Source organism: Schinkia azotoformans LMG 9581, from assembly GCF_000307855.1.
GTDB lineage: Bacteria > Bacillota > Bacilli > Bacillales > Bacillaceae_J > Schinkia > Schinkia azotoformans.
Genome location: NZ_AJLR01000037.1, coordinates 1 through 47078 on the forward strand (window position 1 = coordinate 1; position 47078 = coordinate 47078).

Genomic DNA, 47078 nt, shown 5'->3' on the forward strand with positions numbered 1-47078 from the left:
GATAATAGATAACATAGATTAATCCTCACCAAACAGAGTTCGCAGCCCGTTTGATAATAGATAACAAAGATTTATCCTCACCAAACAGAGTCCCACCACGGTTTGATAGCAGATAATTCCCTGATATTCATCTTAATAGTCGAGACATTTCAAATTTCTGCACAAATATGCGTTTTCACAAAAAATTACTCGAAATTTGTTGTATATATAGTATAATAATACGGATAGGGAGGAGGGGCATTTTTGGGTAGAACAAAAGAAAAAGATTCCAAAGTAAAACTTTCAGAACGAGAGCAGGAAGCACGCTTAGTTCGCAAAATAGTAGCTACTATTTTTACAATTGTTGCACTAATAATAATTGGAACAGCAATTTTTGGATACTTTTATATAAAATCAGCGTTAGAGCCGGTTGATGCAACCGACAAGTCAGAAACAAAAGTGACAATACCAATTGGTTCGTCCGTAAGAGGTATCGCGAATACCCTTGAAGAAAACGGCATTATTAAAAATAGTACAGTCTTTCGCTATTATGTGAAATTTAAAAATGAATCGGGATTTCAAGCAGGCGATTATAATTTAAGTCCATCGATGGAATTTGGTGATATTATTGCTCATTTAAAGACAGGTAAGGTTATGAAAGAACCTGTTTTTACAATTACAATTCCAGAAGGAAAGCAGCTTGAAGAAATTGCAACAATCATCTCGAAGAAGACAAATTATTCAGAGGCTGAGATCATCAAAAAACTTGATGACAAACAATATATTAAAAGCTTAATTAAAAAGTATCCAGCGATTTTATCAGATGATATTTTAAATGCTAAGATACGTCACCCATTAGAGGGCTATCTATTTCCGGCAACGTTTGAATATTATGAGGACGATCCGAAATTAGAAAATATCATAGAAGATATGCTTTCAAAAACAGAAGATATTGTATCCTCTTATTTAGGTCAAATAGAAGAAAAAGATCTTTCCGTTCATGAGTTTATGACGATGGCTTCTTTAATTGAAGAGGAAGCAACCGAAAAAGGGGACCGTGAAAAGATTTCTGCTGTTTTCTATAATCGTATTAACAAGAATATGCCTCTACAAACAGACCCAACTGTCTTGTACTCTATGGGCAAGCACCAAGTTGGAATCACCTACGATGACTTAGAAGTAGACTCACCGTATAATACGTATAAAAATTCTGGTTTGCCACCAGGGCCAATTGCAAGCCCGGGTGAAATATCGATGGCAGCTGCAGTAAATCCTGCGGGTGGTAAATATTTGTATTTTTATTCACGTCCTAACGGTGAAACGATCTTCACAACAACATTAAATGAACATAATAATATTAAGAATAAGTATAAGCATGAGTGGGATGAATTTAAAAAATCATAAGATTGGGGAATGTGAATTGGGCGTGTAAGCTGTTCAATTAGCATTCCCCCCTCTTGTTGTGATAAAATATCCTGAGGCATTTAACTTTATTCAGCAGAATAAAGTTAAAGCCTCCGGCGGATGCCTCAGATTTTCAAAGGTAGTTTTTCGAGCATGCCAGCTCGAAAATATCCGCGGGGCGCAAATACGCCAAGGCGCATTTGATTTTGTAGTAGGAGGTCTTCATACTTGTTCGTCCCTAGTGATGTAACTGAATATATAGAGAGCCTGGTTCCTAATCGAGAACCTGCCATAGTAGAAATAGAAAAATATGCCGGGGAGCATGGTGTTCCAATTATGGAACTTGTTGGAATTGAAGCGATGCTTCAGTTTTTAAGACTTGTACAACCGAAGTCCATTCTCGAGGTTGGAACGGCCATTGGTTATTCGGCAATCCGGATGGCAAAAGTATTGCCTAATGTACGTATTGTAACGATTGAGCGCGATAAAAACCGTTATGATAAAGCGATCGAAAATATCGAAAAAATGCAATTACAAGAGCGAATAACCGTGATCTTCGGGGATGCACTTGAAACAGGTGAACAGATTGGCCAAAATGGTCCGTTTGATAGTATTTTTATAGATGCTGCAAAGGGGCAATATACTCGTTTCTTTGAATTATATAGCCCAATGCTTAGTCAAAATGGTGTTGTTTTTTCCGATAATATTTTATTCAGAGGTTTAGTTGCAAAAAATAATATTGAGGATCGACGACATAAAAGTTTAGTTGAAAAGATAAAAGGATATAACAAATGGTTAATGAATCATCCCGAATTCGATACAACAATATTGACTGTTGGTGATGGTATTGCCATTAGCCGTAAGAGGTGAAGAAAAATGAAAAAACCGGAAATTTTAGTAACACCGACAAGTGTAGAGGATATTGAACTACTAGCTGAAGCTGGAGCGGATGCTGTCATGATCGGCGAAGAGCGCTATGGTTTACGCTTAGCAGGGGAATTTAATAGAGAGGATTTGCAAGCTGCGATAGAGTTGGCTCATAAAAACAATTTAAAAGCTTATGTTGCAGTTAATGCTATTTTCCATAATGAGAAAATTGAAGAATTGAAGGATTACATTAAGTTTGTAAGTGATTCAAAGGCCGATGCAATTGTATTTGGCGATCCGGCTGTGTTGATGATAGTACGAGAAGTTGCACCGGAAATGAAACTGCATTGGAGTACAGAAACGCTCGCAACAAACTATTACACATGTAATTATTGGGGCCGTAAAGGGGCACAACGCTCTGTTTTAGCACGTGAACTTAACATGGATGCTATTGTTGAAATAAAAGAAAATGCAGAAGTTGAAATTGAAATCCAGGTGCATGGGATGACATCGATGTTTCAATCAAAACGGTCATTAATTGGCAACTATTATGAGTTCCAAGGAAAGAGTATGAAGATAGAAAACCGCTCCGGGCAGGATCAAATGTACCTTCACGATAAAGAACGTGATAATAAATATCCAATCTTTGAAGACGAGAATGGAACACATATCATGAGTCCGAATGATATCTGTATCATCGATGAACTTGAGGAATTGATAGACGCGGGCATTGATAGTTTTAAAATTGAAGGCTTACTAAAATCATCAGAGTATATTGTTGAAGTTACGAAAAAGTATCGCAAGGCCATTGATTTATGTGTCGAGACCCGAGATCAATATGAGAAAATAAAAGATCAATTGGTAGCTGATATAGAAGCAATCCAGCCGCCCAATCGTCCATTAGATACAGGCTTCTTCTATAAGGAAACTGTTTACTAGGATGAACCGTGTTACGTTTTTAAAAGAAAGGAATGTTCAGAGTGGCAATTACAGCTGATAAAATATCAAAAATCATCGACGGCAAGCGTGTCATCGTTAAAAAGCCTGAGCTCCTTGCTCCAGCCGGCAACCTAGAAAAGTTAAAAATTGCCGTTCATTATGGTGCAGATGCTGTTTTTATTGGCGGACAAGAATATGGCTTACGCTCAAACGCTGATAATTTTTCCCATGAAGAAATGGCCGAAGGGGTTCAATTTGCAAATAAATACGGAGCAAAAATATATGTTACAACGAATATTATTGCCCACAACGAAAATATTCCCGGATTGGAAGAGTATTTAAAGGGGGTTGAGAGTGCTGGTGTTGCCGGTATCATCGTTGCTGACCCACTTATTATCGAAACAAGTAAGCGGGTAGCACCGAAGCTCGAGACCCATTTAAGTACACAGCAATCCTTATCTAACTGGAAAGCAGCCCAGTTTTGGAAAGAAGAAGGTCTTGAACGGGTTGTATTGGCTCGTGAAACTAGTGCTGAAGAAGTTAGAGAAATTAAGGAGAAAGTAGATATTGAGGTTGAAACATTTATTCACGGGGCTATGTGTATCGCTTATTCCGGCCGATGTACGTTAAGTAATCATATGACTGCCCGAGACTCCAATCGAGGCGGCTGCTGTCAATCATGCCGTTGGGACTATGATTTGTATAAACTGGAAACGAATGAGGGGAATTTAGTGGATGTGCCACAATTTGTGGACACAGATCCGGCTTTTGCAATGAGTGCAAAGGATTTAAATTTAGTCTCATCGATTCCTATGTTAATTGAACTTGGTGTTGATAGTCTAAAAATAGAAGGAAGAATGAAGTCGATTCACTATATTGCAACGGTTGTCAGTGTTTATCGTAAAGTAATTGATGCCTATTGTGCTGACCCGGATCATTTTACGATTAAACAAGAGTGGCTGGAAGAACTTGATAAATGTGCAAACCGTGAGACAGCACCTGCGTTTTTTGAAGGGGTGCCCGGGTATAAAGAGCAATTGTTTGGAAATCATAGCAAAAAGACAACCTATGATTTTGTTGGAATGGTATTAGACTATAATCCTGACACACAAATGGTGACTTTACAGCAACGGAATCACTTTAAACCAGGAAATGAAGTAGAATTTTTTGGTCCGGAACTTGAGAATTTTAAAATGGTTATTGATAAGATTTGGGATGAGGAAGGAAATGAGCTTGATGCCGCACGACATCCTTTACAAATCGTGACTTTTAAAGTGGACCAGCCGGTGTTCCGTTACAACATGATGCGAAAGGAGATCTAATGAAAAAGCCAATCGTCATTGGTATAGCTGGCGGCTCTGGTTCTGGAAAAACATCCGTAACGAGAGCTATTTATGAAAAATTTTCAAATGAAAACATATTAGTGCTTGAACAGGACTATTATTATAAAGACCAAAGGTATATCCCATTTGAAGAAAGATTGACAACGAATTATGATCATCCACTTGCATTTGATAATGATCTGTTCATTACACATGTTAAACAGCTTCTCAATTATGAACAAATTGAGAAGCCTGTTTACGATTACAGTCTTCATACTAGGTCAAGTGAGACGATTCTGGTCCTACCGAAAAACGTGATTATATTGGAAGGGATACTCATCCTAGAAGATAAACGATTACGTGATCTTATGGATATTAAGGTTTTTGTTGATACAGATGCTGATATTCGGATCATTCGCAGAATACTCCGCGATATAAAAGAACGTGGTCGGACGATTGATTCCGTTATTGAGCAGTATGTAAGCGTTGTCAGGCCGATGCATTTGCAATTCATTGAACCGACCAAAAGATATGCCAATTTAATCATACCAGAAGGTGGCCAGAATGATGTTGCCATCGATTTATTGGTAACAAAAATCCAAACAATTGTTGATGAAATGGAAAATTTGTAATAGGATATTAAAAGTATACCTTTACTGTTGTATAAAGTTATGGGGGCTTTATAGAATTACTATACTTTTACGAAGTACATAATGATTAATAAAGGAATTAAAGGAGCGAAGGGATATGGCAGAAGAAAAAAGCTATTATATGACTGAAGAAGGAAAAGAGAAATTAATTAAGGAATTGGAATATTTAAAGTCAGAAAAAAGAAAAGAAGTTGTTGAGCGCATTAAAATTGCCAGAGGCTTTGGAGATTTATCAGAGAACTCCGAGTATGATGCTGCAAAGGATGAACAAGCATTTGTAGAATCACGAATTGCAACATTAGAAAAAATGATTCGTAATGCTGTCATCATTGAGTCAGATGGGGAAAATTCAACAACTGTAACATTAGGCAAAAAAGTAATTTTTGCAGAAATTATGTCTGATGGCAGTGAAGATGAAGCGGAGGAATATACCATTGTTGGTAGTGCAGAAGCAGATCCGTTTGAAGGAAAAATTTCAAACGATTCTCCAATGGCTGTGAGCCTTTTAGGACGCCATGTAGGTGATGAAGTCGTAGTTCAAACACCTGGCGGCGAAATAAAAGTTCGAATTAAAGATGTAAAATAATCTATTCAATGTTTAATAATTTACACCTCGTCAAAAATGATGATGAGGTGTTTTTTTATGAAAATAAAAAGAAGAGCAATATCTATCATTACCATAATAATGATTATTTTTATGGGCTTGATTGGAAGGCTGGCGCAAATACAGCTTATTCAAACTGAATCTTTTTCAAAACACCATGTTAACTTAATTGAAGCAAGTATTAAGCAAAGGACGCAATCGATTGTATTAGATGATGGAAGAGGCCGATTTACAGATCGAAATGGCGAGGCGATTACAAATGACTATTACCCAAGCCTCGTCCTATTTCCGTTTTTAAAAGATATGGACTGGCCATCCGCGAAAATAGCAAAAATAAGCGGAATTCCTGAACAGTATTTATTGGCTGAGGTTAATCAAGCCAAAGCTCCATTTGCCTATGGAGGAAAGCATCCAATTAAATTAACGGAAGAACAGCAGAAGCAGATTAATGACTTGAAAATTCCAGGGGTGTTTGCATTATACCAACAGGTTTATACGAATCAAATCGTAGCGCGGCACTTAATCGGCTTGGTCCGCCAAAATAAAGAACTGATCGAAAAAAGGTATAAAGAAAAATTAGAGATTGGCCTTGTTTCAGCAGATACAGAGATTGGTATAACTGGACTTGAGCGGGCTTTCGATGAATTCCTCCTTCCAGAAGGTGAATCGAAGCTGCTGTACCATGTCGATCAGTTAGGGGGCCCTTTATTCGGGCTTGAGGTTAAATATACAGCACCGGCTAACCCATATTACCCAACATCAATAAAAACGACTTTAAACAAACCACTTCAAGTTATTGCAGAACAAGCGATTGACAATATGGGAATGAAAAAGGGCGGGTTAGTATTATTAGATGTTGAAACAAGTGATGTTTTAGCTATTGTCAGCAGACCCCAGATGAACGAAGAAAATCCATTTGCAGATGCGGGTGGAGTGAACGAAATGATACAGCCGCAAATACCTGGTTCTGTATTTAAAATCGTAACAGCTGCTGCCGTCTTAGAAAATGATGCGAAGATTCGGGGAAGAAGGTTTAATTGTAATTTGAATTTGTACGGTGAAGTCCGTACCGATCGAGAACTGGGATCCTTGAATTTCGAGGAAAGCTTTGCCCAAAGCTGTAATTATACATTTGCCAAGTTAGCTGAAGAGATCACTGTTCAGAACCCTACGTATATGGAGGATTATGCTGAAAAACTTGGTCTTATTAGTCGGGTTGGTTGGCATGGGGATGTTTTCCATTTTAATCACTTCATGCAATTTCCAGAAGAGCGTGTAGGCCGAGTATGGGGGGATGAAAAAGACAAAAATGTAAAGAAGGCTATCAATCAAACAGCGATCGGGCAAAAGGAGGTTCGGGTAAGTCCTTTGGCAGTTGCCAATATGATGGCTACCATCGCCAGAGGAGGGCAAAAAAAACAAGTAAGAGCAGTATCTGAAGTTCAATATAAAAATGGAACTACATTATTTGCATTTCCGAAACAAACTCTTCAGGGGGAGGGGCTTTCCTCCTACACATCCGAGCAGCTCCAAAACCTGCTTAAAAGTGTTGTACAATCCGGCACAGGGGAGCGTTTTAAAACCTTGCCATACACTGTCGCTGGTAAATCCGGAACAGCTGAAACGGGACGGAATGGGTTAGTTAACAAATGGTTTGCAGCCTATTTTCCGGTTGAACAGCCCAAATATGCATTAGTAGTTGTCGATTTGGATGTAAAAGAATCAGAAGCGAAAACAAATGACATAGTCGAAATAGTCATTAAAAAACTATATGAATGGGATACAAAAAAGTGAAATTACTTTTAGGTGATACAAAATAATGGTAGAATACGAGGTGATATACATTTGACTTAAAAGTGGGGGACAGAGTATGAAATACGATTTCAAGGATTTATATGAAGGCCCGCGTTTTCAAAACAGGGCAAAAAAACGAAAGATTAAATTAATCATTACAAGTATTGCTGCTATTTTAGGTATTGTACTAATCATCGGTATCATTAATATTTTTTCAGGGGATTCTGAACAGGCGAATGTAGCCCTTGAAGAGCCAAATGAAACAGAACAAGCTGTAGATGACACGATCGACGAAGTTGCTGATGACGCCGAAACAGATGATGATACTCTAACTGCAGACAATAATGAGGCAGCCCATAATGAAAATATAACAGAAAAAGTTTCTCCTAATAAACAGGTAACTAGTAAAGATGAAAAACATGATGCTGCTTCAGACTCTACTAAATCAGAGGATCGGGAATCAACGGTAGTCGGTTCTATTAAGAAGGACTGGGAACCAGTTGGAACAGAGCAGGAAGGCGAACATGTTACGGATTTTACAAAAGGATCACAGGATTGGGAGGAAATGACCCAAGCTGTCAGCTCTGCAACAGGTCTATCAAATGATAATATGATCGTATGGTGGATGGGGAACGGTGGTGCTTCTAATAAAGCGATTTCTACAGTAAGTACAAAAGACAAAGGAACCTATTATCGTGTTCAGCTTGAATGGGTGAATGGCTCAGGCTGGAAACCTGTTAAGGTGGAAGAAGTAGAGGGGAACGATCATCAACCCGGAACAGAATCAGCAACGAGCACTGAAACAACTAAAAACAGATAATTAGACGTAGAAAAGAGGCAAAGCTTAGATGAAGATTGGTATTATTGGAGCAATGGATGAAGAAGTAGCTATTTTAAAAGAGAAGATACAAAATAGGGAAGACTTGACGATTGGGAAAAGTGAATTTTCAATCGGAAAAATTAATAATATCAATGTCGTTTTGTTAAAATCAGGAATTGGAAAAGTAAATGCGGCCGTTGGTACAACATTATTACTTGATCATTTCAAACCTGATTATGTATTAAATACAGGCTCGGCAGGAGGATATCATACTGAATTGAATGTTGGTGACATCGTAATTTCAACAGATGTTAGACATCATGATGTAGATGTAACCGTCTTTGGATATGAGTATGGGCAAGTTCCGCAAATGCCCCCTGGCTTCACTCCAGATGTACGTTTAATTGAAAAAGCGGAAAAAGCAGCAGCTGGGATTACTGATATCAAGGTAGCTAAAGGATTGATTGTAACTGGAGATTCTTTCATGGACGATCCCGTAAGAGTTGATTTTGTTCGCGGGAAGTTTACGGATGTATATGCGGTTGAAATGGAGGCCGCGGCCATAGCCCAAGTCTGTCATTTATTTAATGTTCCATTTGTGATCATCCGGGCACTATCTGACATTGCTGGGAAGGACTCCGATGTATCATTTGATAAATTTCTTGAAAAAGCAGCACTGCATTCTGCAACATTAATTTTAAATATTGTTAGTGAATTTGAACAGGAAAGGTAACAAATTGTAAAAGAGTGTGAGGACCTCCCTTTGAGGGATCAATCTTCGCACTCTTTTTAATTTGCAGAAAAGCTAATGTTCACATAAAATTCATTACTATACCATAAGAGATTATTACTCTCATAATAGTAGAAAATTATTATTATGGGATATTTTAAGATACATTTTGATTGTCAAAACTTTGCCTTATTTTATTCAAATTATTGATACAATTGGTTTCTTTTACTAATCAAAAGTAATGCTATTGTTATTTTGAAGTAATGTTTATTATTTCACAATTATTAATTGAGGAAAGGAGTGAAAAGCATATGCTAGAAAAAATCAAGGCAATTGATAAGAAATTATGGGTATTCATCGGGTTGTTTATCGGTATCGTTTTTGCTGCAGCAAGTGCACAGGCTCTGCATTATACCGATTCTGCTGATTTTTGTGCAACCTGTCACCCAATGGAGACGGCATATAGTAGTTTTAACGATTCTGTTCATGCGGACCTAACCTGTAATCAATGTCATGCACCAACAGACAGTATCGTAAGCAAGTATATGTTTAAAGCAAAAGCTGGTGCCCATGATTTTTACATGAATACATTTAATGTCGATGAAATTCCTGATGTTATTCATGCGAAACAGGCTACAACAGATGTCGTTCAAGAAAACTGTATTAGCTGTCACGAAAATACGATTAAGACAGTCAAACATGATGCAAAAGAAAATTGTATAGACTGTCACAGACAAGTGCCTCACGGTAAGAAAAACAAGTATAAAAATGATGAGTTTTTTAAACCGGGTGAATACGATATAAGCGGAAGAGAGGATGGAGTATAACATGAATAGCTTGAAGCGCGCTCTACTCTTAGCTGTGGTTGCAATTTTTGCACTGGCAATTATGGCTGCATGTGGAGCAAAAGATACCAAGAATGGTAGTGCTTCAGAGCCGATTGATACAGGTTTGCCGGCCGATACAATCAGCAATGAAGCATTTAAAGATTTATTCCCACTTCAATATGAAAGTTTTAATGCAACGAAGGATATGTCAGACACAAAATATGGCGGTTCAGTACCGACTTCTAAATTTGATCAAAGTAAAGAGCCTTTATTACCAATTTTATTTAATGGTTACGGATTTGCACTAGAGTATAATGAAGACCGCGGTCACGTTTATGCTAATGAAGATATCGAAAAAATTGCTCGTATTAACGACAAATCATTTGGTTCTTGTTTAACTTGTAAATCAACAGCGGTACCACAATTATTAAAAGAAGAAAACATGGGTGACAAGTATTGGGGAGCTAATTTCCGTGCTGAAGTGTTACCTGCAGCAAAAGAAATGGGTCACTCTCCAATTGGATGTTCTGACTGTCATGACCCTCAAACAATGGAATTAAGAGTAACGCGTCCAAGTTTTGCTAAAGCAATGGAATCACAAGGAATTGATATTTCAAATCCAACAAAAAATCAAATGCGTACATATGTATGTGCACAATGTCATGTAGAATATTACTTTGAGCCAGAAAAGAAAGAAGTAGTATTCCCATGGGCAAATGGTTTCAAGCCGGAAGAAATGTATGAATACTATGAAACAGTTGCCAAAGACCAAGGTTTTAAATCTGATTGGCAGCATAATATTTCAGGCGCACCAATGTTAAAAGCACAGCATCCTGAGTTTGAAACTGTGTCAACAGGTACACATGGTAAAAACGGTGTTTCTTGTGCAGATTGTCACATGCCTTATGAGCGTTCAGACGGTAAGAAGAAAGTTTCTTCTCATAACTGGACTTCACCACTTAAAAATATAGAAGCATCATGCCGTACTTGTCATGCTGACAAGACAGCCGAAGAACTAAAGAACAATGTAGAGTCAATCCAAGATACACATAAAGACGCACTAGATAAAGCAGAAGAAATTTCTGTTTCATCACATTATTATGTAAATAAGATGATTACTGCAAAAGCACCTGCAGCAAAAATTGCAGAAGCTCAAGAATTAGTACGTAAAGCTCAATGGTTCTGGGATATTATCGCTGCAGAAAATTCAACTGGTTTCCATAACCCGCAAGGTGCAATGGATTCACTAAAAATGTCATCTGAATATTCAAGTGAAGCTATTATTCTAGCAACTGAAGAGCTAGTTAAGCTTGGTGTTAATGTTGACGAGCTTAAAGCTGAAATCGAAAAAGCAACAAAAGCAGTATTAGCTGAAACTGATAACTTTAAGAAGAAAGATCATGCAACAAATACTTTCTTCCCAGCTCAACAGCCACCTGCTGCACCAGCTAAAAAATAAGTAATATTTGTTCAGAGGCATCGTGCATCATTCATGGATGTACGATGCTTTCTTATTGAGAACTATTTTTTGTTAATAGAACTTTTTGATAATTTTAGTATATAAAAAAACAACCTAAAATACAACGTAAAAGAATGTTTGTCCATGAAATTTATCACGGACTGATGTAACGATTTTATGAATTATTATATGTATGAATTTTGACAATAGTTCTGTGCTTATGTTATTAACCTAAGTTTTCTAATACAATCATTGTAGATTTATTAGAATAATAACTTCATTTATTTTCGAAAAGAAGGGGTGCCTTTTATGAAGCACTTTTTACATAATGGATTATTAATTGTTATAGCTTTTACTTTTAGTTTCATCTGGTTCATGAGCCCAGATGAACCGAAAGCGGAAATGAATCAATTCAAATTTGAAGAACTGACAATCGTGCTTATGCCAGAATACAATCTGCATCCGGATGAGGACATAACCGATCCCAATCTATTAATCGGTTTTCATGGAAAAATAATGAATCAATCTAAAGATGAAATAAAAAGTGTAACAGTGCGGGTTCCGGCAAAAGAAAAGAATTTTGTCGTAAGTCTAGCGGCTGTTCAAACTTCAGATACAGAGGAAACGGTTAAAGAAATAAAGTACAAGCTAAATGAGGATGAAGAATCTATCACTCTCCAATTCCCGGAAGCTGTTCAGCCTGGGGCCACTTTGAAATTTATGCTTGAGTACTTCTATACACCAATAAAGGTTACAAATGAACAAAAAGAGTTTTCCTACTCTTACTCGGCAATTGCGGATGCGGACTTAATGAATCTTATGCTGTTCGAACCACTTGGAACAGAAAGCTTAACGGCAACGCCAGCCAGTCAAAAACAAGCTACCGATACGATGGGCGTTAAGATGCATTTATATGAATATAAAAATGTCAAAACAGGGGATGAGAAGCAATACAGTTTTTCGTATGTGAAAGTCGATGATGTGACAACTGTTGAAAAGGTTGAACAAATCACATCAGAGCATAGTGAATTAACAGAAGCACTCAATGAGGAACAAATCCAAGCTAAAAGCGAAACGACTGCTAAAGGAGTATTCAATGCAGAATTAATAGTTGGAATAGCATTAATCCTCATTATCGCTATTTTATTTGTAGTCATGTTTATGAAAAAAAGAAAGCAAAGGAATACGAAAGTAAATAATCCTTCCATTGCCGATAAAAAAGAACTAAGGAAACTGCTTGCTGAAGGGAAAATCGGTGAAAAAGAATATATGGAAAAGCTATCTAAGACTAAATAAGGAGTGAAAAGTATTGAAAAAGAATACGAAAATGTTAATGGGTTTTAGTGCAATTTTTATCGGTATAGTAATCCTTCTTATCGCCGCTACACCTGGTTCGAGCGGGACGGAGCTGACCCTTGAAGAGTTTATTAAGGAGCCGCTGAAATATGAAGACCGCTATGTGATGACCCAAGGGAATTTAATCGAAGATACGATTACATGGGATGCAGACAAAATTGATTTGCGTTTTGATATTAAAGACGATAAAGGAAATGTATTACACGTTCAGCATACCGGTGTGAAACCGGACAATTTCACAGAGGGGGTTATTGTCATCATCGAAGGCTTTGTAAATAAAGATGGCTCATTCACTGCTGAAAAAGTACAAACAAAATGTCCTTCAAAATATGAAGGAGAAGATGCAGGTAACTATGACCTAGAAACACATCAAAAGCTGACTGAAACAAAGTAAGAATATAGTCAGACAGAAGGAGCAGTAATAAATGTACATCATAGGAACGGTAACGATCTATTTAGGACTTGTTATTTCGATCTACGCCTTAATCGCTTTTATTATTGGTATTCGTAAGCAAAATCAATCCTGGATCAACAGCGGGAAAAATAGTGTATTGATGATGTTCTTTATCTCTAGCATTTTAATGACACTATTATTCTTAGCACTAGGAACAGACCAGTACCAGTTTAAATATGTTTCAACCTATACGAGCTCAGACCTTGCCCTAATCTATAAGCTTTGTGCCTTATGGGCGGGAAATGCCGGATCGCTTTTACTATGGACGTTCTTCTTAACGATGTATAACGCGATGGTCATTTTCTCTAAGAAGATGAAAGCAAATCCGATGGTTCCCTATATTTCATCCATTCTACTAGGAAATACAATATTCTTTTACTTTTTACTGGCAACGACAGCAAAACCTTTTGAATTAAATGAAGTCATTCCCAGAGAGGGTAACGGATTAAACCCAATGCTTCAGGACCCAGGGATGATTCTTCATCCGGTAACCCTGTATTTAGGGTATGTTGGTATGGCTGTTCCATTTGCGTTTGCGATTGCGGCCCTTATGTTAAAGAATGTTGATTCATTTTGGATTCGGATGACTAGACGTTGGACGCTTTTAGCTTGGCTATTTTTAACGCTAGGCAACGTCATTGGCGGCTGGTGGGCTTACTTGGAATTAGGCTGGGGCGGCTATTGGGCTTGGGACCCGGTTGAAAATGCTTCTTTTATGCCATGGTTAACAGTAACGGCGTTTTTACATTCAGTGATGATCCAAGAACGTAAGCAAATGCTAAAGGTATGGAATTTAAGCTTAATTATTTTATCCTACTCATTAACATTATTTGGAACATTCCTCGTAAGAAGTGGAGTGTTAACGTCAGTCCATGCATTTGGGGATTCCAATCTTGGAACGTATTTCTTAATCTTTATGGCATTTGCCGTTATATTTGCTATGTATGTGATGATGAGCCGCTATCAGCTATTAAAAAAGGACAGCGGACAATTTGAATCCTTCTTATCGAAGGAAAGCAGCTTCTTAATTAATAACTTAATCTTGGTTGGTGCTACCTTTGCCGTCTTTTGGGGAACGATATTCCCACTTGTGTCCGAAGCAGTAAAAGGAACGAAAGTAACCGTAGGAATCCCATTTTTTAATACGGTTATGTCACCGATATTGTTAGGGTTAATGTTTGTAATGGCTGTTTGTCCATTGATTGCATGGCAAAAGTCAACCGTGAAAAACTTACAAAAGAATTTCGTGGTTCCTGCCTTATTAAGTATAATCGTTGCCGTTATCTTATTCGTCTTCGGTATTCGTGGAGCCTATCCGTTGGTTTCATTTGGTATCGTGTCCTTTATGTTACTGACACATCTTCTAGAAATCTATCGTGGTGTCAGGGCAAGAAGATCTGTTACGAAGGAAGCCTACCCGGTTGCATTGGTTCGCTTAATGACGAAGAATAGACGTCGATATGGCGGATATACCGTTCATTTCGGAATCGCTTTAATGGCGATTGGGATTATTGGTTCACAAAACTTTGATGTTGAAACAATGAAAACAGTGGCAATCGGTGAAACGATTCAGCTTGAAAACTTTAAAGTCACTTATGAAGAATTGGGACAAAAGCGGGAAGGTATGAATGATGTTGTGTATGCAGTCCTTTCAGTTGAAAAGGATGGTAAAAAGCTTGGGAAAGTGATCCCGGAGAAGATTTTCTTCGGAAATAACAATCAGCCCCCTTCAACCCGGGTTGGACTATTGTCAAGTTGGGAAGAAGACCTTTACACAGTTCTAAGCACCTGGGAGGCTGACAAGCGTGCCACCTTTGTAGTTCGTATCAATCCATTAGTGAAATGGATTTGGACTGGTGGAATTGTTGTTATTATTGGTACTCTGTTTGCAATTTGGGGCGGAAAATATAATCAAATTACACCAAGATACACTGGGGCAGAGCGCAAGGTCTCATAGATTGTTGGAAGGGGGCATCCTTATGAGGAAATTAATACTTGTACTATTACTACCTATCCTTTTCATTTCAAATCATTCCCTAGCTGCAGACGACTTTGATTACAGCCGCAAAGACTTTCAGGCGGTGGTTCAAATGCTCGACATGGAAGGCCACGGGAATGATGATTTAGCAACGTGTAATGTAAAACAGCTTTATTACAAAGAAGTTGCCGAAATGATGCAAAAGGGTATGAATAAAGATGAAATATTAGCTTATTACGTAGACCAGATGGGTGAAGAAGCGTTGAAGGCTCCTTTAAAAAGCGGTTTTAGCTTAACCGCTTGGATTACACCTTTTCTCATATTAATAGCAGCAGCCTTGTTAGTTTATGTTCTAATCCAAAAATGGGTTAAAAAACGAAATTCATTGCCAACTGAAAAAATAAAACCATCGACGTTAGATGAGACAGAAAATGAGATTTTACTATCAGTGATCGAAGAAGAACGGAAAAAGTACTTTTAGGAAGTGAACGAAGATGGATCTAATTTCAATTATCGCCAGTATCATGCTGGTAATTGGGTGTTTATATTTTATATGGATGCCTTTTACGGCTAAGAAGGCATCGTCCGTATATAAAGCAACAGTATTTGTAGATGACAAAATAAAAAAAGAAGAGTTATATGCAACACTTAATGAAATTGAAATGGATTATAAGATGAACAAGCTTTCTTTTGATGACTATCAAAATATGAAGAAGGCTTATGAGCTTGAGGTAGCGACGATTATCAAAAATGAAAATGAACTTGGAAGAAAGAGTATTAAGCATAAGGAAAGCACAGCTGATACTATCAAAAAAATTGAAGCTGAAATTGATGCAGAATTAGCTTCGCTTCGTCAAGAAAGGAGGATGAAATCGTAATGTTCTTACTACTCGCTCAATCAACCATTACGAATACAGCTCCTTCCTTCCATAATCCAGGACTTATAAGAATGTGGTATGAATCCCCGTTAAGAGACTTCAACCCGCATGTTTTGATGGTTATTTTTGCAGTGTTATTAATAGCTTGGATTTATTATTATTTCGCTTTCGTAGTAAAAAAAGCGAGATTAGAAGAACAAATGTTAATAGATAGTGAAGAGGGCAGATTCCAGCAGTTACTAACAAAAAGAACGGCTCTCTTAAACAAAATGGTAGAGTTAGAAGAAACGTTTGAGGCAGGAAAAATTGATGAATTAGAATTTGAAAAGAAAATTAATGCTTGTAAACAGCATTTAATAGAAGTAAAGCTTGATCTGAAACAATTTACGGACTAACTGGGGAGGGCTGAACATTGATTGTAATTAAAGAATTAAATAAAACTATCGGCGAAAAGACAATTCTGCGTAATGTCAGCCTCCAGGTTGACAAAGGGGATACCGTCGGCATCTTGGGCCCTAATGGCGCTGGGAAGAGCACGATTCTGAAAATTATCGGCGGGTTAATGAAACCCTCTTCAGGTACTGTTAAAATTGAAGGTCAAAAAATCAAGGATAACCCGCTTGAAACAAAAAAAAGAATAGGGTTTTTAGCACATAATAGTTACTTATATGACCATTTTTCACCGCTTGAGAATTTAAAATTCTTTGGGAAATTATATAATGTTGAAAACTGTGAAGTAAAGGCAAAAGATTTGATTCGTGAAGTTGGGCTGACTTATTTCATGCATGAACCTATCCGTTCCTTTTCTCGTGGTATGATTCAACGTCTGGCAATAGCGAGGGCGATCATTCATGATCCGGAAATATTAATATTAGATGAACCCCATACCGGTCTCGATCAGCATGCTGTTACACTATTAAATAATGTAATTTTAAAAATGAAAGAAAAGGGTTCGACGATACTAATGGTTACCCATGATTTTGCGCAAACCGTAGAAACATGTGATCGGATTGTTATTATGAAGCATGGAGTTATTCTCGATGATTTTAAAGTAACAAATCCTGATGTTGATATGATTTATGAAAAATATGTAGAGCAGGTGGGCTAAAGATGGGCAAAATTTTAAAAACAGCATTAGTCATCACCTCAAAAGATTTATATTCTGAGTGGAAAACAAAACAAATCATCAGTACGATGTTAATTTTTTCAGCACTTGTCATTGTTACGTTTAGTTTTGCCTTTGATCCGGCTAATAATACGGTCAAAGTGGTCATACCGGGAATGATTTGGGTAATTACGATTTTTTCCGGGATTCTCGGACTTAATCGCTCCTTTTTAGGAGAACAGGCCAATGATAGTCTAAATGGTTTAATCGTCGCACCTGTTGATCCTTCAAGTGTTTATCTTGGTAAGTTCTTATCTAATTTTCTTTTAGTAATTTTAGTTCAAATCGTAGCGGTTCCACTTTTATTTATTTTATTTGATTTTAAAATTTTAGGGCATATTGGCTTGTTAATCATTGTTTTATTACTAGGAACGTTTGGGTTCATTAGTGTGGGTACTTTTTTAGCTGCGTTATCAGCGAACTCGAAGAGCAGTGAAATGCTGTTGCCAATCATCCTGTTCCCGGTCGTAAGCCCTGTATTAATTGGAGCTGTACAAGCTACAAAAATTATTCTTATTAACTTTGAAAATATCGCTAGTGCTTTTTCGTGGATGAAATTGATGGCAGCCTATGACCTCGTGTTCTTTGTCATTTGCTTTATCCTGTTTGAATATGTGTTGGAGGTGTAAGGAATGAATGCTCAAGAGTTAAAAATAGAGTTACCGAAGCAATCAAAATTGCATCAAATTTTAGTCTATGCGTTGATCCCATTAATGGCAATTGCCCTTTATCTAGTATTTGTGTGGTCACCTGTTGAAAAAACAATGGGTGTTGTTCAAAAAATCTTTTACTTCCATGTCGGATCAGCATGGACGGCGTTTTTAGCCTTTGGCGTTGTATTTGTTTGCAGTATTTTATTTTTAATAAAACGGAAAAGAATTTATGATATCGTTGCCGGTATTTCCGCGGAAATTGGCGTTGTGTTCACAGCGATAGTCCTGACATCGGGACCAATTTGGGGCCGCAGCGCTTGGAATACATGGTGGACTTGGGAACCGCGTTTAACAACAACGTTAATTCTTTTCTTTATCTATATTGCGTATATTCTTATTCGTCATATGGATGGAGCCTGGGAGAAAAAGGCCAGACTTGCTTCCGTATTTGGAATTATTGGTTTTATCGATGTACCCATTGTATTTATGGCGATTCGTTGGTGGAATTCTAAACTTCATCCAATCGTTTTCGGAGACGGACCAACACAGCAAGGTGGTGGAATTGAACCTCCAATGTTATTTACTCTTGTTTTCACATTAGGGGTCATTACGTTGCTGTATGTCGTATTGCTGCAAAAAGGTGTATATATTGAGAAAACAAAGCTGGCAGTTGAGAAATATAAAAAACATGTTCAAGAAAAACTGATGGACAAAGTCTCTTAATCTTATAGTGGAGGTAATGAAAAAATGAACTATTTATTCATGGCATACACAATTATTTGGGCACTGATTGCGATTTATATCGTAGTTTTAGGAAAACGGCAAGGCAAGATTGTGAAAGAACTAGAGTTTATTGAAGAGTTAAAAAAAGTCAATGAAGCTAAGTAGAGAACAGGGGTGCTTACTTTGAATAAAAAAAGAGTCATCCAAATATCTGTACTAGTCTTTGTTGCAGCTGTCTTTTTCTTTTTGGCAAAAGGAATGAATGCAGTAGATATTGTTGAAGTTGGGGATCAAGCTTATAATTTTGAACTGGAAGATCTTGACGGTACTATTCATAAACTTTCAGACTACGAAGGGAAGTTTGTCGTTGTGAACTTCTTTGCAACCTGGTGTGATCCGTGTATTGAAGAGGCTCCAGAACTAGAGAAATACCAACAGAGCTATGCAAGTGAAGCCCCCCTTCTTATTATTGACAGGGGTGAACCTAAAAAACGTGTCCAGGATTTTAAGGTAAAAGCGAATTCCACTTCAACTTTTTTATTAGATCGAGATGACAAAATTTCAAAAACGTTCAATGTTGTAGGGCAGCCTGAAACATTAATAATCGACCCTAATGGAATAATTCGTGAAAAAATTATCGGCCCAACGACAGCTGAGGATCTAAAAGCAATCATAGCAACGCTTAAAATGAATGGCTTTTAGGAGTAAATAGAAAGGTAGATGAGGATTCTCATCTACCTTATCTTACTGGTGCCCGAAATCCCGCAGCTATTGCTTCTTCTTCCGTACAGAACCATATTTCAGGTTTTGTTTGATTATACGAACGGGAGCTAGGTGTATGGTAGATTTTCTCACCCTTTGAATTAATATTTCCTTTGATTACGCAATCTCCATTCTTAGTAGGGGTACTTGGCTCTTTTTTAATAGAAGCCTTCTCTTCTATAAACCCTTCCTCAGTTGCGTAATTCTCAATACTCCAGATTCCTATCCCTTGTTTTTGCGCTTTTTTCTGAATTTCATAGAATTGATCAACATATTTCGTATTAGGAGCATACACATAGGCTACACGTGCCAGACCTTTTTCCAACAGCATCTCATTAAACATTTTCCCGTCAATCCAAATATAGGCCAATAAACGTCCGTATTTGTCCCGCTCAGAAACATCCAATTCAACCGTGACTTCTTTTCCTTCTAATGTATCTTTAGTAAATTTGGAGGCCTCCGGACCAAAAGGCTGCACAGGCTTACTAGGGTGCTTCGTCTCGGGTGTATCCACTAAAAGCAGCCGTATTCGTTCTTCCTTATTATTTATCATCACATCCAGGGTATCGCCATCTACGACATTGGTTACGATCGTCTTTTCTCCGACACCACTAGTTGCTGAGCAACCAACAAGTAATGAAGTTAGTAAAATACATAGATTAATTACAAAGAATTTCTTACATCTAAAAACTTTCATATGAATCCCCCAATTTTATAACTATTATCATTTTAGTAAAGTTTGCTAGAAATGTCACATAAATAATGATTCCAATATGGTAATGTGTAATTGTAGCATCATTGGGAAAACATAACAGTGAAAATGGAAAAGGAGAGATTTTGATGGGACAACTTACAGAAGTTTTAAACAAGCAAATTGCAAACTGGACTGTACTTTATGTAAAGCTTCATAATTATCATTGGTATGTAAAAGGGGGACACTTCTTCACATTACATACTAAATTTGAAGAGTTTTATAATGAAGCGAGCCTACATATTGACGAACTAGCAGAACGCTTATTAACAATTGGCGGACAGCCTGTAGCAACGATGAAAGGCTGCTTAGAAATGTCATCAATCGAAGAGGCTACTGGGAATGAGTCAGCTGAACAAATGGTCCAAGTATTGGTGGATGACTTTACAAAGGTTGTTGGTGAGTTAAAAGAAGGTATGGCACTAGCTGAAGAACAAAATGATGAGATTACGGGTGATATGCTGCTCGCTATTCACGGCACTCTTGAAAAGCATGTCTGGATGCTTAAAGCATTCTTAGGTAAAAGTGTAGAATAAGGTAGATGAAGCTATTTGTAAACAGATACAAATAGCTTCATTAATTTTGAAAGTTACAATATTTCGATATACCCCTCTGTTCCATTGACAAGGATTCGTTGCCCATCTTTTATCAGTTTGGTGGCATTTTCAACCCCGACAACTGCTGGTAAACCATATTCACGTGCGATAACTGCTCCATGGGTCATTAGGCCGCCAACTTCGGTGACAAGGCCTTTTATCGATACAAACAATGGTGTCCAGCTAGGGTCGGTAAAGGTGGTGATCAATATATCTCCATCTTCTAGATTAGCATCTTCCATGTTTAAGATGACACGTGCCCTCCCCTCGATAACCCCGGAAGAAACAGGAAGACCTACTATCGCTTCGGCAGGAAGATTTTCACGTTTGTACTCACCTGAAATGATTTCACCATCAGATGTAATTACACGTGGTGGGGTTAGTTTTTCATAAAATTTGTACTCGTCTTTTCGATTGCCGATGATTTGGTAATCCAGTTTATTTGTGCATACGACTTCGTGAAATTCTTCAAAAGTGAGATAGTATATATCTTCTTTTTCATGAATGACTCCCGCTTGAACTAGTAGTTCGGCTTCTTTCAATAAAGCCCGCTTATAAATGAAGTAGCGATTAACCATGCCGTATTTTGGATATTCCCGATAACCGCTGAAATTCCGGATTAGATCAATCATTCGTTTTGTTTCTTTGGCTTTTTGTTCACCATCGGGTAATTGTTTCAATCGATCTAATAACTCTTGTTCCTTTTTCAAAGCAACACGCTGCCCTTGCTCAAATTTCCGATTACTCTCATTAGGCTTAAAGTTATTGATGTTACTGAGAATCATGGGGATAATCGTAGTTGGTTTTTCACTCCATCTAGTTCTAGTAATATCGATTTCTCCAGCACATCGCATTCCGTATTTGTTAAGATAAGCTGATATTGCGTCTTTCGTTACCTGACCGCCATCATACTTAAGAAGTTCGTCGAAAAAGTTTTCATCTTTTGCGTGCTGTAAATAATCAATGACTCCCGGATAAGGACGAATCACATCTGCAACATCCAACAGGTCTAGACCCATTTCAGATGTTATATTGTTTGATACGGATTGAGAAAGTGTATCTGCTACGTTTTTTTCACCTAACCACTCATACATTTTTTTATTGATCCATGTTGAAGCATCCATAGCATTCATAATCACACCCATACTTGGATCAAATAAAAACTTCTTTAATTCCTGAAGATCTTCTAGAATAAAATCAAATAAATCCGGTCCTGATTTCGTTTGGATGTTTTGTTTTAACTCTTCTATCGATGTTTGACTACTCTTAATATGATTAGAAACAATTTTTAGATTGGTTTCAATTTGAGCTTGTGAACGCGGGAATGACATACCTTTATTGTTATTACTGGGACTTAGTTCAACTGTTTTTATAAAATTTCCCCGCTTTATTATGGTCTGAAGTGCGTCTTTTATGAGCGGATCGGATTGTCCCAAAGCATTTAATATCATCTCTCTACTTTCGGGTGAAGACAATTGATTGGTTACATCAACAAACAATCGACCTCCAGCTTTACGCATCGGTGCAAAAGTTGTTAATAAGAAAAATGACAATCCAAGTGGCTTTATCGGGTCAGTCATCATTTGTTGGTGACCGACAGATACATAGACGTGATTTTCTTCATCATGCGCTTCAGGGATAGGGAATAAAGTAGTGATTGGCCGACTCTGGACAATATAAAATGTTTCATCAACTAAACACCATTCGATATCTTGTGGGCAGCCAAAATAAGCTTCGATTTGCCTTCCGATGCGTGCAAGTTGTAAAATTTGTTGGTCGGTAAGTGTTTGAACTTCTTGCTGATTAGGATTAACCTCCTGTGCCTCTGTTCCACCTTCTTTTCGTCCGTAAATAGCCAATTTTTTAGTTGCTATCCTCTTATCGACGATTTTATCTTCCTGTACTGTAAAATAATCGGGAGATACCAGACCAGAGACCAGTGCTTCTCCAAGACCAAAACTGGCATCAATTGATAGTAACTTTCGGTTAGAGGTAATCGGATCAACTGTAAATAAAATCCCAGAAGCCTGTGGGAACACCATCTTTTGAATGATAACAGATAAATACACTTGACTGTGGTCAAATCCATTTTGCATACGGTAAATCACGGCACGGTCCGTAAATAAGGAAGCCCAACATTTTTTGATATGATGCAGGATTGGTTCTTTGCCGATGACATTTAAATAGGTGTCTTGTTGACCGGCAAAAGAGGCATGTGGTAAATCTTCAGCAGTCGCACTGGAACGGACTGCATAAGCATGTTCATCGCCAAATAGGGATAAATAGTGGGTCACTGTTTCCACAACATCGGGAGGAATTTCAACTTCCATAATAATTTGTCGAATCTTCTTGCTGATTTCTCCAATTTGATCTCGATTCTCCACTTTTAGCAGTGTTAGTTGATCCACCAATGCTTGAAACGAATCGTTATGTTCAATGACCTTTTGATAACCTACTGTCGTAACACAAAATCCTTCCGGTACTTGTATTCCTTCAATTTTTGATAACTCTCCTAAATTTAATCCTTTTCCACCAACGAGCAAAAGCTGTGTTTTTTCTATTTCCTGAAAACTGAGAACCAACGTGCTCATTCAATATCCCTCCAAGAAATCTTATTAAAGTTCTATTGCATTTTAGCAGTAGTAAATGGGAATATATAGTCTGTAATGCCCATTTCATATATGTTATAATTAAACTAGAGGTAGTGATTGAACGATTGAAGAGACAGTAAGGAAGCATACAGCCCTTGCTGTCTTTTTATTTTGATATGAATTAATTCATTCACCCTGGATTATAAACACAACTTAACGGAATAACTAAATTAGAAAATACATTTTATATAACACCTTTAAGTGTTGTAATTACTCATGACACTTAAAGGTGTTAAAAGGTATAGGAGGTATAAATTTATGCATAAACAAGAAAAACTACCTGAAATTCGTAAAACGATTGTAGTGGATGCACCAATTGAAAAAGTGTGGAAAGCTGTTTCAACATCGGAAGGTATTGCAGCATGGTGGATGGCAAATACTTTTGAGCCTGTTTTGGGAAAGGACTTTATCCTTCATGCAGGTCCATACGGTGACTCCCCTTGTAAGGTTACTGAACTGGATCCTCCAAACCGTGTCGGCTTCGATTGGGATAAAGGATGGCACCTTACTTTTGAATTAAAGTCATTAGAGGATGGAAAAACAGAGTTTACCCTAATTCATTCCGGCTGGAGTGTAGAAAATTCAAAAACTCGTGAAATTATGAATGAAGGTTGGGAAAAGATTGTAAAAGAGCAGCTTCCAAAGTATATTGGAGCATAGGTATGGTCGACCAATCTAAGCAAGATATTTTTCAGGCAATTTCCGACCCAACACGTCGTAGTCTGTTAAAATTACTTGCTGAGAAGGAAATGTCGATAACTGAAATTGTAGGATTCTATACGATAAGCCGTACGGCTGTGAATAAGCATCTGCATATTCTTTTAAATGCTGGTCTTGTCAGAAGTCAAAAGGTAGGGCGTGAAACCCGATATACGCTTAATCCAGAACCATTGGTTGAACTAAAAAATTGGCTCACCTTCTTTGAACAATATTGGGATAAAAAGCTGTTGGCTCTTAAAGAATATATAGAGGAAAATAATCATTAGTAATAGAAGGACCGAGTCTGTGTGATTTAACGCTTTCGGTTCTTTTATTTTATATTCAAATTTTATGTTTCAGACAAGATTAATAGTAATGGGACCTCGAATGTTAAAAGGTTCTGCTTCTTTTTGTAGTTATACAAATATATCAAAGGAATGGAGAAGAGGGAATTGCCAAAAAAAAGGTCTTCTCGGGTGAAACCGTTAGTTTTAATAATCCTATTTCTATTTTTAGCAACTTTTGCTGCGATATATGCTGTCGGATTATATAACAGGGGCAAGGAGCCTATTGTAGAAGAGACAGATTCAAATAATAATAATCAGTTTTCCAGTGTTGATGCATTAGTAAGGGAGACCTTTTCCTTATCAAAAGAAGGAAAAGTTGCCCGTATTTCCTTTATTTCTGGTAGGACTGATTGGAATGAAGTGAATAAAGAATGGGGAAAATCAAATCACATATCGGAAGCGACTAAAGGCAGATATGAAGAATATGAGAATCACCGAGCAGTCATAGGTTATGCGGGTAATATAGTGAATGATATCAGGTCTTATGATTACGAACTGCAAACAATCTCCTTAAATAAGATTAAAAAGGCTGGTGGTGAACCTGATGAAGTACGGTTTTATAAAGATGCGACCCATGACCAAATAATACTTGTCTATCATATAACAAATGCAATCGAATTATCATGGATTTTACCAAAATCAACCGAAAGGGAGCCGAACCCTAAGGTGGACCATATTTCTGTCTATACTAAAGTTAAAAATAAGCTAGACCAACAACAAAAGGCCAAATCCATTTCAGAAATAATTTCTGGAATGACCCTGGATGAGAAAATAGGACAGATGATCCTTGCAGGAATTTCTGGAACCACAGTGGATGCAAATACACAAAATTTAATAACTCAGTATAAGGTTGGGGGAATTATTTTTTACAAAAATAATTTAGTAAACTCTGAGCAGGCCATTCAACTTGTAAATCAAATTAAATCTGTGAATGCTCCCAATCTTCCGCTTCTATTAAGTGTTGACGAAGAGGGTGGTCGGATCACTAGGTTGCCGAGCGGACTTGTTAACCTACCGCCAAATCAACAGATTGGAGTAGTAAATAGCCGGCAGTTTTCATATAAAGTTGGAGCGATATTGGGGGAGGAGTTAAAATCATTTGGTTTGAATATGGATTTTGCTCCAGTTCTCGATATCAACAGTAACCCGAATAACCCTGTTATTGGAGATAGGTCATTTGGAGACAACGCTAAATTGGTAAGCAAACTTGGTATTCAAACGATGAAAGGCATTCAGTCCGAGAATATTATTGCAACGATTAAACATTTTCCCGGCCATGGCGACACATCGGTCGATTCCCATCTGGAGCTCCCTATTGTTAATAAAAGTCTTAAGGAACTAAAAGAATTCGAATTAATTCCGTTTAAGCATGCGATTGATGATGGGGCAGATGTTGTCATGGTCGCTCATATCTTGTTACCCCAACTGGATCCAAAAAATCCTGCGTCCATGTCAAAAACGGTCATCACAGACGTTCTTAGAAACCAGTTGGGTTTCAAAGGTGTGATCATTACAGATGATATGACTATGAGGGCCGTTACAGATCATTTTGATATTGGGCGTGCTGTAGTAGAATCCATTAAGTCCGGCAGTGATATTATTTTAGTGGGTCATCATTATAACAATGTAGTTGAAACAATTTCTTCTTTGAGATCCGCTGTTCAGAAAGGGGAAATTCCTGAACAAAGAATAAATGAAAGTGTTGCCCGAATTATTGCATTAAAAAGGAAATATGAGATTAATAATTCCAAAGTTGGAAGTGCTAACATAGAAGGTATTAACCAATCCATCACAACACTCCTAAATGAGTATGTAAAATAATCATTTAGGAGTGTTTTTTCCATTTTTCTTCAAACGTTTATTAGATTTCGTTTAGAGTCAATTTAGATACACCTTTTAAAATTACTTTAGAAGAGATTAACAAATAAAAAATTGGAGAGTGAAATTATTGAATCCTAAAAATAGCTGGTGGATTTTAGTCATTGTTTCTTTGGGAGTCATTATCCCGTTTGTAGTACCCTATTTTACATTGGACCCCGCAAATAGCCGTGTTTCTTTTTCATCAGCGGCCATACAATTTCCCTTATTAGTTGCTCATATTGTAACGGCATGTGTTGCCCTAATAGTAGGCTTCATTCAATTTCTACATCCGATTCGAATGAAGTCACCTAGAGTCCATCGATATCTTGGTAGAGTGTATGTAAGCAGTGTTATTATCAGCGGGATTCTTGCTTTAGTTTATACTTTTTACGTTGAAAACTTTTCAAAGGCAACTTCCTTCCTCGTGTTATCACTTTTATGGCTTTTTACATGCTGGATGGGGTATCGGACTGCTACAAGAAAAAAATTGACGAGCATCGCAAGTGGATGATTCGTAGTTTTGGGATCACATTAGTAGCAGTAAGTGGGCGTCTTTTGGTACCGGTATTGCTTCTGATTTATTCTATTTTAAACGGATTCACGCTCCCAGAAGGCAGGGAGGCAATGGTGGAAAATGTGTTAAATGTAAATATATGGGTTGGTTTAATTGCAAATTTCATCATAATTGAGTGGAAGATACTTAAGCAAGATAGTTGAAATATAAGATACTTTTGGGTTATTGACAATTGTTTGTTGTTAAGAAATTGTGAATTCTTTATTTCGACTTTATGATCTGTAAAATATAGCTTTTCAGATTTGTAATTTCATAAAGAAAGAGGTTGTAACGATCCTATAGCAGAGACTATTGGGGCAAAAAAATCAGCAGATAAAACTTGAGGGAATATAGGATTGACACGTGATTTTGTGTGAAATAAGGGAGTAAAGGCAGTTCAGTCTTTACTCTCTTTAATCTTAAACATTGAACCGGTACCCGACACCCCAAATGGTTTCAATGTATTGCGGTTTCGACGGGTCTGGTTCTATTTTTTCACGCAGTTTACCAATAAATACGGTTACTGTCGCATTGTCACCCATGGAATCCAAACCCCAGATTTTTTCGAATAACTCGTCTTTGGAGAACACTCTATTTGGATGTATCACCAAAAACAAGAGCAAGTCGTACTCTTTAGAAGTAAATGTAATTTCCTTTTCATTCACGAACACCTTTCTAGATAACTTATCGATATGAATGCCCCGGATGCGGATTTCGTCTTTCTGGCTCATTTCGTTATGGGACATCAATCGGTCGTAACGGGAAAGATGGGCTTTGACTCGGGCAACCAACTCACCTACACTGAAAGGTTTAGTCATATAATCATCTGCACCAAGTCCAAGACCACGGATTTTATCGATTTCTTCCTTTTTGGCTGATATCATTAAGATTGGTATGTTTTTTGCCTGTCTAACCTGTTTACAGATTTCAAATCCGTCCGTATTCGGGAGCATGAGGTCGAGAATAAGTAAATCAAAATCCTCTCCAAGTGCCTTTCTAAGACCAATATCACCGCTTGTGGCAATTTCCACAATAAAGCCGCTCGCTTCTAAATAATCCTTTTCCACTTCTGCAATGACCTGGTCATCCTCAATGATTAGAATTCGTTTCAATCGTGTTCACCCTCATTAATGTAAAATAAATACTGGTCCCTTCTCCTAATTGACTTTCCGCCCAAACTGTTCCACCTTGTCCTTCAATAATTTGTTTGACAATTGCGAGCCCGAGGCCAGATCCTCCTGTTTCTGTGTTTCTTGATGGGTCGGCACGGTAAAAGCGGTCAAAAATATGAATTAGAGACTCGTTATCAATGCCTGGACCGTTATCCTTAATGTGTACCATCGCTTTTTCGTTGTTTTGTAACAATTCCAACCGAATGTCTTTATATGGTTTATCATTATATTTTAGGCTGTTGCCGATAATATTCAACAGCACCCTGCTTAGCTTTTCACGGTCAGCCATTACAAGAATCGGACTATGATTGGCGGCAGAAAATGTAAGACATGTATTTCCCATCCGTGGGTCAATGCGCAGTTCATCAACATAATTTCGTAAGTATGCATGAATGTCCAACGGTTCCAAATGGAACGGCAGGCGCTTTAAATCCAGCTTAGAATACAGCATCAATTCATCAATCAAAACGTCCATATCTTCTGTTTTTTTTGCAATCATATTCATATATTTTTCCTGTTTTTCCTTAGAATCCGCAATGCCTTCTTGAATACCCTGAACACACGCCTTTATTCCAGTAATTGGCGTCTTCAGGTCATGTGAAATGTTGGAGATGAGTTCTTTGCGATTTTCTTCATATTGTAGCTGCAGATGAATGGACTTCTTCAGCCGAATTCGCATTTCCTCAAACGCTGCTCCCAACTCACCAATTTCGTCTTTTCGTTTCAACTTTACCTCATGATCCAGGTTTCCTCCTTTAAATTGGTTCGCGGCATTTTTTAACATGTACAAAGGTTTGATAAAGCTCCGGGAAACTAAAAAGGTAAGGATTCCATTTGTCAGCCCAATCACCAATAACAGCGATAAAAAGAGCAATGGAAAAAACTTTTTTGCCTCGTTGAAAAAGGGTGTTAGATCGGAAACCAAATAAACCGTTCCAACGGTACCATCACTGAATTGGGTATGATATTTTTCCACTGAAAAACGGTCCCATCCCCAGCGATTTTGGGTTTGGTTCGTTTGTATCTTCGAAATGGGCTGGTTAAGTTTTAGGCTCTCCACAAAAGGTGAAGAAAAAGTAACCTGATTATTATTTTTCATGACAACTAGGCCCGTCTGCAAACGATTCAATTGTTCGTCGGTTTTTTTCAAAAAATCATGATCAGTAAATCGGTCGGGGGCTGTTTGTGCCATGAATTTCACGCCGGCAATCAGATCACGGCGTTGGTTGGACGCCTCCCAAAAGAGTGGCATTCCTTTTCCAGCCCCGACATCTTTATAAAGGGATGAAACCAGTGTTGTGGCAATTAAGGCAAACAAGACGATGGGTATAAAGGTCATTGCGATATAGGAAAGCAGTAGTCTTGTTTTGATGGTCATAATCAAATCCCCTTAGAACCGTTTTTTTCTCAAACAACATTGATCCTGCTGAATAAGTCATTATACAATTTTATGTGCATATGACAAAACGACCAAGTTAGTCGTTGCTTGGCCGCCTTTTATCTTAGTGACGCCAGCGGCGTGTTATGCCATCTTTTTTGATTTCTTCGATTTTCTTGTCTGTTAAGTCAACCGTTTCCGGAACTGTTTTATTAAAGTCGGTGTAATCTATATCAATGTTAATTGTGAGATCGTGTTTTTTACCGGAGTCATCTGTTCCGATAATCTTTATTTTAGCCGACTGCTCTTCCAGAACATTATTTGGGCTGATTTCAGCCTCCAAATCAATTTTATCAACCTTAATTTTATCTGTTAGTTTGGGCATGTTTGCCATCCAGTCAGGCGTATTTTCGCTGTTGGGGTGATTGCCAATCTTGGATACGGCCATCGTTCCTACGGCATTGACTACGGCTGGAACCTGGTCTCCGGAAAGGTGCAGTTCAACGTGCTTGCTGTAATTGGCTTTATTTTCAATGGTCGAAAGTTCTTTAATATTCCCAAACAATGCCCCGAATACTTGCTCCACGGCTTTTGGTGGGCCTTGCGGATCTCCATGATGTTGCCATTTGGGGTTGTTTAACTCCTTAACCTTATAAACATCATCTTCACTGTTTTTAAAAACAACCTTTCCTTCTTGGCGAAACACATTGATTGAGCGCGTTTCGGTAGTGTCGCCAATTGTTGCAGCAACACTCCCTGCTCTCTGATTCTTATTTACTTTTAAGTCAGCTGTTCCTTCAACAAGTTTTTTACCATTATCCATGACCGTCAAGTCAACATTTACCGTCATGCTTGTTTTAGCTTTCGTATTTTGTAACGCAGTTTTGTAGGCGTCGTATCCGGATGTATCTTCCATTGCGGAAATACCGCTGGCCATAAACAGTACCGCTCCGATTCCTAACCCTGCTCCTGCAGTCAACCATTTCTTTTTCATAGCTACCTCCAACATTTATTTTTTTGAAAAGCTAGTTTTGCCTAAGCTTTCTGTTATCCATCATATCTTCCATGTCTAAAGCGCCTCTAAACCAATTCTAAAAAAAGTATAAAAACTCATAAAAGTGTGGGACGAAGGGTCGGGAACTCTGACCCAATTTTAAAAGAGTGTTTTAAAGATAAAATGGTAACAATAAAAACTGATAATAAGAGGGAGGATTTTTTTATGAGGTTTCGAGCAATTATTCAACTAAGCAAAAAAAACGCAACAGGTATTCCAGTATCGGAGGATGTAGTAGCTGGCCTCGGAGCAAGCAAGAAACCGGCAGTACGCGTTACTATAGGAGAATACACCTACCATAGCACTGTAGGATCAATGGGTGGGAAGTTCATGATCCCGCTCAGTGCTGAGCATCGTAAAGGAGCCGGTGTCACAGCAGGTGACGAAGTGGATGTGGACATTGAACTAGACACCGAGCCTCGTGAGCTTACCGTGCCTTCCGATTTCTTAGAAGCACTTGAGCACGAAAGTGAAGCAAAGCACTTTTTTGAAGGGTTATCCTATAGCAATAAACGAAGATTTGTCCTTTCAATTGAGGGAGCTAAGACATCCGAGACTCGCCAGCGTCGGATTGACAAAGCAGTAGTTACATTAAAAGAAGGTCGAACTCAGTAATGAACCTCTCACGACTAAAGTCGCGAGTTTCTAACAACCCTACGGGTTGAAAGGACCCGACATTCTAAAACTAGCCTTAAGATTCCTGCTTCACAGAGAACTGCATCCCATAACGAACGTCTTACACTCTCTCCAACAATAAACTGCTTAATTTATTGCCCAATGCTTTTAACACTGGCAGGCACACCCCGCAGTTCCTACGGGAAGAAAAAAGGAATATCTATGAAGCAACAGGTGTTCGTAATATACGAATACCTTCTTCTTTTATGTTATTGGCCGCATTACGGTCGCGATCATGTTCTGCCCCGCAACTTGGACAAACCCATATACGGTCAGAAAGAGATAATAGCGTGTGTTTCTCTTTACACCCATTACATTGTTTCGAAGAAGCAAAAAAGCGGTTAATTAACACGACTTTTTTATTGTCCCAAATTGCTTTGTAAGAAACGAATGTTACAAAAGTAGACCAACTTACATCAGCGATACTACGAGCTAATTTTTTGTTTTTAATAAGACCTTTTACATTTAAATCTTCTAACACGATAACTTGGTTTTCGTTTACGAGTTTTCGAGATTGTTTATGCAAAAAGTCTTTACGTAAATTGCTGATTTTTAAGTGTAACTTGGCTACGTTATGTTGCAGTTTTTTATAATTAGAAGAACCTTTCTTTTTATTTTTTAATTGACGTTGCAAGGTAGCCAACTTTTTTAAGTATTGTTTCAAATAGCGTGGATTTTCAATTTTATTACCATTTGAATCGATTAAAAAATGGGTTAAACCTAAATCGCAACCCATGATATTTTCTGCTGAAACCAAAGACCAATCGATATCGTTTTCTATAGGGACGACTTCTTCAATTTTTAAAGAAATATGCGTTTGACCACTACTATGCACGGTAACTGTTGCCCCTTTGATTTTACCGTTAAACCCTTGTTCCTTAAATAATCGACGTTGTTTCTTTGACAATTTAACGTTTACCCAACCTAATTTAGGTAGTTTAATCTGCTCTTTTTCAAAGTCTAACGCAATATTACCATTCGTTTCTTTTGTTGAATAACTTTGTTTAGATTTGTGTTTTGATCTGAATTTTGGATACCTATTTTGACCTTTGAAAAATCGGTCAAAAGCATCGTCTACTTGTTCTAATGCACATTCCAATGCGAATTTATCCACTTTTTTCAACCAATTAAACATAGGGTGGTCTTTTAAAGCATTGAACGATTGTTTAAATTCACCACTTCTCAAAGTTTCTTTGGTTTCATGATACACTTCCTGTCGTTCACCTAAGAAAAAGTTAAACGTAAAACGTGCACAACCAATCGTTTGAATAATTTGTTCATGTTGTTTCGGTGTGGAAAAGGCACGGAACTTTAATCCATAATTACGGATTTTCTTGTTTTCTTTTGCCAATTCTTCATTTCGTTGTTTTATTGTTTTTCGTTTTCCAGCCATTCCACTCACCACCGATCTCAATTTGATATCTTAATTTTACCAAATATTTACCATAAACACAAACGTTCGTTCTTTATTTTAATATAAAAAACTGAAAAAAAAGCGCCCTAACTCACGACTGAATTCACAAGTGTGCGGGCGCTAGTTATCAAATAATGTAAATAACTTTAATCGAATGGTCGACTAATACAGGGATACTATAAACATTTACACCTGAACTACCAGACCTTTATTATGATCCGAAACTTTGGGGACAAGTCGGTCAGGATGGAACGATTGATAAATTGCTGGCATTGAATTCCGGTGAAATCACCGGTTTAATTGGTATGGCGGTGGATTATAGTAACGAAAGAAATGAACTGAAATACTGGATTGCCGTAGAAGGTAAAGGGAATTTACCGGATAATTTCTCCACATTCGATGTACCGGCGGCAAAATGGGTCGTATTTGAAGTTGTGGGTCCGTATGCCCAATCTGAAATCTGGGTTCCTGTTAAATAAACATGGTATATTATTAGTATAAAGACCCCATAAAATGTTAATTTATCAGATGCCAATTGAAGTAATGGGGCATTAATTTAACAACTGATCATCATCCGCAATCGGGCGCCATCCTTTAACAGGAAAGCGCTCATTTTTCATTATAGGGCCAGATTGCGGAAGACTATATTGTGAAAATGCTATTAAGTATAGTGCTAGTTTTAAATGTTACCCTACCACTTTCATTTTCTGATGTTATTGCAGGAGTAGTTAGCCAAAACATAACTACAATAAGTGGGTGTACTACAAAAGATTCCATTAAAAATCCCGAAGCAATTTTACTAATCAATATTGATACGGGATTTTTATTTTTATTTACACAGTAGTTTCTTTTATGTCTGCTTTCAATTCTTTAAACCATTTTAAGTTCACTAAATGGTGAGAACGAGAATTTTCGTTCATGCGATGAAAATAATCAACTTTACCAGGTAATTCTTTAGTGTTAGCTAGGTATTCATCGAGATGAGCAATTCTAGCTTTAGTTTGATCGATTTGTGATTGGATTAATTCCAATAACTTATTTTTATCGAATTCGTCTGCAAAGAGTAATGTGCCATAGAATTGTAAGTTTACATACTCGGATTTAGTCCCATATTTGGCCATTAATTTATCGAATTCTTCCATTCCCAAAGACGTGATTTTAAAAGTGTGAATTTCACGATCATTGTTTGGACGGGTTTGATACGTTTGTTCAATCAAGCCTTTTTCTTCAAGTTGTTGCAAATTGTAATAAAACGATCCTTTAGTGAAATTCACGATATATTTATAATGTCGTTTTTCCATTAAACTTAATAGTTCGTATCCATGAGCGCCAGGGTTTTGAATAAGTAAGCCAAGGATAAGTAAAGGAATCAAGGCTGCATCACCTTTGCCATTTGTACTTCAAATTCAGCGTATGTGATTTTACCAAGAGCCAAATTCATACTGTGAATATAAATTAGTTCAGTTTTCGAATAGTTATTGTTTATTTTTAGTGATTGAACTTCATCCGCAAGAGACCCTAAGATATGACACTTTTTTGAAAATGCTTCGAAGTAGCGATAACCGAATTTTCGTTGGGAAATGGCGTTAAAATGAATACCATCCGGATTGGCAGTTAAACCTTCTGCTGATACAAAATAACAATTTTGCTGCTCATGAGCGAATTGACGTAATTGTTCATTGATTTCTTGGAATTCTGTTGAGTACTTTCCGAAACCGGATTTTCCAAGAAAATCCCCAAGCTCACCAATGATTAATGGGACATTTTGAAGGTTTAATTCTTTTCGTAAAGTCTCAATGATAAAAGATAATTTTTCATAATACGTTTCATGTAGAGAATTATTGCTATCACTTTCACCTTGATGCCAAAGTATGCCACAAATTTCACTAGTTTCAAGAGCAAACCTTGCTTCAGACAAAGCATGTTGAAAAAGAGTACCCTGCGGATGCCAATCGTTCAAGGAACTGCCACCTTCCGCACAAGGAATCAAACCAATTTCTTCATCTGGCTGGGCTTTCGACCATGCCTCTGCAAAAGATGCTGCTAGACTTACACCAGCAACTGGGCGGTCATAATTAATTGGCTCTGTCATCATTTGCCACTGACCGTTGCGAAGCATTTTTATTTTTTCATTATAGATAGGTTCTACCTCATGCAGGAATCCACGACCTGCCATATTTGATTGCCCTAGCATTAAAAAAGATTTTATCATTTAATTTTCATTCCTTTACACAATAGTCTAATTAGACTTCAATATTATAGAGTCTAATTAGACTATCGTCAACTCGATGTATCTGGTAAATTTTTAATAACGAACTAATATAGAACTGTCATCGTTCTAATAACTACTGAAAGAAAATATTGAGTAGGAATAACAAGGTTGAACTTCTCTTATAAAATAAAGATAATTACTTTATTGATTATAATAAGTATGAGGAAGAAGGCTATTAAAAATAGGGATTTATGAATTAAAATACATCAAAGTACAGGTGCAATAATTCAATTATCATATTCCACAATCGGGCGCAATTCTTGAAAAAGAATTGTGCCTTCTTTAGCTATAGGGCCATTTAATTGAGTAACCTAATAGGAAAATACCTATTGATATATATTATGAAATAAAGGAAAATTATCCATATTAAATTAATAACAAGGAGGAATTTTACTTGAAGCTTATAAGCATAATTATTATGACAGTAGCGTTATTAATAACTTGCTTATTCCCCCATCAAAACGTTTATGCAGCAACATCAATTAACGTCAAAATCAATGGACAAACTCTCTACTTTGATCAACCACCAATAAATGAGAATGGAAGAGTACTAGTTCCAATGCGAACAATCTTTGAGGTGATGGGTGCAGATGTTCAGTGGGTAACACAAACAGCTACTGTTAAAGCTACAAAAGGAGACTTAATGATCAATTTACCACTAAACCACAAACAAGCAACCATAAACGGAGTAAAGAAGGGTTTAGATGTACCAGCAAAATCAGTAAATGGACGTACTCTCGTTCCTTTACGGTTTGTTAGTGAAGCTCTTGGTTGTCAAGTTGTATGGAAATCAGCAAAGTCTTTGGTATCCATAAGTTATGATGGCGAGATAGTCATTCCATCTCCTGCCGCTACTCCAATAAATGGGGATGAGGAGGAAAGATTATCAGTACCTATTGGTAATGCTTTTGATGGAATAGAGGTACCACTTTTAAATTCAGAAGTATTTGATGATTTCCTTGATAAATAGTCAAGTATAAGAACTAACGGAGTACTTTCGTAAAAAATTTAGGGGTTATTTGCAGTTCTATTACATATTCTACTATTCAACAATCGGCGCAATTCTTGAATTAGAATTGTGCCTTTTCAGTTAAAGGGCAGATTATTGAAGAACAATTAAAATTGGTGCAATATATCATCATTCTTTCAAGTAAAATATACCTAATATAATTGGTTCTTTCAGGAGGTTGAATTAAGTGAACAGTTCCCCAAATGAAATGAAGCTTATCATTCCAAAAGGATGTGACAATGCTCCAAGGAAACAAATAGTTATTGATTTTACAGTAGCTATATTAAAACAGCAAAATGAAATCATTAAGGAATATGCAGATGAATCTATTATATGGTATCAATTAAAAGATAATAAAAAAATAGAAGGTCAATGTTCATTAATTACTATTTTGCAGGATGAAAATAAAAACATCATTGACTGCCTTGAAATTTACCAAGTGATAACTCACGGGAAATTCGCTTCAATAAATGGTGTGATTTCATTAGCAAATGGTACAAAAATTGATTTCTGCGATGTATATATGTTTAGCAATACTGCAAGGTCTGGAAAGGTAAAGGAAATAAAATCATATAGACTGGGACGGAGGGTCGGGAACTCTGACCCATTGTCCGGCAATCGGGAGGGCAACCTTTGACTTTTACCAAAGGACAGTATAAAATTAAAATTGAATTTTATAGGTTAAGGAGGATTATTAAAAAATGACACACTCAATGAGACTACGTTTCCCAACTTTGAACAAGTAATTGAATACGTTCAAAGGCTCTGTTTGTGTTGACAGAGTAAACGGGATAAGTCTGTCCTTTTTTAATAATCTTCATTTCATATATGGAAAGATTAGAAAGGTGGATTGTTCTGCCTTTCTTTATTTTTGTCAAATAACCCTTTCTTTGCTTACCCTGTAAGGTAGGTTTATTTGCGGACGGCTTCTGACAACGGCTTTTAATAGCCTCTAAAATAAGGACGGGTCTCTTCCCTTTACTCTCAAATCACAGGCAGATGCTTGTGATTTTTTATTTTGAAAGGGGACGGAAGAGCAATGGGAAATGTATGCATTGAATTGGAAAATATTGAACTTTCATTTTTAGATAGAGTGGTATTAAACATTCCACGACTCGCTGTACACCAGTTCGACCGAATCGGTATTGTCGGGAAAAATGGTGCTGGTAAGAGTACCTTATTAAAACTGATGGATGGTCAAATTAAGCCAGAAAAAGGGCGAGTGAAACGTTTTATAGATTTTGCCTATTTTGATCAACAAGCTATTCCTGAGATAAAGGAAGTAAATTACGAGCTAAAAGGGAAACTGTCTATTCCAGAAACGGAGATTGAAAAGTTTAGCGGTGGGGAACAGACAAGGCTAAAGTTAGCTCAAATATTCTCAAACTATCATGAAGGATTATTAATTGATGAGCCAACCACCCATCTTGATGCGGAGGGTATACAATTTTTTATCGAGGAATTGAACTACTATTATGGTGCCTTAGTCATAGTAAGTCACGACCGGTATGTATTGGATAAACTTGTAACAAAGATATGGGAAGTGGATGATGGAACTGTAACGGAATATACAGGGAACTATTCTGATTATGTAGCACAAAAAGAGCTTCAGAAAAGACAGCAACAGGAGCAGCATGATCACTATGTCAAAGAGAAATCACGACTGATGAAAGCCGCAGAAGAAAAAATGAAGAAGGCTGAAAAAATTACGCAGGCAAATGGACGTATGTCCAAAAAAGAAACAAAAGCAAAAGCCAATAGAATGTTTATGACGAAATCAAAGGATACAAGTCAAAAGTCAGTCCAACGAGCAGCAAAAGCGATGGAACAGAGAGTAGAAAAGCTTGAAGAGGTGGAAGCCCCAAAAGAGGAGCAAATCATTCATTTTCACCAGCCGTCTGCTCTTCAATTACACAATAAATTTCCGATTATGGCGGATTGTTTAACGATAAAAGCTGGGAATAAGGTACTTCTCAAAGAAGCGAGCTTCCAGTTTCCATTGGGTAAGACAATCGCCATTACTGGAAAGAATGGTTCAGGTAAAACAACGTTACTTCATCATATATTACAGCGGGGTGAAGGGATAACGATTTCTCCAAAAGCAGTAATCGGGGCGTATGAACAGATGGCTTATCAATTTACTAAAGATGAAACGGTACTAGACTTTATGAAGGATAGAAGCGACTTTAGCGAAAGTAAGATTCGATCAGTTCTTCATTCGATGGGTTTTACAGGAAATGACTTAAACAAGAACGTTCGGAATTTAAGTGGCGGAGAGGCCATTCGTCTTGTATTGTGTCAGCTGTTTTTAGGGAGATATAATGTGTTGATCTTGGATGAACCGACAAACTTTTTAGATGTTTTCTGTATAGAAGCATTGGAACGATTTTTAAAAGGGTATGATGGAACCATTCTCCTTGTATCACATGATAAAACTTTTATTAATAGAGTAGCTGATTGTATATACGTAATAGAAGAGCAAAAAATAGTGCATGAAGCATAACGTGGGACGCGGGGGCGGGAACTCTGGCCCTGTGTTAAAAAAATTATAGAAATGAGTTGTTAGTCAATGAACACAGTAATTAACAATCAAAAGAAGAATTGGTTAAAGAATATTATTCTCTTTTTAAGCAGCCAGACGATTTCCCTTTTCGGATCTTCCTTGGTTCAATATGCGATGATGTGGTATATAACACTTACAACGGAATCTGGAGTGATGATGACGTTGTATATTATTTGCGGTTTCATTCCGACTTTTCTTTTATCTCCAGTTGCAGGGGTTTGGGCAGATCGCTACAATCGGAAAACGCTGATTATTTTAGCGGATGGACTTATCGCAATGGCAACTTTAATCCTTGCTATTCTCTTTTTATTGGGATTTGATGCAATTTGGTTACTTTTTGTAATGGCGGCCGTTCGTGCTTTTGGTACAGGCATCCAAATGCCGGCTGTTGGGGCTATTTTACCGCAAATTGTACCAAAGGATAAATTGACAAAGGTGAATGGAGCGAACGGAAGTATTCAAGCTGTTATCATGTTTGTAGCTCCAATGGTTAGTGCAGCCCTACTTACAATGACTTCGATTGAAATCATATTTTTTATTGATGTCATTACGGCAGCGATGGCAATCGTCACCCTACTTGCCTTTGTAAAAATCTCTATACATGAGAAAGCCGCGGAAAAACAAACAACAAGTTACCTTAATGATTTTAAACAAGGATTACAATATATAAATAACCATCGTTTTCTAAAGCAATTTTTCCTGTTTTTTGCAGTCTTCTTTGTTTTGATGGTTCCTGCGGCATTTTTGACACCACTGCAGGTTACACGTAGTTTTGGTGGTGATGTGTGGCGACTAACAGCTATCGAAATTGCCTTTTCAATTGGTATGATGGCTGGTGGAGGTATCATCGCTTCTTGGGGTGGCTTCCAAAATAAAATTAAAACATTGGGATTCGCAAGTGTTATTATGGGAGTCTGTACAATTGCACTGGGGATTGTTCCGGTTTTTTGGATTTATTTAGTCTTCATGGCTTTGTTCGGTGTTGCTATGCCAATTTTCAATACTCCAGCCAACGTCCTATTACAGGAAAAGGTAGAGGAAGATTATTTGGGTAGGGTTTTTGGGGTGATGGGAATGATCTCAACCTCGATGATGCCGCTTGGAATGCTTATATTTGGTCCAATTGCAGATTATATCAAAATCGAATGGCTGCTATTGGGAACGGGCGTATTCATTATCATACTAGCAATTTTTCTAGGCCGGAATAAGGTTTTACTTGAAGCGGGAAAACACGTATTGGAAGAATCCTAAATTGTTGAAAACGAGGGGCAGGTGTCCCTCGTTCTTTACGTAGCCCCCAAAAATAAAATCAACGTTTATTCTTTTGTTGTATCCCCTATCTTTACAGGGTTGAAGTTGTTCCTTCCAATAGTTCCGACAAGGATTCTTTTAATTTGATGGCCACTCACTTTTATTCATAATTTGAATTTTAATCAGCTGTACTGGTTTAGGATTTTATTTAACTTTTCTTTCATGCAATCAATTAATTCAGTTGGACCTTTAATGATAGCCTCTTCACCATAGCTAATAAAATGATTAGAAAAAAAGTTAATATCATCTTTTGAGATATCGCCTTTCAAAAATCCAAATCCATCATCTCTTTTAGTCAATTCAACATTTAGCCATTTTGTTGGTTTATACATTTCTACACCCTTTTTAGTTAGTTCGACATTTAATTGGTATGTATCTTTATTTTTATTAATTAGGCTAAAACGGTTTTTCAAATGAAACTTTGACAAATCAAAATCAATAGGACGATTATTCTCATCAAGCTCTACGGATGTTATACGATCACATCTGAAGACACGATAATCCTTCCTATAAAAACAATAAGATGGACAATACCACTTTCCTTCAGTTGCATAGATCCCAATTGGTTGAATACTTCTCTTGGTGATTTTACCGTTTTTTTCATAGTTTATTATGATTACCTCTTGTTCTATTGATGCTTCTAATAATTGTTTTAAAAAAGGGATTTCTTCCTGTTGGAGAGCTGATACAAAATCAACTCGGTCTTTCATTCTGTCAATTGCATCTCTTGTATCACCTGAAAGATTTAGATAGAATTTCTTTTTTATGGATTCAAACTCTATATCAAATGGTAGGGAAATGTAGTGTCTTAAGGCATGCATTGCAAAAAATATAGCGATGGCTTCATCTTCACTAAATGCAATTGGAGGGAGAATTCTTTCATTTAGGACTTGATAACCACCATGAGGCCCTGCCTCAGAATACAATGGTACACCCATCTCACTTAATTCTTGTAAATCTCTCAAAATGGTTCTTTTTGAAACCTCAAATTCTTGTGCTAATTCCCTAACAGTAAATCTTTTTCTTCGATTAACCATCATTATCATTTCGTTTAATCTTTTTGCTTTAGACATTTCTACCTCCAAAAAATAACAGTGACATCTGTTGTCACCATCATAATATATAATAGCAATTAGATAAAGAATAAGAAAATGTGATTCAGACTAGATTATGGGAGGAATTCGATATGTATGCAACAATTTCAGACTTTATTAATGAATGGAATAAGGAAGCTTTATTAACTCAAAACGTACTAGATGGATTGACAGATGATTCATTAAATCAAAAGGTTTATCCGGAAGGACGTACTTTGGGAAGGATTGCGTGGCATTTAACAACATGTATTCCTGAATATTTAGCTAATTTCGGATTGAAAATTGATATGGTTGAAAATGCCGAAAGTGTTCCGGCTACCGCAAAAGAGATTGCAGAAACATATAGAAATGTAAGTGCCAAAGCAGCTAAAGTTATCGAGGAACAATGGACAGATGAAACACTTTCACAAATCCAAGATGCCTTTGGCAGACAAGAAACAAATGCTTCTATTATAATGGGGTTAATCAAGCACACCGTTCACCATCGCGGGCAGGTTACAGTCCTTATGCGTCAAGCAGGAATTAAACCATTTGGGGTTTACGGGCCGCCAAAAGAGGATTGGATTTATTTAGGTGTGGAAAATCCGCCGCTTTAATAATTTTGTACTAAACATCCTTGAACAGTTCATATGTTCAAGGGAATTCTTGTCATTTACGTAATAACAATTTCATTTAAGGAAAATTAGGGGGGCATCAATATTTATGCGACCAAGCATCACAGTAATCACATTAGGTGTAGATGATTTGGAAAAAGCATTGGAATTCTATCGTGATGGTTTGGGATTTCCAACAGAAGGTATTGTAGGTAAAGAATTTGAGCATGGAGCAGTTGCCTTTTTTGACCTACAAGCAGGTTTGAAACTAGCTATTTGGAAACGAGAAGATATTGCCTATGAGGCAAAGGTTACACAGACTTCAGCAAGCCCTACTGAATTTACAATTGGTCACAATGTAAACAATAAAGAAGAAGTGGACAAGGTAATGGAACAGGCCAAAAAAGCAGGCGCAACAATAACGGATCCAGCACATGACACTTTTTGGGGAGGATATTCCGGTCACTTCCAGGATCCGGATGGCCATTTGTGGGAAATAGCCTGGAACCCCGCTTGGGAGATAAAGGACTAGATATTACGTAGTTAAAAAGTATAAAAAATCCATTAATTCAAAAATCTAAGCTAAATCACGTTCATTCTACTTCCTTCAAAATTCGTTCAATCGATATGAGTCGTTCCTTTATTTCTGTCATTTCGGTTGCTAGCTTCTCATTTAGCAGTGTGGTTGCTTTCTGGGCTTCAATTGCATCAGCAGCTTGTTTTCGAAAGACTTCCTCATTTTGGCTTTTTGTCGCTGTTTTTGCAATTGGTACTATAAACAGTACGGCAAGTGCAAGAATTAAAATAATAAATCCCATTCCCGCTAATCCAAAAATAGTTTCACCATTCATCATTTTTTACCTTCTTTCTTTTTAATTGTTAATGCCTTTACAGCTTTATGAACGATTTCTTGTGTAATATGGGTATCAAATGGATTATGATATAGTGAGACTTATAAGGAATGGAAAGGAGATGTTATTTTTATGTTTAGCAACCAAAGTATTGAGATTGTAACAAATGGGGAGGTATGTGCAAAATAATTCCATGCATAAAACCTCCCAAAGATTATGATCTAAACTTTAGGAGGAAATGAAGTTGAATAATATTGATATGATCGATTTGGGACTTACTGAAGAATTTATACAGGAGTCTAAAATATATAACAATCTCTTTATTGGTTGAGTTTCATCACAATCTAAAAATCTATGTAAGGTTATTACGGAAAATGGTGAGATTGCGGCTGAGATATCAGGGAAATTTCACCATAGTGTAAAAGAACTCTACAAGACATGAACTGATCATGCTGCCGAATTTAGGTGTTGTTATAGACACTCCGGGCATGAGGGAGCTTGGGATTATTAGTGCGGATTTAACGAAATCCTTTGCAGATATTGAAGAACTTGCTTATAGTTGTAAATTTAACGACTGTACTCACAAAGATGAGCCAAGCTGTTCGGTGCAAAAAGCAATTAAAGATGGTACTTTATCAGTTGAAAGGCTGGAAAGCTATTGAAAACTAAATAGGGAAACTAAGTATAACGGCCTAAATTCTAAAATGATTGAAAAAGAAAAGATAAATGACATGTTTAGTAGTATGGGTGGCATGAAAAATGCTAGGAAATTCATCAAAGAACAAAACAGAAAAAAAAAGAAGATGAAATCCTAGAAATATTTGAAAGGATGATTAGGGAAACGGAAGGAGACTAAAATTGAAAGTAGCATTCATTATTTTTGAGGATTTAACTGCATTAGATTTTATAGGAGTATACGACGCTGTTACAAGATTAAAAACAATGAATTTTATTCCAGAGTTGGAATGGGAAATTTGTTCGTTTACTGAATGGGTTGTTGATGGTACTGGACTAATTTTTACTCCAACTAAAGTAAATGAATCTCTTGAAACATACGACATGGTTATAGTTCCAGGTGGATTTGGTACAAGAAGATTAGTTGATGATAGTGCATTTATTGAATGGTTAAAAACTTCAAAACCTTGTAAAATAAAGGCTTCTGTATGCACAGGTTCTTTGTTATATGGTTCAGCTGGTTTCTTACAAGGGAAATCAGCTACAACCCACCCAAGTGCCTTTGAAAATCTAAAAAAATATTGTACAGTGGTGAATGATCGAATTGTAGATGAAGGGGATGTCATCACAGCAAGAGGTGTAAGTTCATCCATTGATTTAGGTCTTTATCTTTGTGAAAAACTAGCAGGTCATGATGCAAAAGAAAAAATTCGTATCCAAATGGATTATCAAATCAACTAAAATTTAAACGGCTTTGGAGACGAATCTGTTTTAGAGGTTTTGGTAGGCTTTTATGAAGAATTCAATCAAAAGCATATAGAACCGACTATCAATATTCCAAAGGATAATCTAAAAGCTATAAAAAATGGCGTATCTGTGGTTATTTTATATCCACGGATACGCCATTTATTTAATGACTAAAACACATTCGGCTATGTGGTTTGATCCCTTGTATGAAAGGGTACTTCCCTTTAGATTAGCCGCTCAATCTGTTTTCTTTTCCATGACCAGCGATAATACGCATATTGTAAACCAAGACTGACGAAAAAAGCGGCAGGATAGCCGACCCAGATTCCTTTTATCCCAAGGCTGCTGAAATTGGAAAGGAAGTAAGCCACAGGTACTTCTACACACCAAATCGAAAGGATGCTGAACACGGTTGGCCACAAAACGGTTCCACTTGCCCGCATGATCGCACCAATTATCATTCCATGCCCAAAAATCAAATAGCTCCATAGTGTAATCATAAGCAAACTGTGGGCTATAGACAGGGTATGCTTACTCGTAAGGAACCAAGATAAAATATCCTGTGAAAATACATAGACGAGGACAATTAATACACCACCGATTAAATAGTTGAGTAATAAGCCAACTCGGATCACTTGCCCAAGCCTCTCCTGCTGGTTCCTGCCAATAGCCTGTGCAGCAAAAATAGAAACGGCAATTCCTATGCTCATTGCAGGCATGGATACGTAACTTACTACTTGGTTTACAGCACCGTAAGCAGCGGTTGCATCGGATCCAAAACGATTCACAAGGCTTATGACCGCAATTTCCGCAAGGGATACAAGTATCATGTTGACGCTGGACGGAATCCCCAACCGCAACAATAATATCAACAGTTCCAAGTTAATGCGAAGATGCCTCCAAACCGATGCATCGAATTGTAAGGGATGGTTTATTTTTTTTAGGTAAAAGAGCATAATGACGAAAGTCAGGACTGTCGATATCACGGAAGCGTATGCTGACCCGTAAACTCCTAATTCCGGCAGGTCAAACCATCCAAAGATGAGAAAAGGTAGCAAACCTACATTTAGCGTTGTACTGATAAGAAGCAAATAAAAGGGGGTTTTGGAGTCCCCTGTTCCGCGCATAAATGTAGTATAGGCAATGTATAGAAAAAGTATCGGCATCGACCAAAATAAGATTCGTGCATAATGAACGGTCATGCCAATAATATTTTCCGGTGTTCCGATCAGGCGAAGGATATCAAACGTGAAAATTCCACCTATCACCGCCATGACCACACTTAGGATAAAGGTCGTCGTTAAAGTGGTTCCCACGATTTGCTTTAATCGCTCCTCATTATGTGAACCATAAGCTTGTCCAATCAGAATGGAACTCCCCGAGCCGATTCCAATGGTGAATGAAATAAGTAGAAAAAACAATGGAAAAAAGGCAGAAATGGCTGCTAAGGCTTCGACGCCTAGCCACCGACCGACAATGATGCTGCCTGCCAATTGGCCAATCGATTGCAGGGCATTACTGAGAATTAAGGGGATAAGAAACAAGAACATGGAACGCCACAGTGGTTGGTTCCCCATTCCTTGAAAGTTACCATTCCCTTTTTGTATCTCTTGGGTTGATGTCATATTTTGTTCACCTGTATCTTAAGATTTTTTGCATACCCATTTTCAGACTTTTTTCTTCTTGTTGTATCCACTTTCTTCATACGGTTGAAGTTGTTCCAACCATTTATCCTCAAGTTCCACCAAGGCTTCTTTTTCATTAAAATAAGGATCGTCTTTCTTTTTAAGTGTTTCTAATATGTCGATGCTGAATATATCCGCACCATAATAACTCCAGTCTTCTTGCAGCTCTTTGTTCGTAGGTGAGGCAGTGCCTGCCTCTAAACTGAATTTTAGCCCGTTTAATGTTTTAAAATTTCTAGTACTTCCGATAAAAACTTTTCCATTTTGATTATTTTTAATTTGATAAACACCGCCTTCGATCGGCATTTCCTTATAAATCTGTTTTAATTCTTTTTTTCGATCCATTCCCATTGTTAACACTCACTTTCATGCATTATTTTTTTAACCAGTATTGACTTCCATCTGACTTTCTTTCTATAAAGCCATATTCGATTAAATATCTTCGAATCAATGCATAATCTTCATGTATATCTTCTAAAATCTGATTAATTTCTTTTTCTGTATAGATTCTATCTTTTTCGAATTTTCCTTTGATTTCTCGAATGATAATTAATCTTTGTTTTTCTTTCGGAGGGAATTGCGTTAATCGCCCATTAATTCCTTCAGGTAAAAACTTTTTAATGATTTCTCTTTGTTCCGCTTCCGTAACAGCATAGCGATCATCGATCATTTTCGCTGTTTTATGTGGTGGGACAAATGCCGGTGCATACTGATCTTTTTCTTTTAATAGCTCCATTAATGTTAAAAAGATCTTTGCTTGGCGTTCCCTCTCTTTTAACGCAAAACGATGATGCCTGATCGTAGAGGTACTGCCAATGCCCATCTCAGCCTGAACCTCCTTATCGCCTTTACCTTGATAAAAGAGACGAAGCAGTTGATTCTGATGATCGGTAAGCCCTGTTAGTTTCTTATCAAGATTGATTAAATAATCAAATACGGATTGATGGGTACTTTCGATATGAATACGCATATACCTTTCCGCTTCATAGAAAATTCCGTCATAGGGATAAATAATCCCATTTTCTATTTTCTCACCACATAAAAGGCAAATATATGAATCTGACTCTTGAATATACCCCCGTTTAAGTTCCTCTAACGAGGTGTTCCAAAAACTCTCCGAAATATCCACTTTTCAAACACATCCAATCAAAGTTTATAGTGATTCAAACAAAAGTTAAATTTGTTTGTTTAACAAAAAATATAATAATATAAAGTTTACTTACTGTCAAATAAAAAAACAAACGGTTTTTGATATTGTTTGTTTTTTTATAAACGATATATAAAATTGTTTAATCTAATGGCGGTAATATATAATTATGGGACACGGGGTCGAGAACTATGTCCCATTGTGGTACAGGCGAAACTGTAAGGTATAATCAAGTTAAGGGGGTTGGCTGGAATACAACCCATAGATTATCAACATATATGATGGAAATTTTTTCAGAACCTGCTAACCGTCCATGGAGAAATGATTTCGTTAGGGAAGACCCCGACGGATATGTAGGAGGTAGTTATTCAGGAAAAATAAAAGGGTAAAATGGATTGAAAAAGTATTGGAAAGTAAGTGTTCACACGAAAGGAGAAAAAATAGTATGATGACCGTACTGAATTGAATTAAGAGATAATCAAAAGATAATCAGGCGCAATTCTATAGCGAGAATTGCGCCTTCTTTGTGTAAAGTTCCGTTATCGCTAAAGTATGCAATCTTAAACTTTTCCAAGGCCCTTTTTATTCGACAGGTGTCATTGATCGACCCCCTTATA

Annotated in this window: 53 protein-coding genes and 1 pseudogene; 41 read left to right on the forward strand and 13 right to left on the reverse strand. The window is 37.2% G+C overall.

Going from position 1 to position 47078, the window contains the following annotated elements; all coding sequences use genetic code 11:
* The first annotated feature begins 243 nt into the window (after positions 1-243).
* From mltG to BAZO_RS03200, 22 genes are all read left to right on the forward strand, one after another.
* Entirely contained in the window at positions 244-1383 is a 1140-nt protein-coding gene (gene mltG / locus BAZO_RS03100) for an endolytic transglycosylase MltG (RefSeq protein ID WP_003329804.1), read from the forward strand.
* A gap of 228 nt (positions 1384-1611) precedes the next feature.
* On the forward strand, positions 1612-2253 hold the full coding sequence (locus tag BAZO_RS03105; protein ID WP_003329805.1) for an O-methyltransferase: 642 nt from the start codon (positions 1612-1614) through the stop codon (positions 2251-2253).
* A gap of 6 nt (positions 2254-2259) precedes the next feature.
* A complete protein-coding gene (locus tag BAZO_RS03110) occupies positions 2260-3189 on the forward strand; it encodes a peptidase U32 family protein (protein WP_003329806.1) in 930 nt (309 codons plus the stop codon).
* Positions 3190-3221: 32 nt separating this feature from the next.
* Positions 3222-4511: a peptidase U32 family protein gene (locus BAZO_RS03115; RefSeq protein ID WP_039956958.1), complete on the forward strand. Its 1290-nt coding sequence runs from the start codon at positions 3222-3224 to the stop codon at positions 4509-4511.
* Positions 4511-5143, forward strand: coding sequence for a uridine kinase (gene udk, locus BAZO_RS03120; RefSeq protein ID WP_003329808.1), 633 nt, complete (start codon positions 4511-4513; stop codon positions 5141-5143). Before BAZO_RS03115 ends, udk begins: the two co-directional genes overlap by 1 nt.
* A gap of 115 nt (positions 5144-5258) precedes the next feature.
* Positions 5259-5747 (forward strand): transcription elongation factor GreA, encoded by a 489-nt coding sequence (greA, locus tag BAZO_RS03125; RefSeq protein WP_003329809.1) that lies wholly within the window; start codon positions 5259-5261, stop codon positions 5745-5747.
* A gap of 57 nt (positions 5748-5804) precedes the next feature.
* The gene (locus tag BAZO_RS03130) at positions 5805-7559 is read left to right on the forward strand and encodes a peptidoglycan D,D-transpeptidase FtsI family protein (RefSeq protein ID WP_003329810.1); all 1755 of its coding nucleotides are present in this window, start codon (positions 5805-5807) and stop codon (positions 7557-7559) included.
* A 76-nt stretch (positions 7560-7635) separates the two neighbouring features.
* Positions 7636-8379 carry a YrrS family protein gene (locus BAZO_RS03135; protein ID WP_003329811.1) on the forward strand — a complete coding sequence of 248 codons (744 nt, stop codon included), beginning with the start codon at positions 7636-7638 and terminating at the stop codon, positions 8377-8379.
* Positions 8380-8407: 28 nt separating this feature from the next.
* Entirely contained in the window at positions 8408-9112 is a 705-nt protein-coding gene (gene mtnN / locus BAZO_RS03140; protein WP_003329813.1) for a 5'-methylthioadenosine/S-adenosylhomocysteine nucleosidase, read from the forward strand.
* 308 nt (positions 9113-9420) lie between these two features.
* On the forward strand, positions 9421-9936 hold the full coding sequence (locus BAZO_RS03145) for a cytochrome c3 family protein (RefSeq protein WP_003329814.1): 516 nt from the start codon (positions 9421-9423) through the stop codon (positions 9934-9936).
* Position 9937: 1 nt separating this feature from the next.
* The gene (locus BAZO_RS03150) at positions 9938-11395 is read left to right on the forward strand and encodes an ammonia-forming cytochrome c nitrite reductase subunit c552 (protein ID WP_035193963.1); all 1458 of its coding nucleotides are present in this window, start codon (positions 9938-9940) and stop codon (positions 11393-11395) included.
* 309 nt (positions 11396-11704) lie between these two features.
* A complete protein-coding gene (locus tag BAZO_RS03155; RefSeq protein WP_003329816.1) occupies positions 11705-12691 on the forward strand; it encodes a hypothetical protein in 987 nt (328 codons plus the stop codon).
* 13 nt (positions 12692-12704) lie between these two features.
* Complete coding sequence (locus BAZO_RS03160) at positions 12705-13145, forward strand: cytochrome c maturation protein CcmE (RefSeq protein ID WP_003329817.1); 441 nt, start codon at positions 12705-12707, stop codon at positions 13143-13145.
* Between the two features lie 31 nt (positions 13146-13176).
* Positions 13177-15162, forward strand: a complete 1986-nt coding sequence (locus BAZO_RS03165; RefSeq protein WP_003329818.1) for a heme lyase CcmF/NrfE family subunit — start codon at positions 13177-13179, stop codon at positions 15160-15162.
* A gap of 22 nt (positions 15163-15184) precedes the next feature.
* Positions 15185-15664: a cytochrome c-type biogenesis protein CcmH gene (locus tag BAZO_RS03170; RefSeq protein WP_003329819.1), complete on the forward strand. Its 480-nt coding sequence runs from the start codon at positions 15185-15187 to the stop codon at positions 15662-15664.
* A 13-nt stretch (positions 15665-15677) separates the two neighbouring features.
* Positions 15678-16061, forward strand: coding sequence for a hypothetical protein (locus BAZO_RS03175; protein ID WP_003329820.1), 384 nt, complete (start codon positions 15678-15680; stop codon positions 16059-16061).
* Positions 16061-16456 (forward strand): hypothetical protein, encoded by a 396-nt coding sequence (locus tag BAZO_RS03180; protein ID WP_003329822.1) that lies wholly within the window; start codon positions 16061-16063, stop codon positions 16454-16456. Before BAZO_RS03175 ends, BAZO_RS03180 begins: the two co-directional genes overlap by 1 nt.
* Before the next feature lie 17 nt (positions 16457-16473).
* Positions 16474-17169: a heme ABC exporter ATP-binding protein CcmA gene (gene ccmA, locus BAZO_RS03185; RefSeq protein ID WP_003329823.1), complete on the forward strand. Its 696-nt coding sequence runs from the start codon at positions 16474-16476 to the stop codon at positions 17167-17169.
* A gap of 2 nt (positions 17170-17171) precedes the next feature.
* Entirely contained in the window at positions 17172-17855 is a 684-nt protein-coding gene (locus BAZO_RS03190) for a heme exporter protein CcmB (protein ID WP_003329824.1), read from the forward strand.
* A 3-nt stretch (positions 17856-17858) separates the two neighbouring features.
* Positions 17859-18602, forward strand: a complete 744-nt coding sequence (locus BAZO_RS03195; RefSeq protein ID WP_003329825.1) for a cytochrome c biogenesis protein — start codon at positions 17859-17861, stop codon at positions 18600-18602.
* A 24-nt stretch (positions 18603-18626) separates the two neighbouring features.
* Positions 18627-18767 (forward strand): CcmD family protein, encoded by a 141-nt coding sequence (locus BAZO_RS21530; protein ID WP_081585630.1) that lies wholly within the window; start codon positions 18627-18629, stop codon positions 18765-18767.
* A 9-nt stretch (positions 18768-18776) separates the two neighbouring features.
* Complete coding sequence (locus BAZO_RS03200) at positions 18777-19304, forward strand: TlpA family protein disulfide reductase (RefSeq protein ID WP_235786690.1); 528 nt, start codon at positions 18777-18779, stop codon at positions 19302-19304.
* A 37-nt stretch (positions 19305-19341) separates the two neighbouring features.
* Here BAZO_RS03200 and BAZO_RS03205 read toward each other — a convergent pair whose 3' ends face one another.
* On the reverse strand, positions 19342-20061 hold the full coding sequence (locus BAZO_RS03205; RefSeq protein WP_003329827.1) for a thermonuclease family protein: 720 nt from the start codon (positions 20059-20061) through the stop codon (positions 19342-19344).
* A 143-nt stretch (positions 20062-20204) separates the two neighbouring features.
* On the opposite strand from BAZO_RS03205, the gene BAZO_RS03210 reads away from it, so the two are divergent.
* Positions 20205-20651 carry a Dps family protein gene (locus BAZO_RS03210; RefSeq protein WP_003329828.1) on the forward strand — a complete coding sequence of 149 codons (447 nt, stop codon included), beginning with the start codon at positions 20205-20207 and terminating at the stop codon, positions 20649-20651.
* 53 nt (positions 20652-20704) lie between these two features.
* Here BAZO_RS03210 and ppsA read toward each other — a convergent pair whose 3' ends face one another.
* Positions 20705-23302, reverse strand: a complete 2598-nt coding sequence (ppsA, locus tag BAZO_RS03215) for a phosphoenolpyruvate synthase (protein WP_003329829.1) — start codon at positions 23300-23302, stop codon at positions 20705-20707.
* Positions 23303-23620: 318 nt separating this feature from the next.
* Here ppsA and BAZO_RS03220 point away from each other — a divergent pair, with 318 nt between their 5' ends.
* The 5 genes from BAZO_RS03220 to BAZO_RS23360 all read left to right on the forward strand — a co-directional run bounded on the left by BAZO_RS03220 (position 23621) and on the right by BAZO_RS23360 (position 26985).
* Entirely contained in the window at positions 23621-24022 is a 402-nt protein-coding gene (locus BAZO_RS03220) for an SRPBCC family protein (protein WP_003329830.1), read from the forward strand.
* A 2-nt stretch (positions 24023-24024) separates the two neighbouring features.
* Positions 24025-24348 (forward strand): ArsR/SmtB family transcription factor, encoded by a 324-nt coding sequence (locus BAZO_RS03225; protein ID WP_003329831.1) that lies wholly within the window; start codon positions 24025-24027, stop codon positions 24346-24348.
* A 165-nt stretch (positions 24349-24513) separates the two neighbouring features.
* Entirely contained in the window at positions 24514-26229 is a 1716-nt protein-coding gene (gene nagZ, locus BAZO_RS03230) for a beta-N-acetylhexosaminidase (protein WP_003329832.1), read from the forward strand.
* Between the two features lie 127 nt (positions 26230-26356).
* A complete protein-coding gene (locus BAZO_RS23355) occupies positions 26357-26779 on the forward strand; it encodes a DUF2306 domain-containing protein (protein WP_411844577.1) in 423 nt (140 codons plus the stop codon).
* Positions 26776-26985 carry a hypothetical protein gene (locus BAZO_RS23360; protein WP_411844578.1) on the forward strand — a complete coding sequence of 70 codons (210 nt, stop codon included), beginning with the start codon at positions 26776-26778 and terminating at the stop codon, positions 26983-26985. The genes BAZO_RS23355 and BAZO_RS23360 overlap by 4 nt, the downstream gene beginning before the upstream one ends.
* A gap of 255 nt (positions 26986-27240) precedes the next feature.
* Here BAZO_RS23360 and BAZO_RS03240 read toward each other — a convergent pair whose 3' ends face one another.
* The 3 genes from BAZO_RS03240 to BAZO_RS03250 all read right to left on the reverse strand — a co-directional run bounded on the left by BAZO_RS03240 (position 27241) and on the right by BAZO_RS03250 (position 30365).
* On the reverse strand, positions 27241-27933 hold the full coding sequence (locus BAZO_RS03240) for a response regulator transcription factor (protein ID WP_003329833.1): 693 nt from the start codon (positions 27931-27933) through the stop codon (positions 27241-27243).
* Positions 27911-29371 carry a sensor histidine kinase gene (locus BAZO_RS03245; protein ID WP_003329835.1) on the reverse strand — a complete coding sequence of 487 codons (1461 nt, stop codon included), beginning with the start codon at positions 29369-29371 and terminating at the stop codon, positions 27911-27913. The genes BAZO_RS03240 and BAZO_RS03245 overlap by 23 nt, the downstream gene beginning before the upstream one ends.
* A gap of 124 nt (positions 29372-29495) precedes the next feature.
* Positions 29496-30365, reverse strand: a complete 870-nt coding sequence (locus tag BAZO_RS03250; RefSeq protein ID WP_003329836.1) for a hypothetical protein — start codon at positions 30363-30365, stop codon at positions 29496-29498.
* A gap of 225 nt (positions 30366-30590) precedes the next feature.
* On the opposite strand from BAZO_RS03250, the gene BAZO_RS03255 reads away from it, so the two are divergent.
* Positions 30591-31040 carry a YdeI/OmpD-associated family protein gene (locus BAZO_RS03255; RefSeq protein WP_003329837.1) on the forward strand — a complete coding sequence of 150 codons (450 nt, stop codon included), beginning with the start codon at positions 30591-30593 and terminating at the stop codon, positions 31038-31040.
* A 220-nt stretch (positions 31041-31260) separates the two neighbouring features.
* On the opposite strand, the gene BAZO_RS03260 is transcribed toward BAZO_RS03255, so the two are convergent.
* Entirely contained in the window at positions 31261-32493 is a 1233-nt protein-coding gene (locus BAZO_RS03260) for an RNA-guided endonuclease TnpB family protein (protein ID WP_003329838.1), read from the reverse strand.
* 251 nt (positions 32494-32744) lie between these two features.
* Here BAZO_RS03260 and BAZO_RS03265 point away from each other — a divergent pair.
* Together BAZO_RS03265 and BAZO_RS03270 are read left to right on the forward strand one after the other, a co-directional pair.
* A pseudogene (locus BAZO_RS03265) lies at positions 32745-32993 on the forward strand (GyrI-like domain-containing protein); the annotation flags it as partial.
* A 170-nt stretch (positions 32994-33163) separates the two neighbouring features.
* Complete coding sequence (locus BAZO_RS03270; RefSeq protein WP_003329840.1) at positions 33164-33358, forward strand: hypothetical protein; 195 nt, start codon at positions 33164-33166, stop codon at positions 33356-33358.
* Here BAZO_RS03270 and BAZO_RS03275 read toward each other — a convergent pair.
* Together BAZO_RS03275 and BAZO_RS03280 are read right to left on the reverse strand one after the other, a co-directional pair.
* Positions 33348-33887 (reverse strand): PadR family transcriptional regulator, encoded by a 540-nt coding sequence (locus BAZO_RS03275; RefSeq protein WP_003329841.1) that lies wholly within the window; start codon positions 33885-33887, stop codon positions 33348-33350. The genes BAZO_RS03270 and BAZO_RS03275 overlap by 11 nt on opposite strands.
* Positions 33884-34726 (reverse strand): sialate O-acetylesterase, encoded by an 843-nt coding sequence (locus BAZO_RS03280; protein WP_003329842.1) that lies wholly within the window; start codon positions 34724-34726, stop codon positions 33884-33886. The genes BAZO_RS03275 and BAZO_RS03280 overlap by 4 nt, the downstream gene beginning before the upstream one ends.
* 454 nt (positions 34727-35180) lie before the next feature.
* Between BAZO_RS03280 and BAZO_RS03285 the strand changes: the two genes are divergently transcribed.
* The 5 genes from BAZO_RS03285 (at position 35181) to BAZO_RS03300 (ending at position 39609) form a co-directional block, all read left to right on the forward strand.
* Positions 35181-35756, forward strand: coding sequence for a copper amine oxidase N-terminal domain-containing protein (locus tag BAZO_RS03285; RefSeq protein WP_003329843.1), 576 nt, complete (start codon positions 35181-35183; stop codon positions 35754-35756).
* 226 nt (positions 35757-35982) lie between these two features.
* Positions 35983-36432 (forward strand): hypothetical protein, encoded by a 450-nt coding sequence (locus BAZO_RS03290; RefSeq protein WP_003329845.1) that lies wholly within the window; start codon positions 35983-35985, stop codon positions 36430-36432.
* Between the two features lie 64 nt (positions 36433-36496).
* Positions 36497-36541 (forward strand): erythromycin resistance leader peptide, encoded by a 45-nt coding sequence (locus BAZO_RS23365; RefSeq protein ID WP_152551248.1) that lies wholly within the window; start codon positions 36497-36499, stop codon positions 36539-36541.
* 293 nt (positions 36542-36834) lie between these two features.
* A complete protein-coding gene (locus BAZO_RS03295) occupies positions 36835-38298 on the forward strand; it encodes an Msr family ABC-F type ribosomal protection protein (protein ID WP_003329846.1) in 1464 nt (487 codons plus the stop codon).
* 66 nt (positions 38299-38364) lie between these two features.
* Positions 38365-39609, forward strand: a complete 1245-nt coding sequence (locus BAZO_RS03300; RefSeq protein ID WP_003329847.1) for an MFS transporter — start codon at positions 38365-38367, stop codon at positions 39607-39609.
* Between the two features lie 182 nt (positions 39610-39791).
* Here BAZO_RS03300 and BAZO_RS03305 read toward each other — a convergent pair whose 3' ends face one another.
* Positions 39792-40742: a helix-turn-helix transcriptional regulator gene (locus BAZO_RS03305; protein WP_003329848.1), complete on the reverse strand. Its 951-nt coding sequence runs from the start codon at positions 40740-40742 to the stop codon at positions 39792-39794.
* A gap of 113 nt (positions 40743-40855) precedes the next feature.
* On the opposite strand from BAZO_RS03305, the gene BAZO_RS03310 reads away from it, so the two are divergent.
* On the forward strand, positions 40856-41359 hold the full coding sequence (locus tag BAZO_RS03310) for a DinB family protein (RefSeq protein ID WP_003329849.1): 504 nt from the start codon (positions 40856-40858) through the stop codon (positions 41357-41359).
* Between the two features lie 106 nt (positions 41360-41465).
* Positions 41466-41888, forward strand: a complete 423-nt coding sequence (locus tag BAZO_RS03315; RefSeq protein WP_003329850.1) for a VOC family protein — start codon at positions 41466-41468, stop codon at positions 41886-41888.
* Between the two features lie 61 nt (positions 41889-41949).
* Here the strand turns inward: BAZO_RS03315 and BAZO_RS03320 are convergent, their stop codons facing one another.
* Positions 41950-42210 carry a hypothetical protein gene (locus BAZO_RS03320; protein WP_039956963.1) on the reverse strand — a complete coding sequence of 87 codons (261 nt, stop codon included), beginning with the start codon at positions 42208-42210 and terminating at the stop codon, positions 41950-41952.
* A 446-nt stretch (positions 42211-42656) separates the two neighbouring features.
* On the opposite strand from BAZO_RS03320, the gene BAZO_RS22865 reads away from it, so the two are divergent.
* Complete coding sequence (locus BAZO_RS22865) at positions 42657-42869, forward strand: ribosome small subunit-dependent GTPase A (RefSeq protein WP_003329852.1); 213 nt, start codon at positions 42657-42659, stop codon at positions 42867-42869.
* Between the two features lie 196 nt (positions 42870-43065).
* Positions 43066-43623: a DJ-1/PfpI family protein gene (locus BAZO_RS03330; protein WP_003329853.1), complete on the forward strand. Its 558-nt coding sequence runs from the start codon at positions 43066-43068 to the stop codon at positions 43621-43623.
* 230 nt (positions 43624-43853) lie between these two features.
* On the opposite strand, the gene BAZO_RS03335 is transcribed toward BAZO_RS03330, so the two are convergent.
* The 3 genes from BAZO_RS03335 to BAZO_RS03345 are packed head-to-tail and all read right to left on the reverse strand — an operon-like array spanning position 43854 to position 46443.
* Entirely contained in the window at positions 43854-45254 is a 1401-nt protein-coding gene (locus tag BAZO_RS03335; RefSeq protein ID WP_003329854.1) for an MATE family efflux transporter, read from the reverse strand.
* 42 nt (positions 45255-45296) lie between these two features.
* Positions 45297-45659 (reverse strand): GIY-YIG nuclease family protein, encoded by a 363-nt coding sequence (locus BAZO_RS03340; RefSeq protein ID WP_035196008.1) that lies wholly within the window; start codon positions 45657-45659, stop codon positions 45297-45299.
* Between the two features lie 28 nt (positions 45660-45687).
* Positions 45688-46443, reverse strand: a complete 756-nt coding sequence (locus tag BAZO_RS03345) for a DUF2087 domain-containing protein (protein WP_003329857.1) — start codon at positions 46441-46443, stop codon at positions 45688-45690.
* A 209-nt stretch (positions 46444-46652) separates the two neighbouring features.
* Between BAZO_RS03345 and BAZO_RS03350 the strand changes: the two genes are divergently transcribed.
* A complete protein-coding gene (locus BAZO_RS03350) occupies positions 46653-46850 on the forward strand; it encodes a hypothetical protein (RefSeq protein WP_003329858.1) in 198 nt (65 codons plus the stop codon).
* Positions 46851-47078: the final 228 nt, after the last annotated feature.

Excerpts from the sequence above, each read along its gene's own strand:
- BAZO_RS03110 (WP_003329806.1), top strand. The coding sequence starts at position 2,260 with ATGAAAAAACCGGAAATTTTAGTAACACCGACAAGTGTAGAGGATATT.
- BAZO_RS03115 (WP_039956958.1), top strand. The coding sequence starts at position 3,222 with ATGTTCAGAGTGGCAATTACAGCTGATAAAATATCAAAAATCATCGAC.
- udk (WP_003329808.1), top strand. The coding sequence starts at position 4,511 with ATGAAAAAGCCAATCGTCATTGGTATAGCTGGCGGCTCTGGTTCTGGA.
- greA (WP_003329809.1), top strand. The coding sequence starts at position 5,259 with ATGGCAGAAGAAAAAAGCTATTATATGACTGAAGAAGGAAAAGAGAAA.
- BAZO_RS03130 (WP_003329810.1), top strand. The coding sequence starts at position 5,805 with ATGAAAATAAAAAGAAGAGCAATATCTATCATTACCATAATAATGATT.
- BAZO_RS03135 (WP_003329811.1), top strand. The coding sequence starts at position 7,636 with ATGAAATACGATTTCAAGGATTTATATGAAGGCCCGCGTTTTCAAAAC.
- mtnN (WP_003329813.1), top strand. The coding sequence starts at position 8,408 with ATGAAGATTGGTATTATTGGAGCAATGGATGAAGAAGTAGCTATTTTA.
- BAZO_RS03145 (WP_003329814.1), top strand. The coding sequence starts at position 9,421 with ATGCTAGAAAAAATCAAGGCAATTGATAAGAAATTATGGGTATTCATC.
- BAZO_RS03150 (WP_035193963.1), top strand. The coding sequence starts at position 9,938 with ATGAATAGCTTGAAGCGCGCTCTACTCTTAGCTGTGGTTGCAATTTTT.
- BAZO_RS03155 (WP_003329816.1), top strand. The coding sequence starts at position 11,705 with ATGAAGCACTTTTTACATAATGGATTATTAATTGTTATAGCTTTTACT.
- BAZO_RS03165 (WP_003329818.1), top strand. The coding sequence starts at position 13,177 with ATGTACATCATAGGAACGGTAACGATCTATTTAGGACTTGTTATTTCG.
- BAZO_RS03170 (WP_003329819.1), top strand. The coding sequence starts at position 15,185 with ATGAGGAAATTAATACTTGTACTATTACTACCTATCCTTTTCATTTCA.
- BAZO_RS03175 (WP_003329820.1), top strand. The coding sequence starts at position 15,678 with ATGGATCTAATTTCAATTATCGCCAGTATCATGCTGGTAATTGGGTGT.
- BAZO_RS03180 (WP_003329822.1), top strand. The coding sequence starts at position 16,061 with ATGTTCTTACTACTCGCTCAATCAACCATTACGAATACAGCTCCTTCC.
- BAZO_RS03190 (WP_003329824.1), top strand. The coding sequence starts at position 17,172 with ATGGGCAAAATTTTAAAAACAGCATTAGTCATCACCTCAAAAGATTTA.
- BAZO_RS03195 (WP_003329825.1), top strand. The coding sequence starts at position 17,859 with ATGAATGCTCAAGAGTTAAAAATAGAGTTACCGAAGCAATCAAAATTG.
- BAZO_RS21530 (WP_081585630.1), top strand. The coding sequence starts at position 18,627 with ATGAACTATTTATTCATGGCATACACAATTATTTGGGCACTGATTGCG.
- BAZO_RS03205 (WP_003329827.1), bottom strand. The coding sequence starts at position 20,061 with ATGAAAGTTTTTAGATGTAAGAAATTCTTTGTAATTAATCTATGTATT.
- BAZO_RS03210 (WP_003329828.1), top strand. The coding sequence starts at position 20,205 with ATGGGACAACTTACAGAAGTTTTAAACAAGCAAATTGCAAACTGGACT.
- ppsA (WP_003329829.1), bottom strand. The coding sequence starts at position 23,302 with ATGAGCACGTTGGTTCTCAGTTTTCAGGAAATAGAAAAAACACAGCTT.
- BAZO_RS03220 (WP_003329830.1), top strand. The coding sequence starts at position 23,621 with ATGCATAAACAAGAAAAACTACCTGAAATTCGTAAAACGATTGTAGTG.
- BAZO_RS03225 (WP_003329831.1), top strand. The coding sequence starts at position 24,025 with ATGGTCGACCAATCTAAGCAAGATATTTTTCAGGCAATTTCCGACCCA.
- BAZO_RS23360 (WP_411844578.1), top strand. The coding sequence starts at position 26,776 with ATGATTCGTAGTTTTGGGATCACATTAGTAGCAGTAAGTGGGCGTCTT.
- BAZO_RS03245 (WP_003329835.1), bottom strand. The coding sequence starts at position 29,371 with ATGACCATCAAAACAAGACTACTGCTTTCCTATATCGCAATGACCTTT.
- BAZO_RS03250 (WP_003329836.1), bottom strand. The coding sequence starts at position 30,365 with ATGAAAAAGAAATGGTTGACTGCAGGAGCAGGGTTAGGAATCGGAGCG.
- BAZO_RS03255 (WP_003329837.1), top strand. The coding sequence starts at position 30,591 with ATGAGGTTTCGAGCAATTATTCAACTAAGCAAAAAAAACGCAACAGGT.
- BAZO_RS03260 (WP_003329838.1), bottom strand. The coding sequence starts at position 32,493 with ATGGCTGGAAAACGAAAAACAATAAAACAACGAAATGAAGAATTGGCA.
- BAZO_RS03280 (WP_003329842.1), bottom strand. The coding sequence starts at position 34,726 with ATGATAAAATCTTTTTTAATGCTAGGGCAATCAAATATGGCAGGTCGT.
- BAZO_RS03295 (WP_003329846.1), top strand. The coding sequence starts at position 36,835 with ATGGGAAATGTATGCATTGAATTGGAAAATATTGAACTTTCATTTTTA.
- BAZO_RS03300 (WP_003329847.1), top strand. The coding sequence starts at position 38,365 with ATGAACACAGTAATTAACAATCAAAAGAAGAATTGGTTAAAGAATATT.
- BAZO_RS03305 (WP_003329848.1), bottom strand. The coding sequence starts at position 40,742 with ATGTCTAAAGCAAAAAGATTAAACGAAATGATAATGATGGTTAATCGA.
- BAZO_RS03310 (WP_003329849.1), top strand. The coding sequence starts at position 40,856 with ATGTATGCAACAATTTCAGACTTTATTAATGAATGGAATAAGGAAGCT.
- BAZO_RS03315 (WP_003329850.1), top strand. The coding sequence starts at position 41,466 with ATGCGACCAAGCATCACAGTAATCACATTAGGTGTAGATGATTTGGAA.
- BAZO_RS03320 (WP_039956963.1), bottom strand. The coding sequence starts at position 42,210 with ATGATGAATGGTGAAACTATTTTTGGATTAGCGGGAATGGGATTTATT.
- BAZO_RS22865 (WP_003329852.1), top strand. The coding sequence starts at position 42,657 with ATGCTGCCGAATTTAGGTGTTGTTATAGACACTCCGGGCATGAGGGAG.
- BAZO_RS03335 (WP_003329854.1), bottom strand. The coding sequence starts at position 45,254 with ATGACATCAACCCAAGAGATACAAAAAGGGAATGGTAACTTTCAAGGA.
- BAZO_RS03340 (WP_035196008.1), bottom strand. The coding sequence starts at position 45,659 with ATGGATCGAAAAAAAGAATTAAAACAGATTTATAAGGAAATGCCGATC.
- BAZO_RS03350 (WP_003329858.1), top strand. The coding sequence starts at position 46,653 with ATGTCCCATTGTGGTACAGGCGAAACTGTAAGGTATAATCAAGTTAAG.